At 53.7% G+C, this 42,080-nt stretch carries 39 protein-coding genes, 2 tRNA genes and 3 pseudogenes; 24 read left to right on the top strand and 20 right to left on the bottom strand.

Going from position 1 to position 42,080, the window contains the following annotated elements; translation table 11 throughout:
* Both Q0683_RS06900 and Q0683_RS06895 read left to right on the top strand, forming a co-directional pair.
* Positions 1–161, top strand: a pseudogene (locus Q0683_RS06900) (UDP-N-acetylglucosamine 2-epimerase (non-hydrolyzing)); the annotation flags it as partial.
* Positions 162–175: 14 nt separating this feature from the next.
* Complete coding sequence (locus Q0683_RS06895; RefSeq protein WP_298976951.1) at positions 176–820, top strand: diacylglycerol/polyprenol kinase family protein; 645 nt, start codon at positions 176–178, stop codon at positions 818–820.
* Here Q0683_RS06895 and Q0683_RS06890 read toward each other — a convergent pair.
* Positions 807–1,451 (bottom strand): alpha/beta hydrolase, encoded by a 645-nt coding sequence (locus tag Q0683_RS06890; protein ID WP_298613602.1) that lies wholly within the window; start codon positions 1,449–1,451, stop codon positions 807–809. The genes Q0683_RS06895 and Q0683_RS06890 overlap by 14 nt on opposite strands.
* A gap of 1 nt (position 1,452) precedes the next feature.
* Positions 1,453–2,409: a LysR family transcriptional regulator gene (locus Q0683_RS06885; protein WP_298613605.1), complete on the bottom strand. Its 957-nt coding sequence runs from the start codon at positions 2,407–2,409 to the stop codon at positions 1,453–1,455.
* A 95-nt stretch (positions 2,410–2,504) separates the two neighbouring features.
* Between Q0683_RS06885 and Q0683_RS06880 the strand changes: the two genes are divergently transcribed.
* Positions 2,505–3,251 (top strand): pentapeptide repeat-containing protein, encoded by a 747-nt coding sequence (locus Q0683_RS06880; protein WP_298976950.1) that lies wholly within the window; start codon positions 2,505–2,507, stop codon positions 3,249–3,251.
* Positions 3,252–3,260: 9 nt separating this feature from the next.
* On the opposite strand, the gene ispF is transcribed toward Q0683_RS06880, so the two are convergent.
* The 3 genes from ispF to uvrB form a co-directional block, all read right to left on the bottom strand.
* Entirely contained in the window at positions 3,261–3,743 is a 483-nt protein-coding gene (ispF, locus tag Q0683_RS06875) for a 2-C-methyl-D-erythritol 2,4-cyclodiphosphate synthase (RefSeq protein WP_298613611.1), read from the bottom strand.
* A gap of 80 nt (positions 3,744–3,823) precedes the next feature.
* Positions 3,824–4,333 (bottom strand): allophycocyanin subunit beta, encoded by a 510-nt coding sequence (gene apcB / locus Q0683_RS06870; RefSeq protein ID WP_298613614.1) that lies wholly within the window; start codon positions 4,331–4,333, stop codon positions 3,824–3,826.
* 155 nt (positions 4,334–4,488) lie between these two features.
* Entirely contained in the window at positions 4,489–6,498 is a 2,010-nt protein-coding gene (gene uvrB / locus Q0683_RS06865; RefSeq protein ID WP_298976949.1) for an excinuclease ABC subunit UvrB, read from the bottom strand.
* 363 nt (positions 6,499–6,861) lie between these two features.
* Here uvrB and pyrR point away from each other — a divergent pair, with 363 nt between their 5' ends.
* A complete protein-coding gene (pyrR, locus tag Q0683_RS06860) occupies positions 6,862–7,404 on the top strand; it encodes a bifunctional pyr operon transcriptional regulator/uracil phosphoribosyltransferase PyrR (protein ID WP_298613647.1) in 543 nt (180 codons plus the stop codon).
* A gap of 482 nt (positions 7,405–7,886) precedes the next feature.
* Here pyrR and Q0683_RS06855 read toward each other — a convergent pair.
* A tRNA-Ser gene (locus Q0683_RS06855) sits at positions 7,887–7,973 on the bottom strand.
* Positions 7,974–8,096: 123 nt separating this feature from the next.
* On the opposite strand from Q0683_RS06855, the gene Q0683_RS06850 reads away from it, so the two are divergent.
* The 8 genes from Q0683_RS06850 (at position 8,097) to cruF (ending at position 14,521) form a co-directional block, all read left to right on the top strand.
* Positions 8,097–9,134: a cysteine synthase A gene (locus Q0683_RS06850; RefSeq protein ID WP_298613620.1), complete on the top strand. Its 1,038-nt coding sequence runs from the start codon at positions 8,097–8,099 to the stop codon at positions 9,132–9,134.
* 228 nt (positions 9,135–9,362) lie between these two features.
* Positions 9,363–10,190 carry a DUF975 family protein gene (locus tag Q0683_RS06845; RefSeq protein ID WP_298613624.1) on the top strand — a complete coding sequence of 276 codons (828 nt, stop codon included), beginning with the start codon at positions 9,363–9,365 and terminating at the stop codon, positions 10,188–10,190.
* Between the two features lie 18 nt (positions 10,191–10,208).
* Positions 10,209–11,534, top strand: coding sequence for an aspartate aminotransferase family protein (locus Q0683_RS06840; RefSeq protein WP_298613627.1), 1,326 nt, complete (start codon positions 10,209–10,211; stop codon positions 11,532–11,534).
* Positions 11,535–11,577: 43 nt separating this feature from the next.
* Entirely contained in the window at positions 11,578–11,901 is a 324-nt protein-coding gene (locus tag Q0683_RS06835) for a hypothetical protein (RefSeq protein WP_298976948.1), read from the top strand.
* Between the two features lie 65 nt (positions 11,902–11,966).
* On the top strand, positions 11,967–12,452 hold the full coding sequence (locus Q0683_RS06830) for a VOC family protein (protein ID WP_298613633.1): 486 nt from the start codon (positions 11,967–11,969) through the stop codon (positions 12,450–12,452).
* The gene (locus Q0683_RS06825; RefSeq protein ID WP_298613636.1) at positions 12,430–12,708 is read left to right on the top strand and encodes a glutaredoxin family protein; all 279 of its coding nucleotides are present in this window, start codon (positions 12,430–12,432) and stop codon (positions 12,706–12,708) included. Before Q0683_RS06830 ends, Q0683_RS06825 begins: the two co-directional genes overlap by 23 nt.
* A 42-nt stretch (positions 12,709–12,750) precedes the next feature.
* Entirely contained in the window at positions 12,751–13,461 is a 711-nt protein-coding gene (locus Q0683_RS06820) for a TrkA family potassium uptake protein (RefSeq protein WP_366142733.1), read from the top strand.
* Between the two features lie 166 nt (positions 13,462–13,627).
* Positions 13,628–14,521, top strand: coding sequence for a gamma-carotene 1'-hydroxylase CruF (gene cruF / locus Q0683_RS06815; RefSeq protein WP_298976947.1), 894 nt, complete (start codon positions 13,628–13,630; stop codon positions 14,519–14,521).
* A 33-nt stretch (positions 14,522–14,554) separates the two neighbouring features.
* Here the strand turns inward: cruF and priA are convergent, their stop codons facing one another.
* The gene (gene priA, locus Q0683_RS06810; RefSeq protein ID WP_298976946.1) at positions 14,555–16,972 is read right to left on the bottom strand and encodes a primosomal protein N'; all 2,418 of its coding nucleotides are present in this window, start codon (positions 16,970–16,972) and stop codon (positions 14,555–14,557) included.
* Between the two features lie 39 nt (positions 16,973–17,011).
* On the opposite strand from priA, the gene Q0683_RS06805 reads away from it, so the two are divergent.
* The 4 genes and pseudogenes from Q0683_RS06805 (at position 17,012) to Q0683_RS06790 (ending at position 19,349) form a co-directional block, all read left to right on the top strand.
* Positions 17,012–17,410, top strand: a complete 399-nt coding sequence (locus tag Q0683_RS06805) for a hypothetical protein (protein WP_298611796.1) — start codon at positions 17,012–17,014, stop codon at positions 17,408–17,410.
* Between the two features lie 96 nt (positions 17,411–17,506).
* Positions 17,507–18,003 (top strand): annotated as a pseudogene (locus Q0683_RS06800) (proline dehydrogenase family protein); the annotation flags it as partial.
* Positions 17,989–18,156 carry a hypothetical protein gene (locus tag Q0683_RS06795; RefSeq protein ID WP_298611802.1) on the top strand — a complete coding sequence of 56 codons (168 nt, stop codon included), beginning with the start codon at positions 17,989–17,991 and terminating at the stop codon, positions 18,154–18,156. The pseudogene Q0683_RS06800 and the gene Q0683_RS06795, both read left to right, overlap by 15 nt.
* The gene (locus Q0683_RS06790; RefSeq protein WP_298976945.1) at positions 18,156–19,349 is read left to right on the top strand and encodes a class I SAM-dependent methyltransferase; all 1,194 of its coding nucleotides are present in this window, start codon (positions 18,156–18,158) and stop codon (positions 19,347–19,349) included. The genes Q0683_RS06795 and Q0683_RS06790 overlap by 1 nt, the downstream gene beginning before the upstream one ends.
* Here Q0683_RS06790 and Q0683_RS06785 read toward each other — a convergent pair.
* The gene (locus Q0683_RS06785) at positions 19,339–20,478 is read right to left on the bottom strand and encodes a glycosyltransferase family 1 protein (protein WP_298611826.1); all 1,140 of its coding nucleotides are present in this window, start codon (positions 20,476–20,478) and stop codon (positions 19,339–19,341) included. The genes Q0683_RS06790 and Q0683_RS06785 overlap by 11 nt on opposite strands.
* A gap of 104 nt (positions 20,479–20,582) precedes the next feature.
* Here Q0683_RS06785 and Q0683_RS06780 point away from each other — a divergent pair, with 104 nt between their 5' ends.
* Positions 20,583–20,747: a PAP/fibrillin family protein gene (locus Q0683_RS06780; protein ID WP_298617050.1), complete on the top strand. Its 165-nt coding sequence runs from the start codon at positions 20,583–20,585 to the stop codon at positions 20,745–20,747.
* Positions 20,748–20,760: 13 nt separating this feature from the next.
* On the opposite strand, the gene argJ is transcribed toward Q0683_RS06780, so the two are convergent.
* Positions 20,761–22,020, bottom strand: coding sequence for a bifunctional glutamate N-acetyltransferase/amino-acid acetyltransferase ArgJ (gene argJ, locus Q0683_RS06775; RefSeq protein ID WP_298611811.1), 1,260 nt, complete (start codon positions 22,018–22,020; stop codon positions 20,761–20,763).
* 380 nt (positions 22,021–22,400) lie between these two features.
* Positions 22,401–23,579 (bottom strand): DNA double-strand break repair nuclease NurA, encoded by a 1,179-nt coding sequence (locus Q0683_RS06770; RefSeq protein ID WP_298976944.1) that lies wholly within the window; start codon positions 23,577–23,579, stop codon positions 22,401–22,403.
* Between the two features lie 118 nt (positions 23,580–23,697).
* On the opposite strand from Q0683_RS06770, the gene Q0683_RS06765 reads away from it, so the two are divergent.
* The gene (locus Q0683_RS06765; RefSeq protein WP_298611820.1) at positions 23,698–24,885 is read left to right on the top strand and encodes a 1-deoxy-D-xylulose-5-phosphate reductoisomerase; all 1,188 of its coding nucleotides are present in this window, start codon (positions 23,698–23,700) and stop codon (positions 24,883–24,885) included.
* A gap of 43 nt (positions 24,886–24,928) precedes the next feature.
* Complete coding sequence (locus tag Q0683_RS06760) at positions 24,929–26,137, top strand: 4-hydroxy-3-methylbut-2-enyl diphosphate reductase (RefSeq protein WP_298611823.1); 1,209 nt, start codon at positions 24,929–24,931, stop codon at positions 26,135–26,137.
* On the opposite strand, the gene rlmB is transcribed toward Q0683_RS06760, so the two are convergent.
* The 3 genes from rlmB to Q0683_RS06745 all read right to left on the bottom strand — a co-directional run bounded on the left by rlmB (position 26,134) and on the right by Q0683_RS06745 (position 30,022).
* On the bottom strand, positions 26,134–27,021 hold the full coding sequence (gene rlmB / locus Q0683_RS06755; RefSeq protein WP_298976943.1) for a 23S rRNA (guanosine(2251)-2'-O)-methyltransferase RlmB: 888 nt from the start codon (positions 27,019–27,021) through the stop codon (positions 26,134–26,136). The genes Q0683_RS06760 and rlmB overlap by 4 nt on opposite strands.
* Positions 27,022–27,050: 29 nt before the next feature.
* Positions 27,051–28,364: an META domain-containing protein gene (locus Q0683_RS06750; protein WP_298976942.1), complete on the bottom strand. Its 1,314-nt coding sequence runs from the start codon at positions 28,362–28,364 to the stop codon at positions 27,051–27,053.
* 95 nt (positions 28,365–28,459) lie between these two features.
* Positions 28,460–30,022, bottom strand: coding sequence for a glycoside hydrolase family 3 N-terminal domain-containing protein (locus Q0683_RS06745; protein ID WP_298976940.1), 1,563 nt, complete (start codon positions 30,020–30,022; stop codon positions 28,460–28,462).
* Between the two features lie 221 nt (positions 30,023–30,243).
* Between Q0683_RS06745 and Q0683_RS06740 the strand changes: the two genes are divergently transcribed.
* Positions 30,244–30,387, top strand: a complete 144-nt coding sequence (locus tag Q0683_RS06740) for a hypothetical protein (RefSeq protein ID WP_298611457.1) — start codon at positions 30,244–30,246, stop codon at positions 30,385–30,387.
* A 759-nt stretch (positions 30,388–31,146) separates the two neighbouring features.
* On the opposite strand, the gene sat is transcribed toward Q0683_RS06740, so the two are convergent.
* Positions 31,147–32,343 carry a sulfate adenylyltransferase gene (sat, locus tag Q0683_RS06735; RefSeq protein ID WP_298976937.1) on the bottom strand — a complete coding sequence of 399 codons (1,197 nt, stop codon included), beginning with the start codon at positions 32,341–32,343 and terminating at the stop codon, positions 31,147–31,149.
* 89 nt (positions 32,344–32,432) lie between these two features.
* On the opposite strand from sat, the gene Q0683_RS06730 reads away from it, so the two are divergent.
* From Q0683_RS06730 to Q0683_RS06720, 3 genes are all read left to right on the top strand, one after another.
* The gene (locus tag Q0683_RS06730) at positions 32,433–33,329 is read left to right on the top strand and encodes an alpha/beta fold hydrolase (RefSeq protein ID WP_298612132.1); all 897 of its coding nucleotides are present in this window, start codon (positions 32,433–32,435) and stop codon (positions 33,327–33,329) included.
* Positions 33,330–33,424: 95 nt separating this feature from the next.
* Positions 33,425–33,643: a hypothetical protein gene (locus tag Q0683_RS06725; protein ID WP_298612130.1), complete on the top strand. Its 219-nt coding sequence runs from the start codon at positions 33,425–33,427 to the stop codon at positions 33,641–33,643.
* Between the two features lie 403 nt (positions 33,644–34,046).
* A complete protein-coding gene (locus tag Q0683_RS06720) occupies positions 34,047–36,473 on the top strand; it encodes a sucrose synthase (protein WP_298612127.1) in 2,427 nt (808 codons plus the stop codon).
* Between the two features lie 7 nt (positions 36,474–36,480).
* On the opposite strand, the gene Q0683_RS06715 is transcribed toward Q0683_RS06720, so the two are convergent.
* On the bottom strand, positions 36,481–37,125 hold the full coding sequence (locus Q0683_RS06715) for a response regulator transcription factor (protein ID WP_298612125.1): 645 nt from the start codon (positions 37,123–37,125) through the stop codon (positions 36,481–36,483).
* A gap of 87 nt (positions 37,126–37,212) precedes the next feature.
* Complete coding sequence (locus Q0683_RS06710; protein ID WP_298612123.1) at positions 37,213–38,889, bottom strand: diguanylate cyclase; 1,677 nt, start codon at positions 38,887–38,889, stop codon at positions 37,213–37,215.
* A gap of 293 nt (positions 38,890–39,182) precedes the next feature.
* Here Q0683_RS06710 and Q0683_RS06705 point away from each other — a divergent pair, with 293 nt between their 5' ends.
* Complete coding sequence (locus tag Q0683_RS06705; protein ID WP_298976952.1) at positions 39,183–40,214, top strand: chlorophyll a/b binding light-harvesting protein; 1,032 nt, start codon at positions 39,183–39,185, stop codon at positions 40,212–40,214.
* 85 nt (positions 40,215–40,299) lie between these two features.
* Here Q0683_RS06705 and Q0683_RS06700 read toward each other — a convergent pair whose 3' ends face one another.
* The 4 genes and pseudogenes from Q0683_RS06700 to Q0683_RS06685 form a co-directional block, all read right to left on the bottom strand.
* Positions 40,300–40,503 (bottom strand): hypothetical protein, encoded by a 204-nt coding sequence (locus tag Q0683_RS06700; RefSeq protein ID WP_298976934.1) that lies wholly within the window; start codon positions 40,501–40,503, stop codon positions 40,300–40,302.
* Between the two features lie 2 nt (positions 40,504–40,505).
* On the bottom strand, positions 40,506–41,159 hold the full coding sequence (locus Q0683_RS06695) for a DUF3318 domain-containing protein (RefSeq protein WP_298612120.1): 654 nt from the start codon (positions 41,157–41,159) through the stop codon (positions 40,506–40,508).
* 57 nt (positions 41,160–41,216) lie between these two features.
* Positions 41,217–41,290: transfer RNA gene (locus tag Q0683_RS06690), tRNA-Pro, on the bottom strand.
* 364 nt (positions 41,291–41,654) lie between these two features.
* Positions 41,655–42,080: pseudogene (locus Q0683_RS06685) on the bottom strand (site-specific DNA-methyltransferase); the annotation flags it as partial.

Below are 42,080 nucleotides of genomic sequence, written 5' to 3'. Positions count from 1 at the left end.
TTGCAGCGGCAGCAATTGAGCTGCTCACGGATTCAGAAGCTTACAAGCGTATGGCAACGGCAATTAATCCCTTTGGCGATGGTCAGGCGAGCGATCGCATTCTGGAAATTGTGACACAGTTTTTTGCCCAGCACCCAAAGCAAAAGGCCACCGCCAACTGAGGAGAGCAATGAGAATGTTCTGGGCAGGTATTTTGGTCACAGGTTGGCTGGGCTTAGTGCTGGTCATAGCAGAACTCATTCACGCTGGGTTTCCCAATGCCAAAGAATGGTCACGGAAAGTGGTTCACATCGGTGCCGGTCAAGTTATCCTCATTGCCTACGTCCTAGGGGTTCCCACGAGTTGGGGCATTGTTGCCGCAGCGATCGCCGGTGTGATCACCCTTCTTTCCCATTGGGTGCCTATTTTTCCCAGTATTAGCGGGGTGGGGCGACAAAGCTGGGGCACCTTTTTTTATGCCGTGAGTATTGGCACATTGATGGCGCTCTTTTGGGACAGGCTGCCGGAAGTTGTAGTTCTGGGAATTTTGGTGATGGCTTGGGGAGATGGCCTAGCTGCCCTTGTGGGGATTCATTGGGGACAACACCCTTTGCTGCGAACGGGTAAAAGCTGGGAAGGAACGCTGACAATGTTCTGGGTGAGTACCCTCGTGGCGGCTCTATCTCTCAGCCCTATTGCCGCTGTGGAATTGCTCTGGATTGCCCCCCTAGTGGGTCTGGGTGCTACCCTCTTGGAACTGATTGCTTGGCGGGGAATTGATAATCTCACAGTTCCAATTGGCAGCGCTCTACTCGGCTACGGCTTGCTCAGTTTGAGTTGATTTGAGAAAGGGCATTTTCAATAAACTGGCGGGCGATCGCGATCGCTTCTCCGTTGATTTCATGGGCCATGGGTAGGGCATGAAACTCTCCCTTGACACCGGCTGCTTGCAGGGCTTGCCAACTGGCCTGGGCACTGGCAAAGGGTACCACCGGATCCGCTGTGCCATGGATCATCAACACGGGTGGTGAGGTGGCTGCGACCACCGGCGGGCGTACCACATAGCCGCTAAAGACCACTAGTCCCGCCAAGGGCAACGTTAAGCCCACGGCCAAGGTCAGTGCCCCCCCTTGGGAGAATCCCCCCAAAATTGTGCGACTTAGATCAATGGGCAAGCTGGCAATCCACTCCCGCAGTGCAGCTTCACTGGTGGCTAAATCCGTTGCCCGCTCATCCAGCAATAATGACCCATTGGGGGCATCGTGCTGATTCAGGTCATACCACATCCGCCCCTGGGCAACGTAGGGATGGGGAAAGGGGGCTTCTGCGGCATAGGTTTGGGCTTGGGGCGCCAGTAATGGCCCAAGGGAGATTAAGTCTGCGGCATTGGCCCCCCAGCCGTGGAGCAGTAAAAGACTGTGCGCTGCCGCGATCGGCGGATCGGGAAGGGCAAGAAATTGCAGCTTGACCATGCTAGACCGGGTTGAGTTCCTTGGCAGGAGCCGCCCCACCGGGGTAGGTGAGGCTGGATTCAATCATCTGCCGCCCCTCCGTTAAGACATAGTCAAAGAAGGCTTGGGCCACCACCGACAGCTGCTTGCCCGCAGGATAAACCAGATGCCAGTGCCGCTGAATTGGGAAGTGTTCCACATCGAGAATCGTCAATTGGCCGGACTCACGGTCAAGGGCTAAGCAGTGATGGGAAAGCACAGAAATTCCCAAACCGCCCGCGATCGCCTGCTTAATGGATTCATTGCTCCCCAATTCAAGACGGATATTGATTGGTACACCGTGCTGGGCGAAGAGTTTCTCCACTGCTTGACGGGTGCCCGACCCCTGCTCCCGCATAATAAAGGGTTCTCCTGCCAACTCTTGAATTGGAATTTTACTGCGGCCACTGAGGCGATGGTGACTGGGGGCAACCACCACCAAGGGGTTATCCAAAAAGCGGTGGCACTCCACATCTACATTGTCTGGTGGGTAACTGGGAATATAAAGATCATCCATATTGCCTCGGATGCGCTCCACCACCTGTTCGTGGTTAGTGACCGTTAGAGCGACATCAATCCCAGGATAGCGCTGGCAAAAGGGGCCTAGCAGGCGGGGAATCACATATTTGGCCGTGGTAATTACACACAGCCGCAAGTGTCCCTGCTTCAGACCTTTGAGGTTGGCAATGGCCATTTCAAACCGCTCAAGCCGCTCAAAAATGTCTTGACAGGTGGCCAACAGTTCTTTGCCAGCTTCAGTGAGATAGAGCCGTTTGCCCACTTGTTCAAAGAGGGGCATGCCAACGGCACGGGTCAACTGCTTCATTTGAATGGAGACGGTGGGCTGCGTCAGAAAGAGTTCCTCAGCAGCACGAGTAAAACTTCCGTGGCGAGCAGTGACCTCAAAAACCTTAAGCTGATGTAGGGTTGCCTGTTTCAAACCCACTCTCCTTTCGTCAGCGATAGGGCTACATAGATTGAATTCTATCAAATTTGGCGGCAGGATAACGAAATGTGAAGAATCTCGAGGCAAGAATGATGATCAAAGGGGACTCGACTCAGGTAGTCGGCGATCGCCTGCGGGGGGGTAGACACCTCTGGAACGAGTGGCGGCAAACCTATCCTCAGCTTACTGTAGATTTAAGTGACATGAATTTGACGGGCATGGATCTGCGGGGTTACGATCTGCGGGGGTGTAACCTGAGCCGGGCCTGTCTGCGGGAAGTGAACCTTGCCCATGGGGATTTGCGCTTTGCCAACCTTCATGAGGCAGATTTAACCGCAGCCAACCTCAATGATGCTGATTGTCGCGGCGCGTTGTTTTTGAAAACGGTGGGCGATCGCGCCACTGCCCAGCGGGCAAATTTTCAACTGGCCAATTTACAGCACGCGCGGTTTAGCTATGCCGATTTCTCTTGGGCTACCCTTGAGCAGGCAGATTGTCGCCACAGTAATTGGTGTGAAGCCGATCTCAGCCATGCCCGCGCCGCTGCCAGTGACTTTTCCTTTGCTCTGCTCATGGGAGCGAGTCTAAATGAGGCCACGCTGCGTTTTGCGCAACTGGTGCAGGCTTCCCTTGAGGGGGTGCAAGCCTATCGCTGCAACTTCTATGGGGCCAACCTCGCCCATGCGGGGCTGACGCGGGGTTACTTTGCCCGTGCCCTTTTTGTGCGCGCTAACCTACAGGGGGCGACGTGTTGCTGGGCCAACTTTCGCCATGCCAACTTAGAGGAAAGTCGGTGTGAGCAAACGAATTTTCACCACAGCCTCTACGTCAGGTAATGATTCATCCTAAGCCGCTGACTGGAGTAGGGCAACCGCATAGGCAGCTATCCCCTCTTCGCGCCCCACAGGCCCTAGTTTTTCATTGGTGGTGGCTTTAATACTAATCTGGTCACGATCAATACCAAGGGTCATTGCCAGGCGATCGCGCATCTGGTGAAGGTAGGGCTTGAGTTTGGGGCGCTCCGCCACAACTACCGCATCAATGTTGCCCACTTGCCAGCCCCGTTCTGCAATCAGTGCCGCCACTTTTGCCAATAGGACTTGACTATCTGCCCCTGCCCACTGCGGATCAGTGGGGGGAAAGTAATGGCCAATATCCCCCAGGCTGAGGGCACCCAAGAGGGCGTCCATAATTGCATGGGTTAGGACATCGGCATCACTATGTCCCAAGAGTCCTAGGGAGTGTTCTAGTTTGACACCGCCTAAAATGAGAGGCCGCCCCGCCACCAATTGATGGATGTCGTAACCATTGCCAATGCGGATTTTCATGGCTGCTGTATAAAATAACGAAGGGGCGATCGCCGATACTACCGCCCTCTATTGTTGCAGAGTCTTCTACCTTGGCCAACTTAAATATTCACTTCGCTCAGTTGGCGGCACATATAGTCAAAGGGCTGTTCAACAATGCTGGTGTCTTCAATGCCAGCGGCGGTGACGCGATCGCGCACAATCTCCTTCATGATTTGAATGCCCCGCACCGTTGGACCAATGGGAACCCCAAGGGAGTTGTAAGTTTCCCGCAACCCTTCAAGGACGCGCTCATTGAGGACATCCACATCCCCGGCCACAATGGCATAGCTGGCATAGCGCAGGTAGTAGTCCATATCCCGCAAGCAGGTGGCATAGCGGCGGGTGGTATAGGCGTTGCCGCCGGGTTGAATCAGTTCCGGCTGCTCTGTGAAGAGGGCAGAAGCGGCTTCCTTAACGATGGCTGCGGCATCGCCATTGATTACTGCCGCTGCTTTAACCCGCGCCGCACCGGAATTAAAGTAGGAGCGCAAGCGCTCAACAGCATCGCGATCGAGGTAGCGACCGGTGGAGTCATAGTTTTTAATCAGTGTGGTGACGGCATCACGCATAGGTTTTTCTTACTCCTAGAACTGTAAAACTAGCGTTAACCCGAACGCCAGCCAAAATGCGCGGACTAAAACCGTACTTAGCTTACCATGGGCGGGTTTCCCCCCCTTGGCTTTCGTTTACGGACTGTTGCGAACTATTACAAAAGTTCATAATTCTAGACGTGTCCCAGCAAGCGATCGCGCAGACGCTTAATTTGATCGCGATAGCGAGCGGCCTCCTCAAAGGCCAATTCTTGAGCGGCTGCCTTCATTTTTGCCTCCAGGTCTTGGATCAGTTGGGGAATGTCCTCTAAACTCAGTTCCTGTAAGGTTTGGGCAGATAACAGAGGTACCGACTCGGTATTCAGACGGCGGGAGACCTCCAAAAAGGCCAAAATAGCGTTGCTGGTTTTCTTGACAATGGGTTGGGGGGTGATGCCGTGGGCTTGGTTATAGGCCAGTTGAATGGCGCGGCGCCGCTCTGTTTCTTGGATTGCTTTTTGCATACTGTCGGTGAGGGTGTCGGCATAGAGAATGGCCTGTCCCCGCACATGGCGGGCTGCGCGGCCAATCATTTGAATGAGCGATCGCTCCGCCCGCAGGAAGCCCTCTTTATCGGCATCCAGGATTGCCACTAACGACACCTCTGGTAAGTCCAGTCCCTCCCGCAGCAGGTTCACCCCAATCAGCACGTCAAAGTCCCCTTGGCGCAGGGCTTCCAGAATTTCAATGCGCTCAATCGCATTAATTTCTGAGTGCAGATAGCGTACTCGCACGCCCCGCTCTTGGAAGTATTCTGTGAGATCCTCGGCCATGCGTTTGGTGAGGGTGGTCACCAGTACTCGCTCCTGGCGATCGCACCGCAGGCGAATCTCTCCATACAAATCATCCACCTGTCCTTGGGTCGGGCGGACAAAAATCTCTGGATCCACCACCCCTGTGGGGCGAATAATTTGCTCCACCACTTGCCCTTGCGATACCGCTAATTCCCAATCGCCGGGGGTAGCCGAGACAAAAATGCACTGCTTCACCTTCTGCCAAAATTCCTCCGCCTTGAGGGGGCGATTATCTGCCGCACTGGGCAGCCGAAAGCCATGGTCAATCAGCACCTTTTTGCGGGCTTGGTCGCCATTGTACATGCCGCGAATCTGGGGCACTGTAACGTGGGATTCATCCACCACCAGGAGCCAATCCTCAGGAAAGTAATCAATCAAACACTCCGGCGGTTCCCCCGCTGCCCGGCCCGCCAAGTGACGCGAGTAATTCTCGACTCCATTGCAGTAACCCACTTGCCGCAGCATTTCCAAGTCATAGCGGGTGCGTTGACTGAGGCGCTGTGCCTCCAGTAGCTTGTTTTCTGCCTCTAACTGGGCAACTCGCTCTTTAAGTTCTGCCTCAATAGCGGCACAGGCTGCTTCAAGACGCTCCGCAGGGGTGACAAAGTGCTTCGCAGGATAGATATTCAGGCGTTCCACACTTTGCAGGGTTTCCCCCGTCAGCGGATCCACATAGCGAATCGCTTCAATTTCATCGCCAAAAAACTCGACGCGAATAATGCGATCTTCATAGGCCGGCCCAATCTCTAAGACATCCCCTTTGACCCGAAAACGCCCCCGTCCTAACTCCACATCATTGCGAGTGTATTGAATCGTGGCTAACTGCCGCAGGAGTTGCCGCAGATCCGTTTCACAGCCCACTTCTAGAGGAATGGCTGCCTTTAGATACTCCGCTGGAATGCCCAAGCCGTAGATGCAGCTAATCGAGGCAACCACAATGACATCCCGCCGTTCAAAGAGGGAGCGAGTAGCAGAGTGGCGCAACATATCAATCTCTTCGTTAATCGAAGCACTTTTTTCAATGTAAGTATCGGTAACGGGAATGTAGGCTTCAGGCTGGTAGTAGTCGTAGTAGGAGATAAAGTACTCAACCGCATTTTCCGGAAAAAAGGAGCGCAGTTCATTGCACAGTTGCGCCGCCAAGGTTTTGTTGTGAGCCAAGACTAGGGTCGGGCGACCAATAGCCTCGATCACGCGGGCGATTGTGTGGGTTTTACCCGTGCCCGTTGCCCCTAGCAGGGTCTGGAAGCGATGTCCTGCCCGTACCCCAGCGACCAGTTTTTGAATAGCTTGGGGTTGATCACCGGTGGGTTCAAAGGGAGCGTGAATGCGAAACGGAGTGCTGGTCATTGCCCAATACTAAATTAAAGAATTCTTTCCTAGCTCTTAGGGTAGTCGAGGGACAGAGGAGCAAGCCCCCCACAGTCCTTTTCAGAAGGGGTGAAGGCACTTGAAACCGCCCAAACTAGATTCCCACCCATTTTAGAAAAGGGCTGAGAATTTAGTATTCTAGATAACAGCTTCTTGTGTATTGTAACAGTTAATTGCGCCAAATCTAAAGAATTGGTAAAAGCTTTGGCTCCCCCAAAATATCGGCAGTATCGTAGGGAAACAAGATACCTCCTAACTGCGTCCTTGGCCCTACCCGCTTGGCGTAGGGTTTCTTTTTGCGGGAATTTCGCTAAAATCTGGGAATTCCCTACCGTGACGGCCATGGCTGGTGAAGTCATTGAAATTCTAAGCGCCGACGATCTACGGCGCACTGTAACCCGCTTAGCCTCCCAAGTGGTGGAGAAGGCTCGCGATGCCCTCGACAAATTGGTGTTGTTGGGGATTCATACCCGTGGCGTTCCCCTTGCCAAGCTCTTGGGGCAACACATTGAACAACTGGAAGGGCTGAGCTTGCCCATCGGTGAGTTGGACATTACGTTTTATCGCGATGACTTGGATCGCATTGGCCCGCGCACACCACAGCAGACCCTGATTCCGGTCGATCTCTCTAGGCGGATTGTGGTCTTGGTGGATGATGTGATCTTTAGTGGCCGCACGATTCGCGCCGCCTTGAATGCTGTCCACGACTATGGTCGCCCCAGTGCCATTTGGTTACTGGCGCTGATTGATCGCGGGCATCGGGAATTGCCCATTCACCCCGACTTTACCGGTAAAGTGCTGCCCACAGCTCGCGATGAAGTGGTGAAGGTACTTTTGCAAGAGATTGATCAGCGGGATGGAGTAGAGTTGCGGAAACCCTATTGATTCAGGAAGATCAACGGAATTAGTCTCATTTATTTGCTGAGCCTTTTAGTAACTTGATTGTGACTGCCCCTATGAGGTCGGTCTTGAATATCGCGCAGTACAAGATGCAGATTTGACGGTTTTGGCTCAGGAGCTTGGCTGGAAATACCAGTGCACCATTGTCTGGAAGGAGGGAAGCATCTCAGGGCGGACGGCTAGTGGATCATGGCTAGTGCCCTCAACCCCCTATGGAATTGCTCGTGCCGGGTTAATTGCGGTGTTGGACAAAGAGAAGTGGTGGTGCAGGCCTGTCGAAATTGATCCTCGATATGCGCAACTAGCTAAGAAGAGCCTCCTGAATGAGATTACGCTATTTGATGGAGTCAATTCAGAAATTTTTCCTCTTCACAACTTTTTTAGCTCAACGATAAACCGGTCGTGCCCCTCCTGTGGAGCTGGCTAAGGCAAGAGTCGGCCCTTTTCTAAACCATTGGGAAAGTCAACGGAGAGGGGGGGATTCGAACCCCCGTTAGGTGTTACCCTAAACTTGATTTCGAGTCAAGCGCATTCAACCACTCTGCCACCTCTCCAAGATCTGTAATCATAGCAAAAGCAAATGCTAAAGGCACGCTTGGCGATCGCCTCCTCAAGGAAATTCTGGCGGCAAACCCCTTTACCATAAAAGTATTCAGTCAACTTCAAACAACGACGGCATGGATATTAAACAGGGTTTTGTGGGCACCGTCGGTCAGACGCCGCTAATTCGCCTGAACTACTTTAGTGACCTCACAGGCTGTGAAATTCTCGGGAAGGCAGAGTTCCTCAACCCCGGTGGCTCTGTCAAGGATCGGGCAGCCCTTTACATCATTGAAGATGCTGAAAGAAAAGGTCTCCTTAAACCCGGCGGTACCGTGGTCGAAGGCACAGCGGGCAATACGGGCATTGGCCTAGCCCACATCTGCAATGCTAAGGGCTACAAGTGTCTGATTGTTATTCCCAATACCCAATCCCAAGAAAAAATTGACCTGCTGCGTACTCTGGGTGCCGAGGTGCGCCCGGTTCCTGCCGTACCCTATAGGGATCCCAATAACTATGTGAAGCTCTCCGGGCGTATTGCTGCTGAAATGGAGAATGCCATCTGGGCAAACCAGTTCGATAACCTTGCCAATCGCCAAGCCCATTACGAAACCACAGGACCTGAAATTTGGCAGCAAACCGATGGCCGAATTGATGCCTGGGTAGCGGCAACTGGTACTGGGGGCACCTATGCAGGAGTGGCCATGTACCTCAAGGAAAAAAATGCGGCCATTCGCACCGTGATTGCCGATCCCATGGGCAGTGCCATCTATAGCTATGTAAAAACAGGCACCCTCAGCAGCAGGGGTAGTTCCATTACTGAAGGCATTGGCAATAGCCGCATTACAGCAAACTTAGCAGGCGCTCCCATTGATGATGCGATTCAAATTGAGGATCAAGAGTGCCTTGAGATTATTTATCAACTACTCCACTACGATGGCCTTTTCATGGGTGGCTCTGTGGGCATTAATGTGGGGGCAGCGGTACGCCTTGCTAAGGAACTGGGTCCCGGCCACACGATTGTCACCGTGCTGTGCGATGGGGGTTCCCGCTATCAATCGCGGCTTTTTAACCCGGCGTGGCTGGCCAGCAAAGGGCTACGGGTGCCAGAGATTAAAAAACGTGAAGCCTTGGGAACAATGTCTAATACCAATTCCAGCGGATCACCCTTTTGATTTGCATTTTTTCGATTGAGTCGCGTTTTATTCCCTCGGAGTCAATAAAGTGGATTCTCTGGCCGAGCGATCGCCTGTTCTTGGCCTCTGAGCTGTGTAGGTAAAATTTCGTTGCCAACCGCTTAATAGTGCTTACAAAATCTCAAAAAGTTCAAAAAGTGCCACACTAAAGATTGGCGCAAGACAGAACAGTCGTTAAGCTCAAGGCAAATCCCTGGAGCCGCCATCATGTACGGTGAGTCAGAACATACCCCCCAAGCGATCGCTGGCCGTTCTTACCAAGTGCGGATTGGCCAGTACCTGACGGAGGGTTGGCAAATTTTCAGCACCCAGCCCCTTGCTTACATTGGCTTCTTTATTCTTGTTTCCATGGTTAATGTTGTGCTCAACAATATTCCAGGGGCTGGTCTAGTTGTTAGCACTATTCTGGCAGGACTTTTCTCCGCAGGCTACTACTTTTTTGGTTTTCAGATTGCCCGTAACCAAAGACCCGAATTTACTCACTTCTTCGGGGCGTTCAAGAATAACTACTTTTTGCCTGTCTTTTTGACAAATTTAATCATTAGTTTGATAACTAATCTCTTTGTTCTCAGTGCCGGTGTCCTATTTCTGGTTGCAGGGTTGCCGTTTTTGCAAAGTGTATTAGAGCAGGGCGCCGTTGAAGGTGCTGCCTCAGAGGCAGATACCAGACAATTGTTAACCCTCCTCGATCAACTCCCCCGTTTTCCTGAGGTGCTGACACCCGTTTTAATCTTGGGGGGGATTCTCCTGCTGCTGTTGGGGATTTACTTTGGGGTAGCCTATCTATTTGCCCTGCCTTTGGTGGTGGAGCACCGGTTTGACGTGTGGCCAGCCCTAGAAACCAGTCGCCGCTTGATCTCCCGTAGCTGGTGGAGCTTCTTTTTTCTCAACGTGTCAATTATTTTCTTCCATATTTTAGGCTTGTGCCTCTGCGGTGTGGGGCTGTTGGTGACAATTCCTTGGAGTAGTTGTGTCATTGTAGCAGCCTACCGCGATATTATTGGCCTAATTCCCTCCATCAGAGATACAAATTAGCTTTCTAGTTTTAGTGTAATGACGCTGCCTACCCTTGCAGAGATTAACCTCGACCCCTTTTGGATGCCCTTTACGGCCAATCGGCAGTTTAAGCAAAGCCCTCGCCTTCTCGTGTCAGCGGCGGGGATGTACTACACGAGTATTGATGGCCGCTCCATTCTCGATGCCACAGCGGGGCTGTGGTGTGTTAATGCCGGACACTGCCGCCCTGAAATCCGCAGCGCGATCGCTCAACAGGCTGCTACCCTGGATTTTGCCCCCACCTTTCAGATGGGGCATCCGGGACCCTTTCAGGTTGCCGATCGCCTGCGTGCCATTACCCCTGAGCCTCTCAACCATATCTTTTTTACTAATTCTGGCTCTGAGGCGGTGGACACAGCCTTGAAAATTGCCCTAGCTTACCATCGCTTGCGGGGGGAAGGCAGTCGCCAACGGCTCATTGGGCGTGAGCGGGGCTATCACGGGGTTGGCTTTGGGGGAATTTCCGTGGGAGGCATTGCCGCCAATCGCAAGTTCTTTGGTCCTCTTTTGGCAGGGGTAGATCATCTGCCCCACACCCACAATCTTGAGCAAAATGCCTTCAGCAAGGGGCAGCCAACGTGGGGAGCACATTTAGCCGATGAGCTAGAGCGGTTGGTGGCTCTGCACGATGCTTCAACAATTGCCGCTGTAATTGTCGAACCCTTGGCGGGTTCTACGGGGGTATTGATTCCGCCCCAAGGGTACTTGGAACGCCTGCGCGCCATTTGCGATCGCCATGGCATCCTGTTGATTTTTGATGAGGTGATCACCGGCTTTGGCCGTCTGGGTGCTCCCTTTGCCGGCCAATACTTTGGCGTGACGCCGGATCTGATTACTGTGGCCAAGGGGTTGACCAATGCGGCTGTGCCCATGGGGGCGGTCATTGTGCGCGATGAAATCTATGAAACCTTTATGCAAGGGCCCTTGGGGCAAATTGAGTTTTTCCATGGCTACACCTATTCGGGACATCCCCTTGCCTGTGCCGCTGCCTTAGCCACCCTAGAGATCTACGAAAAGGAAGCCCTATTTGAGCGGGCGGCTGCCCTTGCTCCCTATTGGCAGGAGGCCGTCCACAGCTTGCGGGGGCTGCCCCATGTCATTGATATTCGCAATTTGGGCCTGGTGGCGGGCATTGAATTGGCGCCGCGGGAAGGTCAAGGGGGTGCCCGTGGCTATGATGCCCTCTGCCGTGCCTTTGAGGCGGGGCTGCTGATTCGAGTTACAGGGGATATTATTGCCCTCTCGCCTCCGTTAATTGTGGAGCGATCGCACATTGATCAAATGATGGAGATTTTAAGTCGCGTTCTGCGGGAACTTCCTTAGCTGGCTGAGCGTCAGCAAAAGCACTCTCTCACCGGAGGCTTGTATGTTACGCTTCCTGTCGCTGGCCATCGGGAGTGTCGTGACCCTCCTGGCGATCGCTCCCCCAATGCGGGCGGCCTATCCTCTCTTTCCCAATCAGCCGGGGGTAGATGTCTTCTTCCCCGGCCTCGAGTCTTTTGGGCGGCCACAGACCCCGCAATACACTCCCTACAACCCCATCTTTTACCGTCCGCCGGGGCAATCCCAGACCTACATTATCGTACCGGTGCCCTATCCAGCTCGCCCTGTGATTTACTACTTGCCCTACGGCGCACCTGTTTATTCCCCCCACTTTCCCTATCCTTGTTATCCCTTTCGGTGTAGGTAAAGTGGGCGCTGCGGAGGAGCGATCCTGCTACAATAGCGGATAATTTAGCTTTTTTGAGAGGGGGTATGGCGCACTTAGCGATCGCGCCTGTATTGTTTCACTTGGCATTTCCGGTCAACAATCTAGCGGACACCAAAGCCTACTACATTGACGGCTTGGGCTGCGAACCAGGGCGGGAAAACGCCCACTGTCTAATCCTCAAGCTGTATGGCCATCAACTGGTGGCCCATGTCACCGCTGAACCCCTAACCCCACCCAAAAACATCTATCCGCGCCACTTTGGTTTGATTTTTTTGGCTCAGGCCGACTGGCAAAATCTGCGCGATCGCGTGGTCAAAAACGGGCTGGAATTTTATCAGCCGCCGCGCACCCGCTTTCCCAACACCCCCCTAGAGCATCAAACCTTCTTTTTGGCAGACCCCTTCCACAATCTCATTGAAATCAAGCACTACCGCAATGTAGAAGCCATTTTTGGCCTGCGGAATCACGCTTCCATTGGCGATACCTCCCCTGCATCTGTCTCCCCCTGTGAGTCATCTCATTCTCTATAGCAAGCCCGGCTGTCACTTGTGTGAAGGGCTACAGGAAAAGCTGGCTACTCTGAGGGAATTTACCCTTGAAGTACGCGACATTACTCGCTGCGAAGAGTGGTGGCAAGCCTATCAGTACGAAATTCCGCTGCTCTATTTGGTCATCGGCGAACAGGTCATTCCCGTGCCGCGCTTTTCTCCCCGTGCAAGTGCTGAACAGATTCGGCAGCGCCTCCAGCAATTGGCGGGTGGGAGCAAATCGGAGGCTGCCGATTGAGGGGATAATCAGCGTAGTACGCCAACAGGAAACTCACCTATGGTGGATTTGGGAGCGATGTTCTTTCGCGGGCGCGGGGTCAAGATCTCCCAGCAGTTTGCCGTAATCGGTCTGGGGCGCTTTGGCCGAGGGGTATGTGAAACCCTGCACGGCATGGGCTACGAGGTGCTAGGGAGTGACAACCAAGAGCGGTTAGTCAATCAAGTCCTGCAGGATCACATTGTGGATCATGCAATTCAATTGGACTCCACAGATCCCCAAGCCCTGAAGGAAGCAGGTCTGCTGGAATTTGAAACAGTGATTGTCGCCATTGGCAATCATGTGGATGCCAGTATCATCACTACGCTTAACCTAAAGGAAGGGGGCGTGCCCAATGTCGTTGCCAAGGCTTCCTCGGAGATTCACAAAAAACTGCTAGAGCGCGTCGGGGCAGATCGCGTGGTCTTCCCGGAATATGAGGCGGGTTGCGACTTGGCGCGATCCCTCACCCGACCGGCCATTCTCGATTGGTTTGATCTCGACCCTGAAAAAAGTATTGTGGAAATCAAGGTTCCCGAGGTATTTCACAATCGCACCGTTGCGGAGGTGGAACTTCGCAGTCGCTATGGCCTCAACCTGATTGCCCTGCGCTTTGATGACAAGTTTGAGATCAATCCCAGTCCTAGCCAAAAGCTCAAGAAGGGGGACGTTATGGTGGTGATTGGTGCCAATGAGGACATTGACCGCTTTTTGCGCAGTCAGCACATTCACTAGCAGGGGGTGAGGGCTTGTTTCCCTAGACCAGAACCGCCTCACACTGCTATGACGCCCTTAGCCAATGCTGGCTCCCTTTTGGGGGGTCGCAGACAGCAGGCAGAAGAGTGATACACTCATATTAACATTTGTAAACAATTGCCCCCTACCCTTTGAGATTGCCCCTATGAAGAACGCGCTTTACACTGCGGAGCAGGTGTGCCTGATTGGTCACATCTTGGCAATGGCCTTTGGTTTGGCGGGGTTACTTCTCGTGGTACCCCATCCTGAGTTTATTCTGGCCTTGCCCCCCTGGGGTCAGCAGCTCTTTCAGTGGAGCATGGCGAACGGCGGGGTAGTTTATATTGTCCTCGGGGCGCTGGCGATCGCTCTCCATACCTATCGCCACTTTGGCCTTGGCAAACTTCTCGGCTTTCTGCTGCCAGCAGTGGGAATTTCCCTCACCAGTGAACTGTTGGGTACCAGTACCGGCTTTCCCTTTGGCCATTACGGTTACCTCAGTGGCTTGGGGTACAAAATTGCTGGCCTTGTTCCTTTTACGATTCCCCTCTCTTGGTTTTATATGGGGCTGGTCACATTTCTATTCGCCTATAGCGGTTTCATAAGTCGTCCTCTGCGGGAAGGCAAACCGCTGGGCTTTGGGGCAGTCCTGAGCACCGTGGGCTTAGGAGCAATCTTTTTGACGGCCTGGGACTTTGTTTTGGATCCGGCCATGAGTCAAACGGCAGTCCCCTTCTGGCAATTTCAGGATGTGGGTGAGTTCTTTGGCATGCCCTACCGCAACATTTTGGGGTGGACAGGGACAGGGGCAATGTTTATGGGGCTGGCAATGATCACCTGGTGGCCAAAGCCGGTGGTGGTCAACCGCAGGCAACTGATTACCCCCCTGCTGGTCTATCTGGTCAACTTTGCCTTTGGCGCGGTGATTACGCTTACCTCCTTGGATCAGCGTTTTTGGATTCCCGCAACCCTAGGCTTTGTTTTAGGTGTCGTACCCGTCACGCTGCTGTGGTGGTTTGCTCAAACTTCTCTGGGGAAGACGGCAGTAGATCTTCGGTAGAGATGATTCCTGGGGGGAGAAGGGGCAATTCCTTCAAAGGAAATTAAAGGGGTCAACATCAATACTGAATCGCGTGGAGCCGGGACAGTGCGTCCTAAGGCCATTGAGGGCTTGACTCAGCCGCGGAAAATCTGTGGGTGAACCTTTCAGGAGAATTTGCCAGCGGTAGCGATCGGCAATTTTGGCAATCGCCGCCGGTGTTGGACCGAGAACTTCCCACGTGCCCTCTGCAACGGGTGGGAGTGCCTGTAACTGCTGGGCGATCGCCTGGGCTGTGGTGGCCACCTGCTCTGGATCAGGACTGCTGAGGCGCAGAAGGATGAGTTGGCCATAGGGAGGATAGCCCAAAGGCTTGCGGTTGCTCAGCTCCTGGGTGGCAAAGGTTTCCCAGTCGTACTGTTTTACCGCTTGGATGACCCCATGCTCAGGAACATAGGTTTGGAGGATAACTTGCCCTGGCGTACTGCCCCGCCCGGATCGCCCCGCCACTTGGGTGAGCACCTGAAATGCTCGTTCCGTAGCTTGATAATCCGGTAGATGGATCAGGCTATCGGCAGCTAAAATTCCCACCAAGGCCACCTGGGGCAAATCAATCCCCTTGGTCAACATTTGCGTCCCTACCATCACATCCGCCTCGCCGGCGGCAAACCGGCTCAACAGTTGGCGATGAGATCCTTTACGTTGCGTAGTGTCACTGTCAAAGCGCAGTACCCGCAACTGGGGAAACCGCTGATTGAGTTCCGCAACTACCCGCTGCGTACCGCCGCCAAAGGGTTTGAGATAGGGAGAGTCACAGCTGGGACACCGCCGAGGAAAAGCCTGCTGGTAACCACAGTAGTGACAGCACAGAACCGTTAGGTGGTCGCTAAACAGATGTGCGGTAAGCGAGACACTGCAGTGGGGACAGTACAGAGCCGTGCCACAACTGCGGCAGGACACAAACGTGCTATATCCACGCCGCGGGACAAAGAGAATGGCCTGCTGACCCCCTAGATTTGCCAACGCTTCCTGAAGAGGAAAACTGAGCATGGAGTAGTTCTTGCGGAGCAGCTCTTGGCGCATGTCCACAACGGTAATGGGGGGCAGGGGGCTACCGTGAATGCGTTCCGGCAGGGACAGAGGGTGAATCCGCCCCATTTGCGCTGCTTGCCATGTGCTCAGGGCAGGGGTAGCCGTTCCCAAAATCAAGGGAATGGACTGTTGGCGCGATCGCCATTCCGCCACCGTGCGGGCATGGTAGCAGGGCTGGGGTTGATCCTGCTTGTAGCTACTGTCGTGCTCTTCATCCAGAATCATCAGACCCAGCCCGACCAGGGGCAGAAGCACAGCAGATCGTGTGCCAATGACCACGCGCGGCTCCTGCAGGAGCGTCAAGCGCCAAGTGTCATAGCGCTCCCCCTCACTCAAGCCACTGTGATAAACCAACACCCGCTGTCCAAACCGCGCCCGCACCCGATCTGTCAACTGCGGTGTTAAGCCAATCTCCGGCACGAGCAGCAAGGCGGATCGCCCCCGCTCTAGACAGGCGGCAATGGCCTGTAGATAGACTTCTGTCTTGCCGGAGCCGGTGACCCCGTGGAGCAAAAAGGTTTCCCCCGTTTCTAAATGCTGCAAAATTTGTGCTAAGGCAGTGGCTTGGGCAGGCGTTAACGTTTTAGGCGCCTCTGGCGGAACCGCTACTCCCTGTTCAAGACGGCAAGACTGCTGCTCGACAATGGTAAGATACCCCTTGTCCGCAAGACGCCGCAGGGTTTGGGAGGTGGTGCCCATTGCTGTGAGTACCTCCTGCAGCGGACAGTCGCGACCCTGTTGCTGAAGATAGTGCAGGATCTGCCGCTGCCGCTGCGTTAGCTCCTCCCCTCCCTTCCCCTTCAGGAGCACCACCACCTGTTGGTGTTTAGGCTGTTGAGCGCTGGGTGCTGCCAGATAGGTCTCCACTAAGCCGAGACGTTCGAGTTCACTGAGGGCTCGCCGCACTTTGGGAAAGTGTTGCTGGAGGTAGCGCACACTGTAGTCCCCACTGCCTTTGCTCTGGAGAAAGCGCAGCAGATGTTGCCCCTGCTCAGACAGGGGAGGAATGCCCTGTTGGCGGCGCAGACGTACCCGCCGTTGTGCTCTCCCCAAAACCCCCGGCGGCAGGGCAGTGCGCACCACTTGGATCAAAGGCGTGCAGTAGTAGGTGGCAATCTGCTCTAGGAACGCCCAATAATCTTTTGGAAAAAGCTGCTGGTCAACAATTTCTAGGAGCGATCGCAAGCGCGCTGGCTCCACTGTCGGGGGCGGCTCTGCTTGGACTTCCAGAACAATTCCCCGCACCACTTGGGCACCAAAGGGCACCTCCACCACATCGCCCCCCTGCACCGCCCAATTCTTGGGAACACTGTAGGTGTAGGCGTCAGTCGCCCCCACACAATCTACCAAGACCTTAGCATAGGCCGGGCACTGTGCCATAACAGGGGTAGAACTAACAAGGCTCATAGGCGGAAAAAAATGCCTCGAAGGGTTTGGACAACTTTACTACTCCTACCGCTCCTTGCCCAGAACCCCAATTTACCCCAAGCCAACCGCCATGGAGACTACCCTCTCCGCACTGATCATCGCACTTGGGTGGTGGTGGACTCAGATAGGCAAGGCCTCAACTGTCGGTGGTCACCCCAAGTCCCAAAGGCGTGGTATAGTCCCCTGGCCAAGTGGCCGCGGACAGACATTTGGCGCTGGCCTGTGGTGCGTCGCTTTCCACGCGGCACGGTGTTGAAGGCAAATCTTGCCCCAGCCGGTTTTGCCATGATCCCTGATGATCGTGGTCTGCCTTGGCTGAAGGTGACCCTTGGGAAGGACAATCAGATTTGCTTGGTGCGAGCCAACCGCCATTTTATTCGTCCGCGCTAGCAAGGGGCTGAGACCCTTGTCTTTCTGGGGAACATGGGAGGATAAAGGAAACGCCTCCTCACCCCTCTGTTTTTCGATGATCTTTACGAAGCACAAATGATTGCGATCGCCCGTCAACTGTGGGCAGCAAGCCAAACTTCCCGAAACTTCCTGAGCCAATTGCGGGAGCAAATCCGCATAGAAAACAAGCTGCTCGGTTGGGCTATGGAACAGCCGTGCCTGCGGGTACAACTTTTTCGGCCCATTGACTGTCTGCCTAGCCTGCGCAGCAAAAGCGAGGTGGCTCGCCATCTCCAAGAGTACCTCAGTGACCCCGCTGTGGAACTGCCGGAACGCTTGAAAAAGCTCCTCAACTTTGCCCAACCCGATTCACTGCCAGCGCAAGCAGCGGCCACCACATTTATGACTGCCGTGCAAGCCCTTGCCCACAAATACATTGCCGGCGAAACCACCGAACAGGTGCTGAAAACCATTGGCCATTTGGGCAAGCAGGGCATGCTGGTGACCATGGATATTCTAGGGGAGGCGGTAATTACAGAGGCCGAGGCGCAGCAGTATCGCGACGCTACCTTGACTTAATGGCGCAACTCAGCCCCTTAGGGCAGCGGGCGGGAGTCAACCCGGTACAGGTTTCCGTGAAGTTGACGGCCTTCTACTCCTACCTGCTACAATTTCCTGAGCCGCGCGTCATTACCGAGAATGTGCAGCGCCAAGGCTTTGCACCCATTGCTGGACTGGATAATTAATGCCGACGGGCAATCCGCTACTTGTTGAAATTCAGGAGCGCATTAGGGCAGTGGGCGCCATTTCCTTTTGTGAGTTTATGGATTTGGCGCTGTATGCCCCACAGGGGGGCTACTATAACCGACCTCAAATGCAAATCGGCCGAAGGGGCGACTTTATCACCTCCGGTAGTCTGACTAGAGATTTTGCCGAACTCCTCACCGAGGCCTTTGTTCAGATGTGGCACGCTTTGGATTGTCCCCAACGGTTTACACTACTGGAAATGGGCGCTGGTGAGGGGGAGTTTGCTGATGTTGTCTTAGGTTATAGTCAAGCCACCTATCCCGATTTCTTTGCCGCCCTAAAGTATCAGATTCAAGAACAATCCCCCAGTTTACGGGAGCGCCAACAGCAACGCTTGGCACGTTGGGGCGATCGCCTGTCCTGGCAAGGTGCTGAGACCCCTGCGGAATCGATCATCGGCTGTATCTTTAGCAATGAACTGATCGATGCTTTTCCGGTGCATCGGCTGCAATGGCAGGGGGGCAACTGGCAGGAAATTTATGTAACCCTCGATAAGCAAGGAGCCTTTCAAGAGGTGTTGCGCCCCCTGAGGGAGGATCGCATCCATGAGTACTTTGCCACTATCGGCATTGATCCACAGCAGCAGGGCTATGCCGACGGCTACCGTACTGAAGTCAATCTGCGCCTTATCCCGTGGTTAAAAGACCTCAGCCAGCGCCTTGAGCAGGGCTTTGTTCTTACCATTGACTATGGGTATCCCGCACATCAGTACTACCATCCTGCCCGCTGTGAGGGCACCCTACAGTGCTACTACCGCCATCGCCGCCACAACAATCCCTATAGTTTTGTTGGCGAGCAGGACATCACAGCTCATGTGGATGTGACTGCCTTGACTCGCTACGGGGAAAAGTTTGGCCTTGAAACCCTGTATATCACCCGTCAGAGTTTGTTTCTCATGGCCCTAGGCTTGGGCGATCGCCTCCTTGCCCAACAACAGAGTAATGGCCATCTCCTCCACGCCTTAAACCGCCATCAATCCCTACACCAACTCATTGATCCTCTAGGCCTCGGTGGCTTCTACGTCGTTCTTCAGGGCAAACAGGCCACCCTAAAACTGCCGCCCTTACAGGAAGCAGATCAGGTATTCAGAGCAACTCAGAGGGGGACTTCCCCAAGGTTGCTCAACGACTGAGAGCCACATCCCGTTGCGGAGCTGGCAAAAGAGACCGATAGTACTCCTCCAGTTGCTGGGTGGCGGCAGCCCAACTCCAGCGTTCTGCCTCTTGGCGGGCATTTTGGCGGAGGGTCTCGCGGTCACCCGGCGAGTCAAAAAGACGTTGACAAGCCGTGATCGCTCCCGTAGGATCCGCTGGATCAAACAAAAAGCCATTCACTCCATCAGTGACAATATCGGGAATTCCCCCACTATTGGCCGCCACCACCGGACAGCCTGCCGCCATCGCCTCTAAGAGAACCAAGCCAAGGGTTTCCGTGCGTGAGGGAAAAATAAAGACATCCGCCGAGGCAAAGGCCGCCGCCAAGCGTTCACCCCGCAGATAGCCGACAAAATGGGTGGGTGTACCGGCAAAGTGTTTTTCTAGGGCATCTCGATGGGGGCCATTGCCCACTAGGGCCAGTCTTGCCTGCGGTATCTGCTCTAGGATGGGTTTAATTTGCTCAATTTCCTTTTCAGCCGAGAGGCGACCCACGTAAAGGAGCAGGGGAGCATCTGGATGCCCTTGACTGAGAAAATGTCGCATTTCTTGACTTTGGCGTTGGGGATGGAACAATTCCACATCCACGCCCCGCTGCCAGAGATGGAGATGGCGAATCCCGTGGGCTTTCAGTTCCGCCACCATTGCTGTCGAGGTACACAAATTCAATTGAGCGCGGTTATGCCCCCAGCGCAGCAGTGACCAGAGGACTTCCTCAAGAAACCCTAGGCCATAGTACTTCAGATATTGGGGCAGGTGGGTATGGTAGGAGGCCACTAAGGGTAATTGCAATTTCTCCGCATAGTACAAACCCGCCAACCCTAAAACAGCCGGATTGGCCACATGGATCAGATCGGGTTCAAAGGTGGCTAGGGCTTTACCAATGGCGGGTCGCGGCAGGGCTAATTTGAGTTCAGGATACAATGGGAGGGGAAAACCGGAGACACCGTAGATCTGCGCGCCTTCATAATGATCTAACCCACCCTCAGGAGCCACCACCAACACCTGATGCCCATGGCGTTGCAGATGGCGTACAGTTTGACACAAACGGGTAACAATGCCATCAATTTTGGGCAGAAATGTCTCGGTAAATAGCGCGATCCGCATTTCGGTAACCTGAATGGAGAGGGATTTTTCCCATTCTCGAATCAGGGGGGTCTTGGCGCAACCCGTCGGAGCCAAAAAGTTTCCTTCCTAAGGAGGGGTAAACAGTGGCGAAAACAGAATTGTTAATGGCGATCGCTGGCCTGAATCGAGGTATTCTAGCTACCCCTCGCGATCGCAAACAGGTGGCCGCTCTTGCCACCTCCCTTGAGAAGAGCAGCAGCAGTCATGGGATGGGTACAAAACTTGATTTTCTGCGGGGAGGTCAATAGGTCTAACAAGGGACTAAGTGGTGTACTCGGCATTGATTTTCACATAGTCGTAGCTAAGATCACAGCCCCAAGCGAGACCACGACCATGGCCGTGGCCGATACTCACTTCAATAACCACGGGATGTTCAATGGATTGTTGGCCGCTGGCATCCACGCTGGCAGTGGCTTGGTTCACCAAGTAGGCATTGGCAGCGGCGCGATCAAAGGGCAGAGGTTGACCTTGGCACATCATTGGAATCCCGCCAAGGGAAATAGCCAGATTGCTGGCATCAAAGGGCACCCCGGCGCGACCAGCGGCGGCAGCAATACGTCCCCAATTGGGATCTCGGCCATAGATGGCGGATTTCACCAGCATGGAGCCGGCAATGGTTCTGGCCACTTGGCGTGCGGCTACATCATCACTGGCACCGCTCACCTGCACTTCAATGAGGCAGGTTGCTCCCTCGCCGTCACGGGCGATCGCCTTTGCCAAATGGACACAGACTGCGGTCAACATTTCCTCCAGACGAGTTGCCGCAGGTCCTGGCTCTGTAATTGCCGGGGTGCGGGATTGGCCATTGGCCAAAGCAATGACACTGTCATTGGTGCTGGTATCGCCATCAACCGTAATTTGATTGAAGGAGCGATCGCAGGCGCGTTGCAGCATCTCCTGCCACAGATGGGGAGATACGGCGGCATCACAGGTAATAAAGGCCAGCATCGTCGCCATATTTGGGTGAATCATTCCTGAACCCTTAGCGATGCCGCCAATGCGAACGGGTTGGTCTTCCCAGATGGCTTCAAGAGCAATTTGCTTAGGCACTAAATCTGTCGTCATAATGGCACGGGCAGCAGCCTCCCCATTGTTGGGGCTTAAGCTTGCCGTCAGGGTGGGCAAAGCTTGGCGTATTTTCTCCAGGGGAATCGGCTGACCAATGACCCCTGTTGACGCCACCAGCACCATCTCTGGACTGACTCCTAAGGCCGTTGCCACCATCTCCGCTTGGGCTAAAACTGCCTGCCAGCCCTGTTCGCCGGTGGCAGCATTGGCTTGACCGGAATTACACAAAATGGCTTGCGCTGTTCCCTTCGTTTGTAACCGCTGACGACAGTAGGTTACAGGGGCTGCACACACGTGGTTCGTTGTAAATACCCCAGCGGCAATCGCCGGCACGTCGGAAACAATCAATGCTAGATCCGCTGCCCCTGAAGCTTTTAATCCTGCTGCCATTCCCGCAGCCCGATATCCTTTGGGGGCAGTGACCCCACCTGTAATCCGTTGCCAGTGACCCATAACGTCGTCAACCAGAGAATCGTTGCGATTATATCAGGGCTATTTCCCAAAAGAGCGACGATTAAGGGTTTTTGCAGAAGTCTAGGGGAGCAGTTATGCCCTGAGGGGCAGGGCGATCGCTCGCTAAGCAATGAAGAAATGAAGCCGTCAGCTCAATGAGCAGTTGTCCCTTAGCGGCGGGGATGGGAATGGCGTTGATTGGCCGGTTGGCGGGTTGATCCTCACCCCCCCGCTGGTGGGAGGACTTTTGGCAACGGCACCAACAAAATACCGGTCAAACCCGCGAAGAAGCCCTAGAACTGTTGCGCCGATTGCGGGGCAAAAACGCAGCGGGAACCGGAAGAGGCACTGAAGGCATTAAAAAAATCACCTCGGTAAAGTTAACGCCGCTGCTGTTTGCTGACCCACTTGCGGCTAAAGTGCAGTTCCATGCCGACGCTTTCTGCCCAGACTTGTAATTGCTTGAGGAAAGCTTGGCGATCGCTCCCTTGAAGAACGGCCAATTGATCGGCAGCTTCGAGGGCATAGGGATAGCCCTGGCCGGTAATCAGTTCCCCACAGAGCCAGCGAATCACCGGATCCAGTAATCCTTCTCTGTAGATCCACAGGGGCAGTTCCAAGCGCACCGGATACCCGTGATGGGCCTTGAGGTAGCAAAAGCCAATACCCTTTGCCCAAGAGCCATAGCTTCCAAGGATGCCGCCGCGATCGCAGACAAAAACCGGTGAGCGATCGCCCCACTGGGTCAAAACGGTATTTAACAGTTGGGCATCTGAGAGGTGTGGACTAGGCGGCAGATTTGCTAGATGCCCCAAAAGGGTTACTAAATCCCGCGCTTGGGAGCTATCAATGTAAGCCACGAGGGGAATCCGACGTTTCAGGCTGGTCTCTAGGGTTTGGCAAAGAGCCGCAACATATCGTGCTTGCCATTCTGGGGCGTAGGACTCCGCAAAGGTCGCCACAAAGGAGCCGTCAAACAATAACAGTGCCGGGGCAGCTACTTCAGCCATGCGCTCCTGGAGAGTTTTCAATTCCAGTTCAAAGCGGCGTAGGTGCACATAGCGTTCGTGGAAGCGGTAAATTTGGGGCTGGCGCAACTGTTCTTCCGCTTGGCGCAGTTCCGCCGGCGTAATCAGTTCTAAGGCAATTTCTTTGGCATAGGAGCCATTTCCCCGGTGGGGATTGAGAAACCAACCTGCCTGCACTACTGCCACGGGTAAGGAGAGCTCTTCACTGGGCAGAATCTGGGAGCCATCCACCGCCACAGTGGTGACATCCATGAGTTGAGTTCTTGCCCACTCCCGCGCCGCCTGACGATGGGGCCACTCTACCCCCAAAGGAATGCGCCACCCCTGAGGCCACGGTTCAATGGGACAGGCTCCCCAATCGGTGATCTGCGGATCCATGGCAGCGGTGATGTCGGGAAGCGTTTTTTGTTGCCATGTCCCTAGAGCCTGTTGATAGTCCTGTCGCACTTGAGCAAGCGCTGTGTCATAGTTGAGAAAGTCAGCCTTTTTGTGATTTAGTTGCTGCACCAGTTGGGAAAGGGGTAACACCATAACCAAGAATAGAGTCGAGAAACGCCTGTTGCTATTCTCATCAGAATAAGTATGGGTTTGCCTTGTGTCCCCTCCTGCAGTAAATATTAAGGTGTCCACTGACCCTCCCCCAAAAACTGTGAAGGCACTTAATCTCCTTGGCTCCACCGGCTCCATTGGTACCCAAACCCTTGACATTGTTGCCCAATATCCCGATCGCTTTCGGGTCGTTGGCCTTGCCGCCGGACGCAACCTAGGGCGACTCATTCCCCAAATTCGCCAATTTCAGCCGGAGATTGTCAGTATTGCCGACCCCAATCAACTGCCCGAACTGGAGGCGGCATTGGCGGATCTGCCCCAAAAACCGCACTTGGTGGCTGGCGAAGCAGGGATTGCGGCGGTGGCGGCCTATGGGGATGCCGATGTGGTGGTGACAGGTATTGTCGGCTGTGCGGGTCTGGTGCCCACAATTGCCGCCATTAAAGCGGGCAAGGATATTGCCTTGGCCAATAAGGAAACGCTCATTGCCGGTGGTCCGGTGGTTTTGCCGCTACTTCAAGAGTACGGTGTCAGGCTCTTGCCCGCCGATTCTGAGCATTCGGCTATTTTTCAATGTTTGCAGGGGGTGCCGGAAGGCGGACTGCGGAAGATTATTCTTACTGCCTCAGGGGGCGCCTTTCGGGATTGGCCCGTGGAGAAACTCTGCCAAGTCACGGTGGCCGATGCCCTCAAACATCCCAACTGGTCAATGGGGCCAAAAATTACCGTGGACTCGGCGACCCTGATGAATAAGGGTCTAGAGGTGATTGAGGCGCATTACCTTTTTGGCGTGGACTACGACAACATTGAGATTGTCATCCATCCCCAAAGCATTGTTCACTCGCTAATTGAGTTGCAGGATACCTCCGTACTGGCGCAGTTGGGCTGGCCGGATATGCGGTTGCCGTTATTGTATGCCCTCTCGTGGCCAGAGCGGATTCCTACGAATTGGTCAGCGTTGGATCTGGTGAAGGCGGGAAGTCTGACCTTTCGATCGCCGGATCACCAGAAGTATCCCTGTATGGGGCTGGCCTATGCTGCGGGTCGTGCCGGCGGGGCGATGCCGGCGGTGCTCAATGCAGCCAATGAGGAGGCAGTGGCCCTCTTTATTGCCGAGGCCATTTCCTTCTTGGAGATTCCGCGGCTGATTGAGATGACCTGCGATCGCTACTCTGGCCAAAACATTCGCAACCCCAACTTAGAGGACATTTTGGCCGCCGATCGCTGGGCACGGCAGACAGTACAGGAATTGGCGCAACGGGGAGCCAGCCCGATGGTTGCTCTCTAGGAGTTGTGCCAAAATACCATCAGATTGCTTCAGAGGAGAGCCAATGGATACCCGTGCATTCAAGCGATCGCTCCACAGTTCAGAAAACTACCACCGCAAGGGCTTTGGCCACGGTGAGTCAGTGAACCGGCAACTCCAAGGGGAGTATCAAAGTTCTCTGATTCAGCAAATCCGTGCCAATGGCTATCGTTGGCAAGAGGGGGATGTGACGATTCGCTTGGCGGAGGCCTTTGGCTTTTGTTGGGGAGTGGAGCGGGCCGTGGCCCTTGCCTATGAAACTCGCACCCACTTTCCCACGGAGCGCATCTGGATCACGAATGAAATTATCCATAATCCCTCGGTGAATGAGCGCCTGCGGCAAATGGCCGTGGAATTTATTCCGGTGGTCAACGGGGTCAAGGACTTTAGTGACGTGCGCCCAGGGGATGTGGTGATTTTGCCCGCCTTTGGGGCCAGTGTCCAAGAGATGCAACTGCTGAATGAGCGCGGCTGTACGATTGTGGATACCACCTGCCCGTGGGTCTCAAAGGTGTGGCACAGTGTGGAAAAGCACAAAAAGGTGAGCTTCACCTCGATTATTCACGGCAAGTATAACCACGAAGAGACAATTGCCACCAGTTCCTTTGCGGGCACCTATTTGATCGTCCTCAACCTAGAGGAAGCCCGCTATGTCTGCGACTATATCCTCAAGGGGGGCGATCGCGAGGCCTTCATGGCCAAGTTTGCCAAGGCCTGTTCTGTGGGCTTTGATCCCGATCGCGATCTGGTGCGCGTCGGCATTGCCAATCAAACCACCATGCTCAAAGGGGAAACAGAACAAATCGGCAAATTATTTGAGCGCACGATGATCCAAAAATACGGCCCCGATCGCCTCAATGAGCACTTCATGAGCTTTAACACGATTTGCGATGCCACCCAAGAGCGCCAAGATGCAATGCTGAATTTAGTCAAGGAACCGCTAGATTTAATGGTTGTAATTGGGGGCTACAACTCCTCGAATACCACCCACCTTCAAGAAATTGCCATTGAGCATGGCATTCCTTCCTATCACATTGACTCTGCGGATCGTATTGGGCCGGGGAATCGCATTGAGCACAAACCCCTGCATCAGCCCCCCACGGTGACTGAAAACTGGCTGCCGGATCGCCCCCTCACCATTGGCATTACCTCCGGTGCCTCTACCCCCGACAAGGTGGTCGAGGAAGTGCTCAATAAAATTTTTGCCCTGCGCTCTGTGGCTGCTGTTTCCTAAGTTGGAGATTCCTGAGTCAAATCCCAAGCGGGCGATCGCTGGCAACTGATCTCGTAGAGAGCAATGCCCACCGCCACTGAGGCATTGAGGCTCGGGGTGCGCCCCGCAAGGGGAATCGCAACCATTTCATCGCAGTGCTTCTGGGTTTGCAGGCTAATCCCTTCCCCCTCACTGCCAACCACAAAGACGGTGGGGCGATCGAAGGTGATCTTGGGCAGGGGCACCGCTCCCCGCTCCGAAAGACCATAGATCCAATAGCCTGCCTGCTTCAGGGTTTCAAGAGCTTGGTTGAGGTTGACCACCCGTGCCACGGGCAAATACTCCAATGCCCCTGCGGCTGCTTTAGCTACGGTTGCCGTAATACCGACGGCGCGCCGTTGAGGAATAATCACTCCCTGCATCCCCAGCGCCTCTGCTGTGCGGATCATGGCACCGAGATTTTGCGGATCGGTAATCCCATCGGCCGCCAAGAGCACGGGTTGATTCACAGTAGCCGCTTTGGCCAATAAATCCTCTAAAGACCAGTAATTGTAGGCCGCCACCTGCATGGCAATCCCCTGATGGCGCCCCCGCTGGCACAGTTGGTCAAGACGTTCGGGGGTCACGGTATCAATAACGGCGCCCTGCTGTTTGGCTTCATTCAAGCGTTGATGAAAGCGCGGATCGTAGCGCAGAGAGGGAATCACCCAGATACGGTTGCAGGGGCGGCCACTCTCAAGGGCTGAGAGCACTGCATGGCGACCGTAGAGGAGTTCGGGGGCATCCTCAGTGGGGGCAGGTGGGGGAGATTTCCTAACGGGTTTGGCCGGTGTGTGCCGTGGGGAGCGAGGAGGACGGGTCGCAGTCAGGCGATTTTTTTTGCGGGGACGAGGTTTCTCGGTCATCGAAGCGTCGTTAGGGTAGCAACTCTCCCCTAGGGCGTTCGCTGAAACATCGCAAGGGGGCGATCGCCATCATAAAACGTCAGGGTATTTCCCTCAATGCGGTAGCGATTGGTTTGCTCAAGACTCTGCAAAAATGACATCTCTATCCTTTGAGCCCGCTGACCGATGCAGACTCGCCGTGTTGTCGCAACTGCCGAAAACCGCAATTGTTGGCCATTGACGCTGTAGCCACCGTTAAAGTTATTACAGCCACTAAAGCCCGTTGCTCGCTGGGCCCTGCCATCAAACTCAATAAACACAGTATTCATCGGATTGCGCGGTGGCATTGGCGGCATATTGGCGAGGCGCTGAAGTTGCCAGCGGCCACTGAGGGGACTTTCCGTCGCACCCGCTTCAAAGGTCAACAGCAGGCGATCCTCCTCAAACAGTTGTAGGGTATTTCCTTGAATGCGGTAGCGGTTGGTGCGGCTCAGCCCCTGTAGCATCTGAGTTTCCACACTCTGAAGCAGCTCTTGACTACATAGGCGTTGGCTGGTGGCTAAGGGGGCAAAAAGGAGGCGTGGGCCGTTGGCGGTGTAGCCACCATTAAAGCTATTACAGCCGGTAAAACCACCGGCACGGCGGTTGGCACTATCAAACTCAATAAAGGCGGTATCCACCGGAAAGGCTTGATTACCTATGCCTCTGAGGTGCCACCGCTGACCGCTGAGGCTCAGTTCCGAAGGCTGGGAGGGAGTGTTATTCGCCATTGGTTGGGTGGAAATGGCCACAGGCACCAAGCGCGGCAAAGGCAAAAGCCCCCCTTCGAGGCGATAGGTCACGGTGCTGATGCGGCTAGGACAGCAGAGGGGATCATTAGGGCTATAGCGGGCAAACTCTGCCGTGAATGTACCGTCGTTTTGGAACTTGACCTCACCAAGAAACGAGCCATCAGCGCGGGAATCCATCAGATTCGGGGATAAGGTTCCCAAGTAGAGTCCTCTATAGAAGACAAAGGCTTGATACCCCATCGGGCGACACATGCCATCAAAACCACTATTGCCAAGAATAATTTCCACGTTCTGATGGCGAATGGGTGTACCCACCAGATACCAGCCCCGCTGTTGAATTAGGCGATCTGCCATGGATTGGGGCGATCGCAGGGTACTGCGACAGCGGTTCAACTCCCCAGGATTGAGATTGCCCCGTGGGGGAATCTCTAGGATCGGCAGGCTGGGATTCCAGTTGCGTGGCGGTTGATCGAGCCAAGATGGGGGTGCAGCAAAACTGATCGGGGCGATCGCCAGCGTTGTTGCAGCTATGGAGAAGGTTGCCAAGCCAGCGGCAGCGGGAAACTTAATCATGGTGAGGAAAGACCGAATTCTGGGAGGTATCTGTAGGGACGTGAAAGCAGGATAGGAGTTCCCTAGGGTTTCCCTCGCAAAAGATTCAAAAACCTTTAGAAGATTCCCTTCACTAAACACCCTAGAGCCAGCCTTTGGGCAATGGGGTCGTGGCCATAGCTAAAGACGCGGGGCAAATCGGGATGGAGCTGCTGGGCAATCTCGTGGTAGGCATAGGGACTGCCATAGACCACCAGACCCATCAACTGATTGTGGGTTTGGAGCCATTCTAGGGTGGCGATCGCTGGCACACTTAACCCTGCTTTGCCGCGGAAGGGGTTGCCACGGCAAAATACCTGCACTAAGGTCGGTGCCCTGGAGAAGCCCTCAATCATTGTCAGGGGTGTTTGCTGATCAATCACCACCCGTTGGTCAAATCCCCAAGTGGGAGGCAGTGTCAATGCTGGACAGGTGCAGTTCAAAAAGCCGGCGTTTAGCGCATCATCCACCACCAGACAATTCACCCCTGAGGTAACGGGTTGCCAAGCTTGGCCAGCCCGCTTGATACTTTCTTGGGCAATGGCGGTGGCCACTTCAACGGCCGGGGTGGTCTGGAGATAGTCCAACTGTAACGAAAGGGGCAGCAAACGCGCCTTTGCTGCTTGAATTCGAGCTACAGAGGCCTGAATCCGCTCGTAGGGAATCCGCCCCGACTCAACAGCCGCAACCACCGCTTCAATGGCGGCGGGGGGATCCAAGGGCATGAGCAGAATATCGGCACCCGCTGCTACGGCTTTGACAGCAGCTTCCGCAGTACCGTAGCTGTGGGCGATCGCCCCCATGACTAGGGCATCGGTCACAATTAGCCCCCTAAACCCCATCTCTTGGCGAAGGATGCCTGTGAGAATTTGGGGCGACAGGGTTGCGGGTTGCTCGGCATCCAAGGCAGGGAGATGCACATGGGCACTCATCACCGCATCCACGCCTGTTTGAATTGCAGCAACAAAGGGCGGCCATTCAATGGCTTGCAGGCGATCGCGATTGTGGGGAATCACAGGCAGTTGCAAGTGGGAATCGGTTGCTGTATCCCCATGGCCGGGAAAGTGCTTTGCTGTTGTTAGCACTGGATAGGTTTTTGCCCCTTGAATAAACGCCGTTGCAAGGGCACTCACCACCTCTGGCTCCTCACCAAAGGCGCGCACATTAATCACCGGGTTGGCGGGATTGTTATTCACATCCACCACGGGAGCTAAAACCCAGTTCAAGCCGATGGCCAAGGCCTCTGCTGCCGTGGATGCTCCCATTGCCCTTGCCAGATCCACTGCCCGTTGTGGATTCCTTTGGGCGATGGCTCCTAAAGCTGCCGGGGGCGGAAATTGTGTTGCACCGCTAAAGCGTTGACCAACCCCCTCCTCAATGTCAGCCGCCAACAGCAGGGGAATTGTTGCCCAAGATTGGAGTTGCCGACAGCGCTCTGCCACTTCAACGGCACTGCCCCCCAAGAGAATCACCCCCCCCACGCCCCAGTCTTTAATCCAGTGTTTTAGGGTGTCTTGGGGCGGTTCCCAAGCAGGATATTGAATCTGGCGATCGTAGAGGTAGCCACTGGCGCGTACAACCACCATTTGTGCCACCTGTGCCCGTAGTGAAAGATCAGAAAGAGGGGGAATAAATGTCATGGGTGTAATCTCATTCAGAACAAAATTTCACAAATCAATAATTTCCTTATTCAGCATATAAAAAATTGTCTCAAACTCCCTCAGGCAACTTATCTGATTTTTTATACTAAAAGTACAGCCTTTACCTAATGATGGTGAGGTGAGGTTCGATTCCGTTGCTGCGGTGTTCAATCATTAAGCCAAAGGCTGGAGCCTAAATCGCTTTCTTTAGGAGTTGACCTATGTTAAAAGCACTACGTGAGAAATTACAAGGGATGATGGTCTTTTTGATGGAGGCATTTGGGCGCATCTTCACCCCTCGCAACGATCACTATCCTTCCACGGGGGCACAGCCCTTCACGGGAACGCCCGCCCGTAAGAGTTAGTTACTGTCTTCCACAAGCAGAATCCCTGTAAAGACCTTGCAGGTAAAAATCACTAAACTAGTATTAGTTCCGCATCAGCTCCGCCAAAGCGGCAAGTAGGGGGCTGGTGCAGTTTTTTATGAGCTTGGGGCGATCGCCAAAACTGTCAAAATCCAGAGATAATGTTCAGTGCTAAAAGTACTCCTAAAAGGGTGCAACCGGCAAATTTAACAGCATATTGCAGAATTAGTTAAGGAATATTTCAGATATTGAATTTTCGGTTAACATTTGAGGATTCTCGAATGCCTATGCTAGCCTAAAAGTAGGCACAGAAAGAAAGGGTAACGATAAGAGTGAACTTAAGGCTTGTGCCTCCCAGTCCTTGAGTTCAGGATAAAGCAAAGTTACTCCAAGATAAATCTCACGCCTGTCTTGCGAGTAACATCAAAATCAATCCTTTGAGCTTCAGCGTTGTATCTTTGTTCTCTTGCTTTATCCAGCCTTATCGTTCGTGTGGTTACTGCCGAGTCCCCATCCTGTCGTCCATGGGAGTTAAGGCACTACTAGGTAACCTCCTAGTCTCTAGAGTCGTCAACGTTGACAGCAATCTATTACCTAGTGTCCATGCTCCAAGCTTGATCGGTTGAGATCGCAAAGGGGGTTGGATCGCCAGCTAAAACCACGTTTTGTCCACGTTAGTTGTTGAGTTAAACATCGTCGTTGCTAACTTGTAAAGGGGTCTTGCTGCCGTCAGCTTGACCCCCTCGTTTTATTTTTAGGCTATGGTGCTAGTTGCGGTTGTCGCATTGCTCGTGCCAGTTCTGCCGCCACCTCTGGGCGCGAAAACTCTGGGGGTGGCAATTCTCCGCGCCGCAGCATTTCCCGTACCTTGGTGCCGGAGAGGTGAATGCGCTCTTCCGGTTTACTGGGACTGGTTTTACTGGTGGCCATGGACTGGGTGCGGGTGCAGTAGAAGGCATGCTCAAACTTCAAAGGAATAATCCCTAGGGCTGCCGGGTCAAATTCATCAAAAATATGCTGGGCATCATAGGTGCCATAGTAATCCCCCACGCCCGCGTGATCGCGACCGACAATAAAGTGGGTACAGCCGTAGTTTTTGCGCACTAGGGCATGGAAAATGGCCTCCCGCGGTCCGGCATAGCGCATGGCTGCTGGGTTAATGGCCAGCACTACCCGATCCTTAGGGAAGTAATGTTCCAACACAATTTCATAGCAACGCATGCGCACATCGGCGGGGATGTCATCCTCCTTCGTGGCACCCACGAGGGGATGCAAAAAAAGGCCATCCACAATTTCAAGGGCGCATTTCTGGATATATTCATGGGCGCGATGGATGGGGTTGCGGGTTTGGAAACCAACAATTGTCCGCCAGCCTTTTTGGCGAAAGAGGGCACGGGAATCTACCGGATCAATGCAATAGTTGGGGAATTGGGGATGGGGATGCCGCTCTAGGAGCCAAATGGGGCCTGCTAGGTTAACTTCTCCCTGTTCATAGAGCACCTTGACGCCGGGGTGTTTGTCATCTTCGGTGCGATAGACACAACGAGCCTCACGGCGTTTGTCATAGGTGTATTTTTCGGTGAGTTCGAGAATCCCCAAAAACTGACCCGCTGCGTTATCAAGACGAATAGTTTGGCCAATTTCTAAGGGGGCAGCCACTTCAGCCCTGACAGAGAGAGTGATGGGAATAGACCACGGCAGGCCATTGGCAAGGTACATTTCTTCGACCACTCGCTCGTAGTCGGCCTGTCCCATAAATCCGGTTAGGGGACTAAACCCACCAATGGCAATGAGTTCTAAGTCAGAAACGGCTCGCTCATCAAGAGTCACGCGGGGCAATTCATCGGCGCGGGCAAGCCAAGCCTGTTTTTGTTCAGGGGAGAGAATGCGATTCACGAGAATACCGCCGTGGGGGGCGATCGCGTCCTTTGTTTGTACGGTTACGGATGAACTCAAGGTCGAACTCCTTTTGGGCAAAATGAACGCGTTGCAAAACTTCATAAGATAGAAGTCATTATTGGACGAATGGGTGCAGGAGACAACGGGTGGATCTCTATCGCTACGGTGTGCAGCGAGATTGGTGCTGGCGCGGGTGGCAGAGTCGCTACAGTTTTTGGCAGCCCGCTTCCCCTGGGGGAACACCGCTGATCCTACTCCACGGCTTTGGGGCATCCCTACGGCACTGGCGATACAATCTTCGGGTCTTAGGAGATTATCAGCCGACCTATGCCCTTGATTTAATAGGGTTGGGGGCAGCGGAAAAGCCTAGTGCTGCCTACGGTGCTGAATTTTGGGCGGCTCAGGTTCATGCCTTTTGGCAAGGAATTGTCGGGCAACCGGCGGTGATTGTTGGCAATTCCATTGGCGCATTGATTGCCCTCACCTGTGCCTATCGCTATCCCCAGATGGCAGCGGGGGTGGTGATGCTGAGTCTGCCGGATCCGGCGGTGCGCGAGGAACTGATTCCCAGGGCGATCGCCCCCCTTGTGAGTGGAATTGAACAGATTTTCACGGCTCCTTGGTTGTTGCGCCCTCTTTTTTACCTCGTTCGCCGCCCCTTCATTGTCAAACGCTGGGCACAATTGGCCTACGCCAACCCCACCTGTGTGGATGAGGAATTGTTGGAAATCTTACTCACCCCTGCCTATGACCGTGATAGCGATCGCGCCTTTGTGCAAATTACCCGTGCCATGAGTCGGAGAGGCTTTGGCCCCAGTGCCAAGACCATGCTCAAAAAGGTGTCCCAGCCCCTATTGCTCATTTGGGGCAAACAGGATCGCTTCATCCCCCCGCTGTTCAGCCAGCGGTTTCAACAGATACAACCGAGGATGCAGGTGGTGGAGTTAGATCACACAGGTCACTGCCCCCACGATGAGCAGCCCGATCGCGTGAATACGCTGGTTTTAGATTGGTTGCGCAGCCACTCACTTTCCAGAGGCTGAATCCCACTGGGGCAAGTTCTATGGTCACGGCAATCTTTAGGAGTTGGCACAGCGGATGTTTAGGCTGATTCCGGTTTTTCTGGACATTCATTCCTATGGGTGTTTTGCTGCCCTTGGGACGACTGGTGCGGCGGCGTTGGGCACTGATGCGATCGCTTTATATGCCCAGTTCAGTGATTGCAGGCATATTGGGGCTGCTTCTTGGTTCTAGCGTTTTGGGGGCGATCGCCGACCAAATTGCAGCCGAATCTGTTTTTTTCACATCCTCTGAGTCTGGGGGGATTGCTTGGAATCTCTTTGTTATGCTCTATTGAGCACTGCGAATTTTGCCCAGATTCTGGGTTGAGCGGGGTATTGGCGACAGGGGGCAATCCAGGGGTCTCACCCCCACCGGTCTATTGCTGATTCCTATGCTGGATCGCCACCACTAATTAGGGGCGCTAGAGGGTTTTGCCTACAAGCAAATTCTCTTTGAGCCGATTTAGGGGAAGTTTATTTACAGTGGCAGCAGCGATTTTAATCCAGCATTTGCTCTACTACCTGTGCTGGGACTAACAGGTGGGCTATTCCCCCTGTGGTTGTGGTTTGGCTTCCGGAACTATGGCCAACTGCGGCGATCTCTTGGGCAAAATTGACCCTATCCAAGGGGAAACCTAGAATGGAAACGACTTGAGCTGCTGTGCCGTCTCAAGTAAAGGCCGTGTTGTGAGTTTGCCGATGACCTCTGTACTCCTGCAATCCGTTGTTGAGAGTGATGAACGCACCGATCTGCGTCAGTTTTCACGCATCCTACAACTGGGGGAAAAACGCTATCTTCTGCGCAATGAAATTTTGACGGCCTTTGCGGAGTACTGTCGGGAACACGATCGCCCTGTGCCTCCCCCCTCAGAATCGCGCCTCAGCAAGCTGGTGTTCTATACCCAAGAGATCATTGTTGACAACGAAAGTCTGTGTTGGATTATTCGGCCACGGATTGCCCAGCAGGAGGTGTGTCGGCTGTTGGTGGAGGATTTGACGATCGTGCCAATGACGATTCCAGAACTACTGGATCTGCGCGATCGCCTGGTGAATCGCTATCACCCCAACGAAGGGGATATTTTTGAGATTGACGTTCAACCCTTCTACGATTACTCGCCCATCATCCGCGATGCCAAAAACATTGGTAAGGGGGTGGAGTTTCTTAACCGCTATTTATCCAGTAAGCTCTTCCAAGATCCACGGCAGTGGCAGCAAAACCTCTTTAACTTTCTGCGAATTCATCGCTACAACGGCTATCAACTCTTGATCAATGAGCGTATTCGCTCTCCGCAGCAGCTCTCGGAGCAGGTGAAACAGGCCTTAGTGGCTCTTAGCGATCGCGCCGCCGAGGAGGCCTATAGTGACTTTCGCTTTGAACTGCAAAATCTCGGCTTTGAACCGGGTTGGGGCAATACTGCTGCGCGAGTGCGGGACACCCTAGAAATTCTCGATCAACTCTTGGATTCTCCGGATCACCAAGTACTGGAGGCCTTTGTCTCGCGGATCCCGATGATCTTTCGCATTGCCCTGATTTCTCCCCACGGCTGGTTTGGTCAAGAGGGGGTGCTGGGGCGTCCCGACACCGGTGGGCAGGTGGTCTATATCCTCGACCAAGTGAAAAGCTTGGAAAAACAAATGCGCGAGGATTTGCAACTGGCAGGGCTGGGAGTACTGGAGGCACGGCCTAAAATTATTGTCCTGACTCGCCTAATTCCCAATGCGGAAGGGACGCTGTGCAACCAACGCCTTGAAAAAATTTATGGCACCGATGATGCATGGATTTTGCGGGTACCCTTTCGGGAGTTTAATCCCAAGGTGACGCAAAACTGGATTTCACGGTTTGAAATCTGGCCCTATTTAGAAACCTTTGCCATTGATGCGGAGCGAGAGTTGCGGGCAGAATTTGGTCATGTCCCCGACCTGATCATTGGCAACTATTCCGATGGCAATTTGGTGGCCTTCTTGCTGGCGCGGCGACTCAAGGTAACCCAGTGCAACATTGCCCACGCTTTGGAGAAGTCTAAATACCTCTTTAGTAACCTCTACTGGCAGGACTTAGAGGATAAGTATCACTTCTCAATGCAATTTACGGCAGATTTAATTGCCATGAATGCCGCCAACTTTATCATTAGCAGTACCTATCAAGAGATTGTGGGAACACCTGATAGTATCGGCCAATACGAATCATACCAATCCTTTACTATGCCTGACCTCTACCATGTGGTTAATGGCATTGAACTGTTTAGTCCGAAATTTAATGTGGTGCCACCGGGGGTCAATGAGCAGGTGTACTTTCCCTATTACCGCCATACAGAGCGACTGGAGGACGATCGCCAGCGGTTAGAGGAACTGCTCTTTACCCTTGAAGATGCGCAGCACATTTACGGCTACCTCGAAGACCCAAACAAACGCCCAATCTTTTCAATGGCGCGCTTGGATCGGATCAAAAACCTCACGGGGCTGGCAGAAGCTTTTGGTCGTAGTAAAGAACTGCAAGAGCGCTGTAATTTAATTTTGGTGGCAGGCAAGCTGCGCACCGAAGAGTCTAGCGATCGCGAGGAAATTGCCGAAATTGAGAAGCTTTACCAAATCATCCACGAGTACAACCTCCACGGTAAGATTCGCTGGCTGGGGATTCGTTTGCCGAAGGCAGACTCTGGAGAAATTTATCGCATCATTGCCGATCGCCAAGGGATTTTTGTTCAGCCTGCTTTGTTTGAAGCCTTTGGCTTGACAATTTTGGAGGCAATGGTCAGTGGTCTGCCCACCTTTGGCACTCGCTTTGGCGGTCCTTTAGAAATTATCCAAGATGGGGTGAATGGTTTTCATATTAACCCGACCCACTTAGAAGAAATGGCTGAAACCATTGTCCGCTTTCTGGAGGCTTGCGATCGCGATCCTAGCCAGTGGCAACGGATTTCCAAAGCGGGCATCGAGCGGGTCTATAGCACCTACACTTGGAAAATTCACTGTACCCGCCTGCTCTCCCTCGCCAAGATCTATGGCTTTTGGAACTTCTCTTCCCAAGAAAACCGCGAAGACATGATGCGCTACATGGAGGCACTCTTCTACCTCCTCTATAAACCCCGCGCCCAAGCCCTGTTGGCAGAACACATGCGGCGGTAAGAGGCATCTAGACGTAGTGGTAATCAATTGCCCAGCGAGCGAGTTCGGTGCGATTATGGCAACCTGTTTTGCCCAGCATATTGCTGACATGGCTTTCCACAGTGCGCTGACTGACGTGCAACTCTGCGGCAATTTCGCGGTTGGAGAGGCCTCTGGCCACGTATTGAAGAATCCGCGTTTCCGTAGGGGTGAGTTCAACACCGCGGGGCGGGCTGGGCACAGGAGGAGGTTGCCGTCCTTGGGCTTCCCGCAGGCGAGCCGTCTGGTTGAGGAGGGCTTGGATCTGGGCTAGGAGTTCCTCCGGTTCAAAGGGCTTGACCAAGTAAACATCACCACCAGTTTGCAAGCCCCTAATGCGATCGTGGGTTTGCCCTTTGGCCGAAAGAAAGAGCACCGGCAGCCAACTGAGGTGGGTTTGTTGTCGCACTGCCCTGACAAAGCTATAGCCATCCATCTGCGGCATCATCACATCGCAAATAATTAAGTCGGGGGTTTGCTGCTGAAGAATTGCCAGACCTTCTTGGCCATGGCCTGCCGTCAGCACTCGATACCCCTGCATCTCAAGGTAATCTTTCACCAAAAGAACTAGGGTGGGGTCATCATCAACCAAGAGAATGGTGGCATTTTGCGCAGAGGATGCCTCAAGGTGCATATATTGGGAGGATTTTTAGGACTACCTATAGCATTGACACTGCTGGTACCAAGTTTGAGGTGGCGTTTGCTGCTTTTTTAGGATAGCCTATTCCTCCGGCGAGAAAGCATGAGCAAACTCTGAGGCAGTCTCCTTGGGGGCTATCACAATTTGGGAGCGCCCTGCGGCCTTAGCGGCGTAGAGGGCGTCGTCTGCGCTTTTCACCAGTTGGAGTAGGGTCTGCCCATGGGTGGGAAATTGACTGATACCGGCGCTAAAACTCACCTTAAAGCTGTCATGGTTGGGGGCGTGGAATGTGTGATTCCGCAGGCGGTGTAAACAGATGGCAAGACGATGTTTGGCCACCTCAAGGGAAATATCGTAGAGGGCAATTAAAAATTCTTCTCCTCCCCAGCGAGCTACAATATCCTCCATCCGTAGGGACTGCTTCAGCATGCGGGCTGTGGTCACCAACACCTGATCACCAACATCGTGACCGTAGGTATCATTGATGCGTTTGAAGTGGTCTAAATCTAAAACAACGATACAGAGACTTCGCTGTTGGCGGCTGGCAAGGGTCAAAAAGCGTTCAATATCCTCTGTGGCTTTGCGGCGATTGCTCAGTCCTGTGAGGGGATCTACCTCCGCCAAGCGTTTTAGGAGGCGGGTACGCTCTAGGCGATTGATAATGCGAGTCACTAACTCAGGTCCCACAATTGGCTTATTGACAAAATCATCGGCACCGGCGGCAAAGAGTTGTGTGACAAGGGCTGGATCGGTGGTGGCAGTCAGAAAGAGGATGGGGAGCTGGCTCCAGCGAGGATCATTGCGGACAACTTGGCAGAGTTCTATGCCATTGATGCCGGGCATTTGCACATCGAGAATCACCAGTTCAGGATGGGTGGCCTCTAGGACATCCCAAAATTGATCGGGATTTTGCAGGGAGGTAACACTCATGCCCCAAGGTTCCAGGAGCCGTTTCAAAATGGCCAGGGTGATAGCATCATCGTCAACCGCCAAAATACTGGCAGAGTTGATTTCTTGGGGTTGCAATAACTGATCGAGAGCCTGCAACAGCCGCTCGACATCCACAGGCTTACTGAGGGTCATCCGTGAGCCAAGACGAATGGCGGCGAGGCGATCGCGCCACGTGTCCTGGGCGGTAAACACGAGGGCGGGGATGGGCGGACGCTGCTGCCGTAATTGCTGCAAAAACTCGCGGGTGGTCACCTCATCGGGCATCACTTCAGGATTGAGAATGACGGCATTGGGCCGACTCTCCTCCAGAAAGGCACAGACCAGCGGCCAGCTATCCATCGCAATGTAGCGAAATCCCCGATCAGCAGAACACTCCTCAAGGGAGTGAACTAATTCAGGATCGTGGTCAAGGTGGAGAACCAAGGGCAATCCTGAATCATTGTTCTTTTTTGGCTTGGCGGGGGCGATCGCGCTTAGAAGTTGCTGCACAATCCCCAGCAGGGCTTCTGGGGCACAGGGGTAGTGGCAGTAAATGACTTGGGCTTCCGGCTGGGTAGCTAAATCAATAGCGGTGAGAACCAAGATTGGCTCCTGAAACCCGCGATCGCGCACCTGCTGGCAAAAGACCTCCACTGCGGTGCCCAAATGCGATTCATCCACAATCAACAGGTGATAGCGACAACTGGCCAATAGTTCCCAGAGATCTTCAGGGCGTGCCACTACATCCACTCGATGATCAACAGTCGTGAGGATAGAGACCAGTGTTGCCGCTGCTGCTACATCCTCGTGATAGAGCAAAATGGCCATATGTAGGTGCAAGCCCCTGTGACTATCCACTACCCTACTGCTTTTTCTCAATCTTCCTCAAGTTCTTGAGGATACAGATTGCCCCCAGATGAGTTACATATCTTTAGGTTTTCACTGGTACTAAATGCCATTAATTCTCAACAGCAATGCTATAGTAGGCCTAGGCATTATTGAGTCTTAGTCTCAATAAGCTTCCCTGTTCATACCATACGTTTATCCAAGGAGGAAGAGTTATGGCGATCGCCAGTGAACCGCCAACCTCTGCGACTACCCCATCCCCCACAGGTGCAGGCCTGCAAACCTACGGCCAAGCCAACGTCAAGTACGACTGGTGGGCAGGCAATGCCCGCTTTGTCAGCCTTTCAGGGTTATTTATCGCTGCCCATGTGGCACAAGCAGCCCTGACTGTATTTTGGGCTGGCGCTTTTACGCTGTACGAAATTTCCCAGTACAAACCCGATCTGCCCATGGGGGAACAGGGTTTGATTTTATTGCCCCATTTAGCGACACTAGGATTTGGCATCGGCGAGGGGGGTAAAGTTGTTGATTTATACCCCTACTTTGTGATTGGCGCTGTACATCTCATTTCCTCGGCAGTGCTCGGTGCCGGTGCTCTCTTCCATACGTTCCGTGCCCCCCACGATCTCAGTACCGCCTCAGGGTGGGCGCGGCGCTTCCATTTCCGCTGGGACGATCCGAAACAACTGGGAATCATTCTGGGGCACCATTTGCTCTTTTTGGGATTGGGTGCCCTGCTGTTCGTGTTGAAGGCAACAATTTGGGGGGGGCTGTATGACGCAAATTTGCAAACAGTACGCCTTGTTACTGAACCCACACTGGATCCCTTTGTTATCTACGGCTACCAAACCCACTTTGCCAGCATTGATAATCTGGAAGACTTAGTGGGTGGGCATATCTATGTTGCCATTTTGCTCATTACAGGTGGGATTTGGCATATTCTTGTGCCGCCCCTGAATTGGGCACGGCAAGTGCTGATGTTTAATGCGGAAGCCATTCTCTCCTACTCCCTAGGCGGCATTGCCCTAGCGGGGTTTGTGGCGGCCTACTTCTGTGCAGTGAATACGCTCGCCTATCCCGTAGAGTTTTACGGTCCACCTTTAGAAGTCAAGTTGGGAATTGCTCCCTACTTTGCAGAGACAATCGACTTGCCTCTGGGGCAGCATACTCCCCGTGCTTGGTTAGCCAATGCCCACTTTTTCCTTGCCTTTTTCTTCCTCCAGGGGCATCTTTGGCACGCGCTCCGAGCCATGGGATTTAATTTCAAGCAACTGGAAGCCTTTCTCAATCCAGTTATTGAAAATTAATTGCAGCAGTTCTGCTCTTGAGTGTTAGCTACTGCCCTCGATCTCAGCGATCGAGGGTTTTTTATGAATTCAGGGAAGGCTTTCATTACTTTTGAGAATATTTGGCGCCCCTAAGCTGTCGCGCGATCGCTGGCGCAAAGAAAATCAAAAAAGCAATTTGAGCTGTAAAGACCCAGCCATAGTACCGCAGGACAGGGTGCAAATCCCACTGTGCCATGACCCCTAGACTGACCACTGTCCACAGGAGGATGACTGCTGGCAACAGCAGCTTCTGCTTTGGGTATGCCATGATTAAGATTCCGCTTGGGTTTCGTTTTGCATGGCCTGCATGCGGGCTTTGGCTTTGGCGGCACTCTTTTTCAGCGCTTGCAGACGCAGTTCATAGTGTTTGCGTTGGCGGCGGTTGGGCGCTTGCTCAATGAGGAATTTGAGGGCGCTGCCAAGACTTTTGTAGGCGTTGGGAAGTTCATAGCCAAAGCGGGTCGCCAGGGCGATCGCCCGTTCATCAGCAGCAATAGCTTCCTTGAGAACCTTTTCACTATTGTTGCGCCGGTAGAGTCGCCAACCCGAGAAAGCACACAGGCCAAGGGCAAGTGTGAGCAACAGGCCGTCCCGTACCCAGAGTTCGCCCACAGCACCCCCCAAACCAATGGCCAGTGCAGCCATCTCCCAGCCATCACGAGGAATCGTGTCATTTTGGATGCGAGCCACTTCATGCCAAAAGAGGAGGTTGCGTTGATCCTTGGCCAACTGATCCCAGCGTGCTAAATCAATTTGAATTTCCACCTCATCCTTGCCAATTTCTTCGCAGGTGATCAGGGGAGGATTTACCCCACTGGCTGGTTCAATCATCACCCAGCTTTGCAGCTCTGGTGGCAAGAGAGACTTAAGACGGCGCAATTCCGCTAAGTCGGAACGGGCAACTGAGGATGCAGCCGAGGTCATAGCACAACACAATCCTAGGGTATTTCTTACCTATCTTAACAGTTCAAAGCCGACTAATCGGGATGACAGGATTTGAACCTGCGACCCCTTCGTCCCGAACGAAGTGCGCTACCAAGCTGCGCTACATCCCGATAACTCATTTAGGATAGCATTTGCTGGCTTTTTCCTCAATTGGCCTGTGGGGATTAAGCAGTAAAGAAATTTAGGCCAAATTTAGTCCATTGTCCAAACTGGGGCGGCTAAAACTCTTTCTGAGAAACGATTTGAGGAGTCGGCTCTATTGCGGCACCCACAGATAGTCAAGGTCGAGTTCGCCTGCGCGGGTTTTCAACACACCCAGGATGTCTTGCCACTGACGATCGGAGATTTCGCCGTCCGGGCGATACCATTCGAGTTTTGCCAGAGTAATATCCTCAGGGCTGACCGCTAAGGTTTTATTCGTCGCTTCTCAATTGCATCGCGTGCGTGTTCGGTCAGAACTTAATCCATGCCGCCTCACTCGCAAAGGGCCATCACCTTAAGGCTCTCGACGCCCCGGTCGTCCACGATCTTGACTGCGATGCGCCGGTATTCGCCCAACTCGAAGGGCAGCGACTCGGTGCCCCAGTAGGCGCGAATGCGTTCGAGGTCGATTTCGGCTTTCAGGTTGCGCGCCAAGTTAGCCCACGCTTCGTTGTCGCCGGCCATCGGGAAGAACACCTGGCGCGGGTAGAGACTGCGCCCGTCGTAGTCGGTATCGAGCATCCACAGCGCGATTTTGTCGCTGCCTCCCGATTCGATTTGCCCGGTCTTGGTGTTGTAGTAGTCGAAACCACCGACGGCGACCCTGTATTTGCCGTCTTTCTCTTTGCGCACTTGCACGTCGGGCTCACCAATCAGCCAGAACAATTCATTACTGGCGCGCTTTTTCTTCAGGTCGTC

It is taken from the genome of uncultured Thermosynechococcus sp. (assembly GCF_938074695.1).
Lineage (GTDB): Bacteria > Cyanobacteriota > Cyanobacteriia > Thermosynechococcales > Thermosynechococcaceae > Thermosynechococcus.
This window is presented reverse-complemented; position numbering and strand designations above follow the sequence as displayed.

What these genes read in the sequence shown, in the direction of transcription:
- Q0683_RS06895 (WP_298976951.1), top strand. Translation starts at nt 176, where the DNA reads ATGTTCTGGGCAGGTATTTTGGTCACAGGTTGGCTGGGCTTAGTGCTG.
- Q0683_RS06890 (WP_298613602.1), bottom strand. Translation starts at nt 1,451, where the DNA reads ATGGTCAAGCTGCAATTTCTTGCCCTTCCCGATCCGCCGATCGCGGCA.
- Q0683_RS06880 (WP_298976950.1), top strand. Translation starts at nt 2,505, where the DNA reads ATGATGATCAAAGGGGACTCGACTCAGGTAGTCGGCGATCGCCTGCGG.
- ispF (WP_298613611.1), bottom strand. Translation starts at nt 3,743, where the DNA reads ATGAAAATCCGCATTGGCAATGGTTACGACATCCATCAATTGGTGGCG.
- apcB (WP_298613614.1), bottom strand. Translation starts at nt 4,333, where the DNA reads ATGCGTGATGCCGTCACCACACTGATTAAAAACTATGACTCCACCGGT.
- uvrB (WP_298976949.1), bottom strand. Translation starts at nt 6,498, where the DNA reads ATGACCAGCACTCCGTTTCGCATTCACGCTCCCTTTGAACCCACCGGT.
- pyrR (WP_298613647.1), top strand. Translation starts at nt 6,862, where the DNA reads ATGGCTGGTGAAGTCATTGAAATTCTAAGCGCCGACGATCTACGGCGC.
- Q0683_RS06850 (WP_298613620.1), top strand. Translation starts at nt 8,097, where the DNA reads ATGGATATTAAACAGGGTTTTGTGGGCACCGTCGGTCAGACGCCGCTA.
- Q0683_RS06845 (WP_298613624.1), top strand. Translation starts at nt 9,363, where the DNA reads ATGTACGGTGAGTCAGAACATACCCCCCAAGCGATCGCTGGCCGTTCT.
- Q0683_RS06840 (WP_298613627.1), top strand. Translation starts at nt 10,209, where the DNA reads ATGACGCTGCCTACCCTTGCAGAGATTAACCTCGACCCCTTTTGGATG.
- Q0683_RS06835 (WP_298976948.1), top strand. Translation starts at nt 11,578, where the DNA reads ATGTTACGCTTCCTGTCGCTGGCCATCGGGAGTGTCGTGACCCTCCTG.
- Q0683_RS06830 (WP_298613633.1), top strand. Translation starts at nt 11,967, where the DNA reads ATGGCGCACTTAGCGATCGCGCCTGTATTGTTTCACTTGGCATTTCCG.
- cruF (WP_298976947.1), top strand. Translation starts at nt 13,628, where the DNA reads ATGAAGAACGCGCTTTACACTGCGGAGCAGGTGTGCCTGATTGGTCAC.
- priA (WP_298976946.1), bottom strand. Translation starts at nt 16,972, where the DNA reads ATGGCACAGTGCCCGGCCTATGCTAAGGTCTTGGTAGATTGTGTGGGG.
- Q0683_RS06805 (WP_298611796.1), top strand. Translation starts at nt 17,012, where the DNA reads ATGCCTCGAAGGGTTTGGACAACTTTACTACTCCTACCGCTCCTTGCC.
- Q0683_RS06795 (WP_298611802.1), top strand. Translation starts at nt 17,989, where the DNA reads ATGGCGCAACTCAGCCCCTTAGGGCAGCGGGCGGGAGTCAACCCGGTA.
- Q0683_RS06790 (WP_298976945.1), top strand. Translation starts at nt 18,156, where the DNA reads ATGCCGACGGGCAATCCGCTACTTGTTGAAATTCAGGAGCGCATTAGG.
- Q0683_RS06785 (WP_298611826.1), bottom strand. Translation starts at nt 20,478, where the DNA reads ATGCGGATCGCGCTATTTACCGAGACATTTCTGCCCAAAATTGATGGC.
- argJ (WP_298611811.1), bottom strand. Translation starts at nt 22,020, where the DNA reads ATGGGTCACTGGCAACGGATTACAGGTGGGGTCACTGCCCCCAAAGGA.
- Q0683_RS06770 (WP_298976944.1), bottom strand. Translation starts at nt 23,579, where the DNA reads ATGGTGTTACCCCTTTCCCAACTGGTGCAGCAACTAAATCACAAAAAG.
- Q0683_RS06760 (WP_298611823.1), top strand. Translation starts at nt 24,929, where the DNA reads ATGGATACCCGTGCATTCAAGCGATCGCTCCACAGTTCAGAAAACTAC.
- rlmB (WP_298976943.1), bottom strand. Translation starts at nt 27,021, where the DNA reads ATGACCGAGAAACCTCGTCCCCGCAAAAAAAATCGCCTGACTGCGACC.
- Q0683_RS06750 (WP_298976942.1), bottom strand. Translation starts at nt 28,364, where the DNA reads ATGATTAAGTTTCCCGCTGCCGCTGGCTTGGCAACCTTCTCCATAGCT.
- Q0683_RS06745 (WP_298976940.1), bottom strand. Translation starts at nt 30,022, where the DNA reads ATGACATTTATTCCCCCTCTTTCTGATCTTTCACTACGGGCACAGGTG.
- Q0683_RS06740 (WP_298611457.1), top strand. Translation starts at nt 30,244, where the DNA reads ATGTTAAAAGCACTACGTGAGAAATTACAAGGGATGATGGTCTTTTTG.
- Q0683_RS06725 (WP_298612130.1), top strand. Translation starts at nt 33,425, where the DNA reads ATGGGTGTTTTGCTGCCCTTGGGACGACTGGTGCGGCGGCGTTGGGCA.
- Q0683_RS06720 (WP_298612127.1), top strand. Translation starts at nt 34,047, where the DNA reads ATGACCTCTGTACTCCTGCAATCCGTTGTTGAGAGTGATGAACGCACC.
- Q0683_RS06715 (WP_298612125.1), bottom strand. Translation starts at nt 37,125, where the DNA reads ATGCACCTTGAGGCATCCTCTGCGCAAAATGCCACCATTCTCTTGGTT.
- Q0683_RS06710 (WP_298612123.1), bottom strand. Translation starts at nt 38,889, where the DNA reads ATGGCCATTTTGCTCTATCACGAGGATGTAGCAGCAGCGGCAACACTG.
- Q0683_RS06700 (WP_298976934.1), bottom strand. Translation starts at nt 40,503, where the DNA reads ATGGCATACCCAAAGCAGAAGCTGCTGTTGCCAGCAGTCATCCTCCTG.
- Q0683_RS06695 (WP_298612120.1), bottom strand. Translation starts at nt 41,159, where the DNA reads ATGACCTCGGCTGCATCCTCAGTTGCCCGTTCCGACTTAGCGGAATTG.